The organism is Variovorax sp. Soil_C_12, from assembly GCF_057657375.1.
Window position 1 is genome coordinate 106,187 of record NZ_JBDGIO010000013.1, and the last position, 53,999, is coordinate 160,185.

Below are 53,999 nucleotides of genomic sequence, written 5' to 3' on the forward strand. Positions count from 1 at the left end.
CCTCGCCGCAGCTGCGCTGGCCGGCCTCGCGCGCGCGGCGCCTGCTGGCGCACGAGCCGCGAAGATCGGCCGCCTTTCCGAAGGCGGGCCGCCGAGCGCGGACACGCTGGACGGATTCCGCAAGGCAATGCGCGAGTTCGGCTACCCGGATATCGTGATCGAAGCACGGAATTCCGCCGGCAACTACGCCAGGCTGCCCGAGCTCGCGGCCGAGCTCGTGGGCCTCGGCGTCGACGTGATCTGGACCGTGGGCACCATCGCGACCAGTGCCGCGAAGGCCGCGACGCTCACCGTCCCTGTCGTGATGGTGAGCGCCGATGCCGTCGGCGCCGGGCTCGTCGACAGCATGGCGCACCCCGGAGGCAATATCACCGGCCTGACGCTGATCTCCACCGAACTGGTGCGCAAGAGGCTCGAGCTGATGAAGGAGCTGTACCCGGGTACCCGGCGAGTGATCGGCTTCTGCACCGGTCCCGGCGCGCTGGATGTTCCGCTCGTGGTCCAGTGGGTGCGCGAGAGCGAGGCGGCCGCACGCAAGCTGCGCCTGGGCTTCGAGTTCATCGAGGCGGCTCCCGACCCGACGCAATGGGGCAGCCTGTTCGCCTCGTTCGCAACGCGGCACGGCACGGCACTGTCGCCCATCGAAAGCCCCTTCCTGCTGCAGCACCGCACGCTGCTGGCCGAGCTCTCGCTGAAGCACCGGCTGCCCGCCATTTATGCTCTGCAGGAGCACGTGCTTGCCGGCGGCCTGTGTTCCTACGGCGTGAACCTGCGCTTCCTGTTCGAGCGCGTCGCCTACTACGTCGCGAAGGTCCTCGATGGCGTCAAGCCCGCCGACCTGCCGGTGGAGCAGCCGACCCGCTACGAGCTGGTCATCAACCGGAAAACCGCCGAGGCTCTTGGCCTGTCGGTCACGCCGTCGCTGCTGCTGCAGGCCGACCGGGTGATCGAATGACGCGGGGAGAAACAGCATGAGCACCATCCTGATCGTCGAGGACAACGAGAAGAACATGAAGCTGGTGCGCGACATCCTCCAGCACGCAGGCCACGCCACGCTCGAGGCGGCGACCGGCCGCGAGGGCCTGCGCCTGGCCGTCGACGCGCAGCCCGACCTGGTGCTGATGGACATCCAGCTGCCCGACATCGACGGCATCGCCGTGCTGCGCGAGATCCGCCGCCATGCCGCGCTCGACGCGGTGCCGGTGCTGGCGGTGTCGGCCTCGGTGATGCCCGACGAACAGCAGAAGATCGTCAGCTCCGGCTTCGATGCCTTCATCACCAAGCCGATCCAGCTGCAGCAGTTTCGCGAGACCGTGCAGCGCATGCTGCGGGAAGGGCGCCCTGTCCGATGAGCGCCGCCCGGCCGCCCGAAGGCGCGAAGGCCCCCTCGGGGGGCAGCGCAGTACACGAAGTGACAAGCGTGGGGGCATTGTCTTGAGCGCGACCATTCTCGTCGTCGACGACACGCCGCTCAACGCCAAGCTGCTGGCCGACCTGCTGGGCGCCAAGGGCTACCGGTCGGTGACCGCGGCCTCCGGCCCCGAAGCGCTTCGCAAGCTGGCCGACGAGAAACCCGACCTGGTGCTGCTCGACGTGATGATGCCCGGGATGAGCGGCTACGAGGTCTGCGCCGCCATCCGCGCCGATCCGGCGCACGCGATGCTGCCGGTGGTGCTGGTCACCGCGCTCGACCCGGCGGTGGAGCGCGTGAAGGGCCTGGAGGCCGGCGCCGACGACTTCCTGAGCAAGCCGGTGGCGCAGGCCGAGCTGCTGGCGCGCGTGAAGTCGCTGCTTCGCATCAAGCAGCTGTACGACGAGGTCGAGCGCCAACGGAGCGCGCTGGCCGAATGGAACCGCACGCTGGAGCAGCGGGTGCAAGAGGGCGTGCAGGAGCTCGAGCGGGTCGGCCGGCTGCGGCGCTTCTTCTCGCCGCAGCTCGCCGAGGCCATCGTCAACGGCGGCGCCGAAGATCCGCTGAAGAGCCACCGCTGCGAGATCACCGTCGTCTTTCTCGACCTGCGCGGCTTCACCGCCTTCACCGAGACCGCCGACCCGGAGGAGGTGATGGCCGTGCTCGCCGACTACCACGCGGCGATGGGGCGGCGCATTCTCGAGTTCGAAGGCACGCTCGAACGCTTCACCGGCGACGGGATCATGGTGTTCTTCAACGACCCCACGCCGATCCCCGACCCGGCGCCGCGTGCGGCACGCATGGCGCTGGCGATGCAGGGCGACGTGGCGCTGCTGGCCGAGCGCTGGCGCAAGCGCGGGCACGAGCTGCAGATGGGCGTGGGCATCGCGCAGGGCTTCGCGACGCTGGGCGGAATTGGCTTTCCCGGGCGCATCGACTACGGGGCGATCGGCACCGTGACCAACCTGGCGGCGCGGCTGTGCGGGGAGGCGCAAGGGGGCGAGGTCCTGGTGTCGCAGCGCGTGTGGGGGGCGATCGAAGGCATCGTGGACGGCGAGGCGGCGGGGGCGCTGGTGTTGAAGGGGTTTGCGCGGCCGGTGCAGGCGTTTCGGTTGCGGTGCGATTGAACGCAGCGCATTGCAGGACGAGGCCTTCGCACCGCGGGACGCCTTGCCTACCCCGCGTCGAGCATGCAAGTTCCAACTTGAAATGGCCATCCACAGGAGCAAGCCATGAAAGGATGTACGGCCCGCAGCGCGAGCGGCCGTGCCCGATGAGATGTCGCGCGAGATGGCCGACCCGGGGCAGGACCCGCGCGACGCGCCCGATATCGCATCGCTCTGGACCATCCTGGACTTGACGCCGGAGGGACGCGGGACCGATTGGTATCCGAAGCTGCAGTACTGAGCCAAGGTAGGCCATCCGCCATATGGAGGCCCCCCCGTTTTGGGCGTACAACATTTGCGCCCGACGGGCTGAGCGTCTGTCACAGCATGTTCGACGTCATGAGGCGATCGGCTTCGGCCCTGGTTTCACCGCCCGTGGCGGGGCAGGAGAGGGATCATGGACAAGCCTTGCGGTATGGCCGTGTTCTGCGCTGGTGCAGCAGCGGTGGCGATGATGGTGATGAGTCCTGCGTGGGCCCACGAACCGGGCCGAATGACTGGCGGCGGCAGCTTTTTCTGCCCCTACTACGGTGGGACCCAGAGAGTGACCCACGGATTCGAGTTGCACTGCGGAACCGGCGGCGCGTTCGAAGGCGCCGACCCTGCGGAGCCGAACAACCTCGAGATCAATTTTTCCGGTGGTGACAACTTCCACCTGACCACGTTGACCAAGGGCCTTTGCAGCGATACCGCCGCGATCCAGCAGCCGCCGAATGCGCCCTTCGACACATTCCTTGGCGAAGGAACCGGGACCTTCAACGGCCAGCCCGCAACGATCGTCTTCACCTTCACCGATGGCGGAGAGCCTGGCACGAAGGACACGGCCAGCGTCATCATTACCCCGACGGGAGGGACGACGCCCGCGTTGGTCTGCAACCAGGCTGCCTTCCCTCTCACTTTCGGCAACCATCAGGCGCACAAGCCGACGGGCGGCGGTCAGTAGCTGGGGCTTGGCAACTCGCTAGGGGCTTTCGTGGCCAACCGAAAGCATCGAGCGCGCCGGGCATGGGCTGTCTTGTGGGTGGCCGCGCTTTCGCTGGCCCTGGGCGCGCCATTACTGGCAGCCGAAGGCGAGAAGGCGCTGTCCATCGAGGCCGGTGCGCGCAAGCCCGCAGGCGTCGATCCGCAGAGCGCCGAGGCAGACTTCGTGAGCCCGGGCGGCGCGCTCTACAACCCGTTCAGCCCCTCGTTCGAGACGACGCAGAGGATGCCCAGCGTCGCCTCGCCTGCGCGGCAGGAAGCGAAGAAGGGGCCTTTCGGCCTGGTGCCGACAACCCTCGCAGCGTTCTTTGCTGCGGGGTGTCTCGTGGCTCTGGTTCGCTTCCTCGTCGCGGGCTAGCTTAGCTAGGCGGCGCCCGCGCTAACCCTCCAGCAGGCGGCAGAGAAGCGAACTTCGCTTGCCTGCACAAACGGGTCGAAGGCCGCGCGGACGGTTGCGATGACGCGCGCACGCGTCCGCTCGTCCGCGTCCTGAAGCACCAAGCCGACTGGACCCAGCCGGGTGAAATAGCCGACCAGTTCCTTCTCGGGCAAGGTGCAGGTGACATCGATCGGTTGGATGTCGATGCCGCTCCAGCCGCTCGATTCGAGGATGGAAGCAACTCGCCCGCGATCCGCGAAGGCGAACTGGCCCGGCGCGCCCGGCTGCCGAGGGGGAAGGGTCAGCAGTGGTGCCGCAGCACGCTCGGCCGTCGTCATGAACGGGTTTTCCGCGGCGCTGCGCCAGACGATGGCGTGGAGCCTCGCATCCTTGCTTGCCGCCCGCCGCAGGTTCGCGAAGGCCAGGACCGGATCGTCGAAGAACATGACGCCAAAGCGCGAGACGATCATGTCGAAGCTCGCGGGCTCGAAGGCGTGGCGCTGCGCGTCGGCGCAGACGAAGCTGGCCGGCACGCCTTCGCGTTCGGCGCGCGCCCGTGCGAGGGCGATCATCGGCTCCGAGACGTCGACGCCGATGCTGCTGCCCGTGGCGCCGAGCCGCCGCGCGATGGCGAGCGTCGTGCTGCCGGTGCCGCAGCCGACGTCGAGCACGCGCTGCGCGGTCGTGGTGCCGACCTCTTCGACGAGCAGGTCTTCGAAGGGCTGAAGCACGGCGTCGAGCACCTGCTGTTCGTCGACCCAGGCGCGTCCGGCGCGGCCGTTCCAGAAGGCCGTCTGGTCGTTGCCGGACTGGGGTGTGGTGGTGTCCATGGTCATCTTTCCTCTGCTGGCCCAGGGGGCGAAAGCTAGACTGTGCAACTTCAAGCCGACTTCAAGTCAAGAGCACGAGTACGAGCATGAGACACCTGGACATTGCCGAGGTCGCACAGCAATCCGGCGTCCCGGCGTCGGCGCTGCGCTTTTATGAAGAGAAGGGGCTGATCGCCTCCACCGGAAGGCGCGGGCTGCGGCGGCTGTTCGACCCCGGCGTGATCGAACGGCTGGCGCTGATCTCGCTGGGGCGAGCCTCCGGTTTTACGCTTGACGAGATCGCGCACATGTTCGCGCCGGAGGGGCAGCCGCGGCTTGACCGGCAAATGCTTGCGGCGAAGGCGGATGAGCTGGACAGGACGATTCGGAAGTTGAGTGCGATGCGCGACGGGCTTCGGCATGCTGCGGTTTGCCCGGCGCCGAGTCATATGGAGTGCCCCACGTTTCGACGGCTTCTGAAGGCGGCGGGGGCGGGGGCTCTTGGTGAGCGGAGGAAGGGTGCGTTGCAGGGGCCGGCGAGCTGATCTGGACAACTCGACGAGTGCAGAAGTGGAGGCGCCAGGCTGGCTGTGCCCCCGCAGGGCCGTCCTACACCTCGATGCGCAACGGACTGGCACCGTTCGCAAGCAGGAATTGCATCGTAAGGTTACGAAAGGACCGGCCATGAACACCCTCAAGCTCCGCACCGTCTTCACCGCGGCAGCTCTTGCCGCCAGCAGCATTGCCTTCGTCGGCTGCACCACGACACGGCCCGACGACAACGCAAGCAGCGCATCGGCGCGCACGTCCATCGACGCGCAGATCGACGCCACGCTCTCCAAGCTCTACAACGCCGTACCGGATTCGCGCGAGATGGTCGCCAAGTCCAAGGGCGTGCTGGTGTTCCCGTCGGTGATTGGCGGGAGCCTGGGCGTCGGCGCCGAGTACGGGCGCGGCGCGCTGCGCGTGGGCAACCGGACCCAGGCCTACTACAGCACCACGGGCGGCTCGATCGGCTTCCAGGCCGGGGCGCATTCCAGGGCCGTGATCTACCTCTTCACCACGCAGGACGCGCTGGACAAGTTCCGCAACAGCAAGGGCTGGACGGCGGGCGCCGACGCCTCGGTCGCCGCTGTGACCATGGGCGCCAACGGCAGGATCGACACCAACACGATGCGTCAGCCGGTGGTCGGCTTCGTGCTGACCAACCTGGGGCTGGAGGCGGGGGTTTCGCTCCAGGGCTCGAAGATCAGCGAGGTGCGGGTCTAGTCGCAGCAATGCGAGGCGTCCACTGCGTCGGCCGCTTCGACACGGCCGCGTGGTGCTCGGCCCATTTGATGGCAGCGGCGTGCAGGCCGGAGAGGAGCCTGTGCGCCCGCTCCACGGTGCCGGACCTCGACAGCACGCAGACCAGCTTGTTCGCCTGGTGAATTTCCGCCCGCGCGTGGATCTTGCCGCCGTCCGTCCAATGCGTGATGGTGACGCGGCGCCCACGATGCAGGAAGGATTTGGGCCCATCGTTGCTGCTGTCCATGCGACAACACTCGCCGGCGCGTGCCCGGCAGCAAAGCCCCGAACTTCGTTCAAGGCTGTAGGCTAGTCGGCGTCGGTGTCGTCCGGCGACGCCTCTACCGGGCCGGCAAGCTCGTCGTCGACGTACGCCATCAGAGCCTCGTTGCCGGCGTCGTACGCGTCGCGCCAGTTGTCGAAGCCCTCCTCGCCGGTCTCCAGGTCGAGCCAGACAGCTGGGTCGTCCGTGCTTTCGATCAGAACCCAGACGAAGTTGCCGGGACTCGGACGGTCCACGAAGACGGCAAGGCGGCGGTACAAATCAGCCATGTGAAGAGGGTAGGCCTGAGCGGCAACAAATGCCAGAGGCAATGGCCTACAGCGAACGGCCCCCTCAAGGCCTGGCCGGGTCGGGATAGAACGGACGCAGGGCCGCCGGCGCGGCGAAGCGCGCCCAACTGTTCTCCGGCATCGACAGCCGGTCTGCCACCGCATAGAGCACGGCCGGGTGAACGCCCAAGCCGAGGTGGCTCGCCTCGACCTCGATGTTCTCGGAGGACGGCGTCTCTTCCTCGACGCTGCTGCGCCACGACACGATGCCGTCGGAGCGGCTGAAGATGGAGGTGGCGGGCACCAGCGGCGTGGCCCTGACCCAGCGCTGGCGCCGGGGGTCGTTGGCCGGCTGGCCGCTCAGCAGTTCGTAGGCCTTGGCCGCGCGGGTGGCTTTCGGGCTGCCGTGCAGGGGGCTGCCGAGGGTGATGACGCCGCGCACGGCCTCGGGGACTTTGCTGGCGAGCATGCGAGCGAACACGCCGCCGAGACTCCAGCCCACCAGGCTCACCTTGCCCGAGCGCTCGTGCTGGCGACGCAGCAGATCCAGCAAGCCGCTCTCGACACCCGGCAAGGGGCCGCAGTTGGTGCCCAGGCCCCAGCCCTGCACGGCGTAGCCGCGGCTTTCGAGATAGCGCCGAAGCAGCTCCGTCGAGCCGTCGCCGGCGCCCAGGCCGGGCAGCACGATGACCGAATGGCCATCGCCTCGCGGCGCACATTGAAGCAGCGGCCAGAGCGCAAGCGTCGCGCTGGCTTCCCAGAGCACGCGGCTCTCGGCCAGCAGGAGGAATTTGGAAGGGGGCTGGGCGGGGCGGGCAAGGGCTGCGGTGCGCATGGCGGTTTCTCATCTCGTTGGCGTCGGGAGCGCCCAAGGTAGGTGACGCGCCGGGAACCGCGCCTTGGGACAGAAGCGATGCAATGCGTAGGTGGACCTGCCATTCGTTACTTCCGTCATGTCTTTTGACATGAAGTCCGCTTGCGACTGCCGCGGAAGCCATCATCGTCCTACTTGCGCAGGGATGCACTCGACTGTTTGATGCGCCTCACCATGCGCCCGATCGTTCAAGCAGCACTCCGGAGTTTGCAAGGGCTCGCCCATGCCAGGGCGGTCGCGCAGAGCCGGCGGGTGGCGTGGTCGTCACGCGCACAGGACCGGTCGACGCGGCTGAAGGAGCGGCCGGGGCGCGAGCTCGCGTGGGAGAACCATGTCGTGATACTGCAGCTGGCGATGACCGCGCAGGACCTGAGCGACCTGAAGATCAAGCGGGCCATCTATCTGCGAATGCTGCTCGACAGCGCGCCGAAGCGGCTGCAGGACTGGGTCGACGAGGACGAGCTGGAGGACATGCCGAAGTCGCGGCTTTTCGAATGGGTGGCGTATGACCTCGAATGCATGGAGCTGGAGCAGATCGAGGCCATGTTGACGCCGAGTGAAGAGGCGCGCTACGCGAGGGAGGCCATGAAGTTCAGAGGCTTCGAGTAGCTGCGGTGCGGGGTATTCTCGGCACATGGCTGCACCTGGCTCGTCCTCAGACCCGCTCGCACGCTACTGGTCGAAGCGCGATTTCTCGATCACCTCGGAGCCGCGCGGACAGAAGGGCAAAGCCGGCAAGTCGCTCAGCTTCGTCATCCAGAAGCACGCGGCGTCCAGGCTGCACTACGACTTCCGCCTCGAGCTGGATGGTGTCCTGCTCTCGTGGGCCGTGCCCAAGGGTCCGAGCTACGACCCCGCCGACAAGCGCATGGCCATTCACGTCGAGGACCATCCGCTGTCGTACGGCTCGTTCGAAGGAACCATTCCCCCGAAGCAGTACGGCGCGGGAACCGTCATCGTCTGGGACAACGGAACCTGGGAGCCCGTCGGCGACCCGCGCGAAAGCCTTGCAAAGGGAAAGCTGGTCTTCCACCTGCACGGCCAGAAGATGGCGGGCTTGTGGGAGCTCGTGAAAATCGCCAAGGGCGGCGAGAAGCAGGAGCCCTGGATCCTGTTCAAGAAGCGCGACGAGTTCGCCCGCCCCAGGGCCGAGTTCGACGTCGTGACCGCGCTCCCCGACAGCGTGATTGCCAAGCCGCTGAAGGCGAGCGCCAAGGCGGGAGCAGGCAACAAGACATCGAAAGCATCTGAACGCCAGGACTCCGGCGTTCCAGGCGCGGTGAAGGCGCCCATGCCGGACAAGATCGCCCCGCAACTGGCCACGCTGGCCACCGGTGTGCCTGCCGACGGCCAGTGGGTCTATGAGATCAAGTTCGACGGCTATCGCGTGATGACGCGAATCAAGAACGGCAAGGCGTCGATCATCACCCGCGGAGGCCACGACTGGTCGGCCAAGATGAAGACGCTCATCCACGAACTGGAGCAACTGGGCGTCGGGTCCGCCTGGCTCGACGGAGAGATCGTCGTGATGGACGAAAGCGGAATGCCCAGCTTCAATGCCTTGCAGCAGGCCTTCGACAGCCGAGCCACTAACGCAGACATCACCTACTTTCTGTTCGACGCGCCCTACTTCGAAGGATACGACCTGCGAGGTGTGGACCTGCTGTCACGCCGCAAGCTCCTCAAGGCCCTGCTCGACGAACGCAGTACCGACCACGTGCGCTACAGCGCCGACTTCGAAGCGGACCCGGCGTCCATCCTGAGCTCCGCGTGCCGCATGAACCTCGAGGGCGTGATCGCCAAGCGAACCGACGCACCGTATGTCTCGCGACGCACCGAGACCTGGCTCAAGCTCAAGTGCAAGCAGCGGCAGGAGTTCGTCGTCTGCGGCTACACGGACCGCAGCGACGGCTCTCCCCAGATCGGCAGCCTGCTGCTGGGCGTGCATGCACCGGGCGGCGAGCTGGTGTCGGTGGGCAGCGTCGGAACCGGATGGGATTCGAGCGAAGCCACGAGCCTCAAGCGCAAGCTCTCGAAGCTCGAAATTCCGAAGCCGCCGTTTGCGGCAGGTGCAGCCAAGCCGGGGCGATGGTCGAGGCGCCCGGCCGGCAGCGAACGCTGGGTCGAACCACGGCTCGTCGCCGAGGTCTCCTTCGCAGAGTGGACGCCTGACGGCCAGATCCGGCATGCCACCTACGTCGCGCTACGCACCGACAAGCCGGCGAAGACCATCGTGCGCGAAACCGCGAAGCAGCTCGACGCCGCGCCGGTGAGGTCTGCGGGCAAGACCGCGGTCGGCGGCATCAAGGTGAGCAATGCCGAGCGGATCATCGACCCCAGCAGCAAACTCACCAAGCTCGACCTCGTGCGCTACTACGAGTCGGTCGCCGACTGGATACTGCCGCATCTCAAGGGCCGTCCATGCTCCCTCGTGCGTGGGCCGACCGGCGTGACCGGGGAGCTGTTCTTCCAGAAGCATGACGACAAGATCAGCATCCCCGGCCTGAAGAACCTGGACCCGGACCTTTGGCCGGGCCATGGCGCGCTGCTCGAAGTCGGCACCGCGCAGGCACTCGCCAGCGCGGCGCAGATGAACGTCATCGAGTTCCACACCTGGAACTCGCTGGCCAGGAACATCGACAAGCCGGACCGCATGATTTTCGACATCGATCCCGGGGAGGGCACGAATTGGCAACAGGTGCAGGAGGGGGCGACGCTCGTGCGCACGATCCTCTCGGAGCTTGGGTTGGCGTCCTGGCTGAAGACGAGCGGGGGCAAGGGGCTGCATGTCGTTGTGCCGCTGGCGCCGCGCTTCGACTACGACACCGTCAAGGGGTTTTCGCAGGCGGTGGTGCAGCACCTGGCGAGGACCATTCCGTCACGCTTCGTGGCGAAGAGCGGGCCTTCGAATCGAGTCGGCAAGCTGTTTGTGGACTATCTGCGGAATGGGCATGGTGCGACGACGGCGGCGGCGTTCTCGGCACGGGCGCGGCCTGGGCTGGGGGTGTCGATGCCGGTGAGTTGGGATGATCTGGCGAAGCTGAAGAGCGGCGCGCAGTGGACTGTTGCGACTGCGCGGGAGTATTTGTCGTTTCAGACGGAGGACCCCTGGGCGGGGTACTGGACGGCCAAGCAGCCGCTGGCTGGTGCGATGAAGATGTTGGGGTTCGTGGCTCCGCCTGCGCGCAAGCGCAAGGCTTGAAGCGGCTGGATCATGTTTGTCGCGCTCGGGAGACTGCTTTGGGCCACGGTGGCCCGACCCACGTCTCGTCTACCGATTATTGAGGGGTTCCGGTTTTCTCCTTGGGGTTTGTTGGGACATCAGGCCGCTCGCCCTTCACACCCGCCTGCGGTTTCAGATCGGTCTTGCTCGGCTTCACCTCGGCACGACTCATGGCACCGGTAGGCTGAGCAGCATTGGGCTGATTGTTGGTCATAGTCGAAGGCTCACCCTTCGGAACCTTCGTATTGGCCGGATTGCGGTTCTCCGTCCGGGCTTCGGATTTCACGACTTCACGGGATGCAGGATTGCTTCCGTCGGGTCGCTGCGTTGGATTCGCCACTCCAGCGGGCGTTTTTGTGCTCGCTTGCCCCCCTTTGGCCGGGTCAGGTGTCGCGGGTACCGCGCTTGTTTGAGCAAGCGGTGCGCCCGTCAGGCTCAGTAGTCCGATAACGGCAGCTATGGCGATGATTCCCTGTTTCATGATGTCTCCTGGAAGTGGTCGTTCAACCTCAGATCGAGGCCGCCACTGACTTTTTAGGAGGACGCCGTGGACTGTCTTGTGAGGGACAAGCGCTGCCAGGCGTAGGTGAGCGCTGCGACGATTCGGCGCTCCGGAGGGTGTGATGCTTCCGCCGTGATTCACGTCTCAGCGCTCCGCCGAGCGCGCGGCGCGCAGGCGCGTGGAGAGTTGCCATGAGTGCGCGACCTACTCCCCAAAGCGCGTCTGACGTACAGAAGCGACCGCGCGCAACACCTCCCATCGGGCTTCCCATCTAAAGGAGACGAAGATGAGCGCGTATACACACGACACGGTTCCAGTTCCGGGCGCCACGATTCGCGCCGAGCGGGTGGAGGCCGATGACACCGTTCGCAGCGGCGTTTCATGGCCCGCCATTTTTGCCGGTGCAACGGCTGCGGCCGCACTTTCGCTGATCATGCTGTTGCTTGGCACGGGGATGGGCCTGGGGATGACCTCGCCCTGGGAAGGTGAAGGCGCAGAAGCGAAGACGATCGGCATCGCCGGCATCTTCTGGATCACGTTCACGCAGGTGGCTGCATCCGGTCTCGGCGGATACCTCGCCGGTCGCCTGAGAACCAAATGGAGCGGTGTCCACACCGACGAGGCGCGCTTCCGTGACACCGCGCACGGATTTCTCGCCTGGGGCGTGGCGACCTTGATCACCTCGGCTCTGCTGGCGTCTGTCGTCGGCTCCACGTTGAGCGCCGGCGCACGGGTCGGAGCGGGAGTGGCGAGCAGCGTCGCGAGTGGGATGGCAACCGGTGCCGTGGGCGCGGCGGCAGTCAGCCGCCCCGGCGAAGAGACCTCCAGCGGCCCGATGGGCTACTGGGTCGATTCCTTGCTCCGAAGGGACCCTGGCGCTCAACCCGCATCGACCAGCACGGACCCTGGCGCATCGACGGGAGCCTCGGGCCGCGGCGCACCAGCCGGCGACTCGGCTTCAACAGCAGAGCTCAGCCGCATTTTTGCCAACGCCCTGCGCACGGGCTCGCTTCCTGCGGAAGACAGCCGCTATGCGGCACAAGTCGTTGCGCAACGCACGGGCCTGAGTCAGCAGGATGCCGAAAAGCGGGTGAACGATAGCTACGCTCGCGCGAAGGCCTCGGTCGAGGAAGCCCGGAACAAGGCGAAGGCGGCGGCAGACGCCACGCGCAAAGCGACCTCGTACGGGTCACTCTGGATCTTCATCTCCCTGGTGATTGGGGCTTTGGTCGCCGCGTACTGTGCAACGCTGGGCGGGCGCAATCGCGACCTCTGAGCAGTTGAGTTGCCGGGGCTACTCGACGCTTCCGGCAACGCAGCGCGAATCTGGGCCGCACCAACGGGAGAACACCATGCCTGACGACACCAGCAAGACCGCCAGCGACAGGAAGCTCATCTCGCTCGAGCAAGACTACGAGGTGCGAGATTGGGCGAAGGGCCTGGGCTGCACGCCTGAGCAGCTACGCGACGCCGTGAGGGGCGTGGGCAACTCGGCCGACAAGGTGCGCGAGTACCTCGCGGCGAAGCGCGCTAGCCGTGCGGTGCGTTAAATGCCGAGACTCGGGTTGGATCTGCGAAGACCACCCGGACCGCGCCTCCCATGCCGCAATGCGTGGCCGGCTGCATCAGCGGCATCTCCCGCTGGCCATCCTGCAGGTGCCCGAGCCCTTGCGCACCATGCGCATCTCAATGGCCTGGACGGGACGGCAGGATGCCTCGCCGCTGCAAGCGTGGATGCGGGCGCAGTTGCGATCCGCCATGACTGGACGGCCAAGCAGCCGCTGGCTGGTGCGATGAAGATGCTGGGGTTTGTGGCTCCGCCTGCGCGCAAGCGCAAGGCTTGAGGCTGCTGGATCATGTTTGTTGTGACCTTGACCTATGTCCGGCCTCTGGCGGAGCTCGATGCGCTGATGCCGAAGCATGTTGCTTGGCTGAAGAAGCACTACCGCAGCGGGCTTTTTCTTGTGTCTGGGCGGCAGGTGCCGCGCAAGGGGGGCGTGATATTGGCGCGGTCTGGGGACCGGGCGGAGCTTGAGAAGCTGTTGAAGGAAGACCCCTTTGTCAAGAACGGGTGCGCGCGGGTGGAGGTGATCGAGTTCAGGCCGAGCATGACAGCGCCGGGGGCGGAGGTGCTGAAGGAAATCTAGGGCGCAAGACTCTACGTTTTTCGTAGAGCGAACGCAGGGGCGTTCGTGGAATATTGAGGGGATGGAAGGCCCTTATACGTACAGGATTCTTCGATACGTTCACGACATTGGGACGGCTGAATTCATCAAGGTGGGGGTTGTCGTTGCCTTAAGCGACGCGCCCTGCGTGGCGGCGAGGTTCACGAGCGACTGCAGGCGCGTGAACGGGGCGTTTCCATCATTGGATGCCGAGGTCTTTCTTGCTCGCATGAAGCGGCTGCAGGCATCCTTCGACGCCATGGACGCTGCCCGTTGTTCCGAAGTGCGCGCGCGTGAAGGCTCATGCATCGAGGCACTGATCCGCTCGGTTCTGCCGCTGGAAGACAGCGCGCTGCACTGGTCGCTTACGGCTGCGGGAACCGGGGGGCCAATCGCTCTGGTACTGGAATCGCTCTACGAACGGTTGGTCACCAGACATGATTTGCGACGCAGGCGTTGAGTGCTTGGTCGGCGCCTCTGACTTGCCTGGCCCTGAACTTCGTTAAGGCAGCGTTACAGACAGTCGATGCGACAGGTCCTTGATGATCGTGAGCGGCCGTTCTGCGAGCATCGACTCGCTGCATAGCCGTCCTCCGGCTTTGGAGCGAACCGGTCGCCATCGCGGCGAAAGGCTCCTAGACCTCGCGAGGGTTGGGATGTGTGTGGCTGCCCGTTGACCCCTCGGCGGTGGGCTGAGCTGACGACCGGACCTGGAGATTTTCCTGGTATTGCGTATCGGCTTCGGTGCGGCCTTTTTCTGCTGCATTGGCAGCGCTCTTGTTGAGGACGGTCAACGTCTGGGCATAGCTCGTGTTTGCAAAGGCCTCGCCGAGGTGCCTGGCCAGAGGCTCAATCCCGATGCCGGCGTGTTGGCTCAGATGAAAGGTTCGGTCGTTCTCGAACAGATTCCAAGTCACGGCAGCGGAGAGCGCACCCCCTGCATAGCTAGTCGCCAAAAGTGCGGCTTGCTTGTTGCGCTGAAGAATTGGCGGGAGCCAGTCCATCTTTTGCTCCGTGATGGGCTTTTCGAGCTTCTCGCTGACGTAGCCGTCCGATGGCATGAACGTCAGAGATTGCAGCGATTGCAGCCAACGCCTCTCCTGGTGCGCCTTCTGTACGGTAGAGAAGCTCGGAACCCAGTTCGGGCCCGGAAGGGTAATCGCAGTCACATGCTTTGCCGAGAACAGGCGGTCCACGATTCTTGCGCGGTCTTCATCTCGGATGTCGCCGTCGGCCCTCAGCCCACGGGTGCTCAGTTCAACCTGCCGGACGCTGCGCTGCGGTGGCAGCCCTGCGTTGGCTTCGGCAACCGCGTCGACAACCAATTGGTGGACGACCAATTGCGATGAGTGGTCCATGGACCTGTCCTTGCGCTCCAGCGAGAATTTCTCGACGCCGCCCAACTTCAGGACGCGAAGCAGTTCGGTTGAAAACTTCTCCAAGGAGCACCCATAGGAACTCACCCGGAGTTCCTTAACACCCTGTTCAAGCAGTGTCAAAACCGACGGAGATCCGCTGACGCATTCCAGCGTCTTGGAATCACTGATGTACCGGCGCAGAAGCGCTCTGGTGGCCTCGGTTTGTTCGTTTGCATAGAACGACAAACTCGAAAAGTCGATACTCGTAACGTGAGAATTTGCGTCTGTCATCGCCTTACCCAGCACGGGCATGATGATGTCCGGAAGGTGATCGCTCACGCTTACGCCAAACTTCAGGCCGCTTCTACGGGCTTGTTCGAGTAGCTTGCTGGCTTGGCTTGCTAAGCCTGTCGTCAAGTCCAGCATGGGAACGAATGAGGGCTCCAGTTTCTGCATTTGAACGAGCAGATTGAGGTTTTGCAGAATGTCTTCACCCAACCATTCCGATAGCTCCAGGCTGTCCCTGTGTGAAAGCGTGTCGCCGTCGATGAACTTGTAGAGGGCGGCCGTCCGGCTCGTGCCTCTCGGCGGTATTTCCAAGTCAGGGATGGCGGCGAGCAGGTCGCGCCGAACGGTAGACGGCTTCGGCTCCTCATTCAAGCCGGTGCCGGAAGAGCGGGTGCCGGGCACGTAGAAGTTGCGTGGGCTGTTCGTGTTGCTGGTGGGGCGCATGGTCGTAAACTGAGTGGGTGCCGCATTGGGTAACCGCTTTCTTCATCCGGTTCCCTCCACGCCGCACCTCTTCGCAGGTCACGCATGTCCTCAACTTCGTCAATGCAGCGCTTCCAGACATCGTTGAACGTCGACAGTTAGCTTTGCCAGCGGCCGTCGAGCCCATCAACGCTCAATCACCTACTTCGAAACCTTCACCCTCTCAAACTCAAACACCGCCACCCTCCCACCCGCCGTAACCTCAAACCGAATCACATCCTGCCCCTTCGGATACGGATCGCAGCACCCCTTCAACACCAAATCCCCCGTCACCATCTGCAGCGGCTCGACGGTGTTGGCTTGCAGGATCGAATGGGCCGCCTGCTCCTGGTTCTGCGCGTTGTATTCGAGTTGCTGGATGCCCAGCCCCGTCGCGCCGCCGACGGCCGCGCCGGCCACGATGCCGGCGAGCGGGTCGTACACGCGCACGGTGCTGGTGCCCGCGAAGGTCCTCACGCCGCGCGGCCCGGCGGTGTAGCCAGAGTAGTTCGATCGATAGGTCTGGCGCGACGCGCCGTAGGCGGCAGCGCCGGCCGCGAGGCCGCCGACGATGGCCAGGGCGATCTGCTTGGCCTGCTTCTCGCTCTGGATCTCGGCGATGCGCTCGGTGTACGTGTAAATCGGCACCGGCTGGCCGCGGAAGAAGGCCTTGACGTTGTCCGTCGTGAAGTTGATGGCCTCGCCGCCGTTGTTGGCGTAGCCGATGGTGAAGGTCGGCATGGTCGTACCCTGCGTCCGGAACGTCGGGTACATGAAGATCTCATGGCTCTCGTTCTTCTCGGCGACGGTGCCGACGCCCTGGGTGTACTTCAGGGTCTGAATCGGCTCTTTCGCCTTGGGGGTGTACGCCACCATCGTGCTGCAGCCGCTCAAGGCGAGGGCGAGGGCGGTGATGGCGATGAGGGTCTTGGCGGGTCTGCTGCCGCGTCGTTGTTCTTTCTTCGGGGGCACGGGCCGGGGCTCCAATTGTTTTTATGAGGCCGCGATTGTTGGCGGCACCCGGCCGTGGGCGCGAGGCAAAAAGTCTCGCTTGCCCCGGAAATCTCGCGGCTTCGCCCGCGGCTGGCCTCGCTTACCGTTCGATGAACGCCAGGAGCGTTTGGGGTTCTTCTTGGCCGAAGACCTGCGCCCAGCCACCTCGCGTATCCATGTACTCGCGGATGTGCTGTACCTTGCCGTCGCGAACTTCATAGGCAAAGCAATAGTCGTTCACGTACTGCCGTCCATTTGGCAGGGTCGCAGACAGGCGGTGTTCGGCAAACACGACTGGGCCTTCTGCAACCATTGCGCGAAACTCGTTCTTCGGGCTCATGAACATGCGTGGGAAGTTGTGCGCCATGAATTGAACGATCTGGTGCTTGCCCAGGGTGTTCGATCCAATCGGCGCCCCGGCGTCTTCCGAGTTTCCAAGTCCGAGTGCGACCTGCGTTGCGTTGCCTGGTGGTGCAACCCAGGCGACGTCCTCATGCAGCAGATCGGCTATTCGCTCCGGGTCCCCCGAGCCGTAGGCGGCATAGAGAGCAATGACGGTCTCTTTTGGACTCACGATGCTTCCTCTGTTGGTTGAGTAGCTCGTGATCGTAGTGACGCCGCCGGAGTCACCTCGCCGAAAACGGACATGTCCATCCGAACCTGAACCCACGCGTATTCAGCCGGACTTTGCTAGCTCAAGCGGCAGTTGCCGATCGCGCGAGTACGGCCGCCTGTTCCAGGCTGATGCCCTCGACGAGCGGATCGGCATGACGATGCGCGAGCATCCATTCTTCCTTCTCCTTGCGAAAGACAAGCGTGACGCGAAGCGACCAGTCCTGCCCCGCCAGCCCGCCGACTTCGACATGCGTGCGTTCGATGGCGGCAAGAACCACCATGTCGGCCGAGCGATAGGCCTGGACCAGCTCCAGCGATGAATCCCTGCCGTTGCGGAAGAAGCGCGCGATCGACGCCCACCGTTCGTTCGAAAGATCGGCGGCCCGCGTCGGCTTGCCGCCGAACGGGGCCATCAGGGTGAAGTCGTCCGTGGCCTTGATCAAGCTGCGATAGCCGTGCAGGTCCCCACGCATCAACGCAGCGTGGGCCTCCGTGGCACGCAGGACCAGGTCTTCGATGTCGGTGCTTCGTTCGGTGTGCGGCATGGGCACGACATTAGTCTTTGTCGTGCGCCTCGATCTTGAAGAAATGCGACACCGACGACACCGAGCAAAACTCAAGCGCCTTCGATGATCCGGAGATCCCGTTCGGCCCCGTCGCCCAGCGCGGCCAGCGCGGCTTGGTAGTCGGGGCTGTCATGCGTGGCGGTGGCCTGCTCGACGCTGTCGAACTCGATCAAGACGGTGCGTTCGGACAACCCGAACTCGTAGACCTTGGCCGGCACACCGCGCGCCAGAAAGCGCCCGCCGCCGGCAGTGATGGCGGGGCCGGCCAGTTTGGCGTAGGCCGCAAGTTTGTCGGCATCCTTGACGGCTCGATATGCGCTGACCCAATAGGCTTTTGCCATGGTGATTTCTTTCCTTGTTGCTGTGTCATCAATCGCCTGAGCGCACGCGATGGCGCTCGATGGCGCTCGCGAGCTCGATCATATTGGAGTCGCCGAGGGCGTCGTGCGCCTTCGTGCATACCCGGATGAGCCCCTATTCGCCGAGTGTGTCGCCATCCTTGCGGATCGATTCGCGGTCGCGGTGCTTGTCGTGGCGGCCCAGGGCGCTGTCGAGCGCGCGCTTGAGCTTGTCTGCCGCGCCGCGAAAGGCCTCGTCGAGGCTGGGCGCATGCTGCGTCACGGTCACCGGGTGGCGCCCGGCGACGCGTGCTTCCATCGCGCAGCGCTTGTCGCCGCCGCCGCTTGGGTCGTGGTTCTCGTCGCTCAGGTGGACCTCGATGCGCGTCACGTCGGCAGAGAAACGGTCCAGCGACTGCGTGATCTCCTCGTTGGCCCAGCGTTCGAGGGCGTCCTTGTTCTGGACGCCGTTGCTGGTGTTCACTTGTATCTGCATGTCAGTACCTCTCGTTCGTTTGAACTTGATGCTTGCTCAGTCTTTGTGCCCATCGGAGCTCGCTGCGTAAGCATTTGGAGCATGCGACCGAAGGAATATCAAGCCGATGCTCAACGCTCGGTCTTCGCCTGTCCCTTCTGCAGCGCGTCGAGTACGCCTTTCGCTTCGCGCAGCTCGCTGAAGCCGAAGCCTTCGGTAAACCACGCATAAGGCGGCTGCAGCACCTGCCGCGCCTCGGTGCCTTTGCCCTGGCGCTGCCAGAGCGCCGCCAGATCGCGGGCCGTGCGCAAGGCAAAGAGCTTGAGGCCGCGTGCCTCGGCAATGGCGATAGCCTCGCGGTACCGTGCCTCGGCCCCAGCGTCGTCTCGGTCGCCCTCCAGCAGGCGGCCGGCGAGCCGCAGCAGTTCGCTTTCGTAAAAGCGCTCGTCTGTCTCGGCCTGGGCGGCCTGCGCTTCGGCGAGGTAGCGCCTGGCCTCTTCGCTTCGGCCGACCCGCAAGAGCGCATCGGCCGCCTGGGCGCCGTACTGCGAACACTGCTGCTTGCCGCCGGCGGATACCCAGAGCTCGTAGCCCTTGCGCAGAAGGGCGATGCCGGGCTCGACATCGCCCAGCGCGATGCCGGCCCGGCCCAGGAACATCCAGGCGTTGGCGACGCGCGTCTGGATGCCGAAGCGTTCCGACAACGCCAGCATCTGCTTCGCTTCCTCAGCCGCCTGGGCATGCTCGCCTTTCGACAGCAGGGCCCTGATCGACGCCTGCTTCGCCATGGCGATGGTGGGCGGGTGGGCCCTGGCTTCGGCGATGCGCACAGCCTCGGCCGCGAGGGCCTCGGCCTGCTCCAGGTAGCCCTGCATGCCACGCACGCGCATGCTGATGGCGCGGATCATGATGGCCGGGTCGGCGCCCGCGACGGGGTGCTCGTGCGTGAGCTGCACGCTGTCGTCGAGCAGCCTCGCGTCTTCCAGGTGCTGCCACGCCTCGGCGATCTCGCCGCGCAGGTAGTGGGCGGCGCCGAGGACGATCGAGACGTTGATGCGCCACCGCGGCGCCAGCGCCGCCAGCTGCGCCGCCTCGATGCCGTGGATGCCGGCGATCAGCTCGCCGTTGCGCCCGGCCGAGTTCATCGACGGCGCGGAGCCGACCCAGGCGCTCACATAGTCCTCGACGCGCCCGAGCTCGCGCGCCAGCTCGCGTGCCTTGGCGTAGCTCTGGTCGGTGGCGCCCGAGCCGTAGCCCTCCGAGACGGTCAGCGCGTTGCCGAGCTTCAGGTGCAGGGCCAGTTCGAGCTCGCTGCGCGATGGGCCGGCGGGCAGGCGCGCGACGAGGGCGACCGCGGCCTTGTAGTGGATGCTGGCCTCGCGGCTGGCACAGCGTTGTTGCGCCAGGTCGCCGGCTGCGGTCCAGTAGCGTACGGCTTCGCTCACGTGGCCGGCTTCCTGGTGGTGCTGGGCCAGCAGCTCGGGATGGATGGCGACGGTCTGCGGCTCGTTGCGCTCCAGGGCGTGCGCGATCTGCGCATGCCGCAGCGCGCGCTGGCTGCGGACCATGCTGTTGTAAGCGGTGTCGCGGATCAGCGCATGCTTGAAGGCATAGCCCGCCTCGGCAGGCGTGCCGCGGCGGAACACGAGCTCGGCGCGCAGCAGCTCATCGAGCGCCTGCTCGAGCTGCGCGGCGAGGATCTGCATGACCTGGGCGAGCAGGGCGTGGCTGAACTCGCGCCCGATGGCGGCGGCCACCTGGGCGATCTCCTTGGCGGGCGCGAGCCGGTCGAGGCGCGCCATCAGCGAATCCTGCAGGGTCGAGGGGATCGCGAGCGTCTGCAGGGGGCCGTGCAGGCGGTAGCCGGCCGGGGTGTCCTCGACGAGCGCGGAGGCCAGCACGGTCTTGGTCAGCTCCTCGACGAAGAGCGGCACGCCGTCGGTCTTGCGGATGATCTCGTCGACCAGCTCCGCGGGCAGCGGCTTGCCGCCGGTGACGGTGTCGATCAGCGCGGCCGACTGGCGGTGGCTCAGGCGGTTCATCGTCAGCCGGGTCGAGTTGACGGGGTTGCCCCAGGAGGGCAGGTACTGCGGGCGGCAGGTCAGCAGCATCAGCACGCGGGCGTCGCGCAGGCCGTCGACGGCCAGGCCGATCCATTCCTCGGTGGTGGGGTCGATCCAGTGCGCGTCTTCGATGAGCACGAGCAGCGGCGCGCGCAACGAAAGGCCGCGCACGACGTCGATGGCGGCCTGCAAGGTGGCGGCCTTCTGCTGCTGCTGCGTCTGGCCGACCGGGGCGGGGCGGCCGCCGTCGGGCAGCGTCATCAGCCGGAGCAGGCAGCCCAGGGCTTCGGGCCCGAGCGCGACGCCGTGCTCGGCCAGGTACTGCTCGAAGCGCGCGGCGCGCTGGTCGGGCGCATCGGCCGGCGCGAGGTTCGCGGCGATCTCGATGCAGCGCACCAGCGGGTAGAGGGCGCTGTTGCTGTGGGAGGGCGAGCATTGCAGCACGATCGTCTCGCGTCCTTCGGCGGCGGTGCGTTCGCGCAGGGCCTGGGTGATGCGCGACTTGCCGATGCCCGGCTCGCCCGAGAGCAGCACGATCTGGCCCTCGCCCTCGCAGGCGGTGTTCCAGCGCTCGAGCAGCAGGGCCAGCTCGCTGTCGCGCCCGACCAGCTGCGACAGCTGCTGCGTGTGGATGGCCTCGAAGCGGCTGGCGGTGCGACGCTCGCGCAGCACCTGCCACGCCTGCACCGGCGCCTCGAAGCCCTTGAGCGCGAGCCCGCCGAGGGCCTCGAGCTCGAACTCTTCGCCGAGGAGCTGGCGCGTGCGGTCGGCGATGACGATGCAGTCGGGCGCGGCCTGGGCCTGAAGGCGGGCGGCCAGGCTGGGGGTTTCGCCGCTCGCGCTGAGCTCGGCGGCCGGCGTGCCCGATCCTATCTGCCCGACGACGACGAGGCCGGTCGCGATGCCGATGCGGGTGTGCAGGGTGTGCTGGCCGTTTGTCGCGAGCCGGCCGATGGCGGCGATGACCTCCAGGGCGGCGTGGATGGCGCGCGCTGCATCGTCCTCGTTGGCGTGCGGGTAGCCGAAGTAGACGAGCACGCCGTCGCCGAGCAGTTGGGCGACGTAGCCGTCGTGCGCCGCCACGGCGGCGGTCACCGCGGCGTGGTAGTCGCCGATGACGGCGCGCAGGTCCTCGGGGTCGAGCAGGGCGGCGAGCTCGGTGGAGCCGACGAGGTCGCAGAACATCACGGTGAGTTGCCGGCGCTCGGCGACTTGCGATGTTGCGGGCGAGCTCGGGGCGGGTGGGGCGATGGGGCTGATGTCAGGAGCTTCCTGATGGCCCTGCGCGATCACGTGCAGGATGCGCTTGCGATCGCCCAGCGCCGAGATACCGATCTCTTTCAGGTCCGCGTCGGTGAGCTCAGGCAGGACGTCCAGCTCGATGCGCTGCGCCTCGAACATCGGGGCATAGTGCTCCATGCCGATCTCGGCAAGCCACTGGAGCATGGTCTTCATCATTCGCTACCTGTCGACGGCCGTTCGATGGGCGCGCGGCGATGGGGCTCGGCATGCACGCATCGTCCGGTTGGGTGTCGCGTTGGGGAAGCGCTTGCGAGGATACGCCCGCACCTCAGATCGCGCAGCTTCTTTTCAGGCCAGGTTCGAGCGCGGGCAACTGCTTGAAGCAGCTCGATATTCACTGGAAACGGCATATTTACTGCGCAGTGAATATTCGCTGTGCAGTGAATTTCAGCCAGGCCCTTCCCGCCGCAAGCTGTTGCTCAACGCCGTCTTCCGCAAGATCACCGCAAACGACTGCACCGCCGCCGGCTTGCTCTCCCCCAGCCTCCACAAGATTCCCGGTGTCCGCACCGGCGTCGGGCTCTCCAGCGGGATCACCTTCAGCCCCGCCATCGCCTCCGGCACGGCGTTGATGGCCACGATCGAGCCGATCATGGTGCGGGCCACCAGCGCCAGCATCGGTGCCACGGTCGACATCTCGGCCACGACGGTCGGCTCGGCGCCGCAGGCGTGGAAGCACTCGTCGAGCATGGTGCGGGTCGAGAAGCTGGACGAGACGAGCACCAGGTCCTGCCGGTGCAGTTCCACCATGCGGATGCGCTTGCGGCCGGCCAGGGGGTGGCCCGTGGAGACGACCAGCACCATCTCCTCGTTGTAGAGCGGCTCGAACCACAGGCCGGTCGGGTCCTGCGGGCGGTAGGAGATGCCCAGATCCAGCTCGCCGGCCGCCAGCCGCGCGGCAATGACCTCGGCCGCCAGCTCTTCGACGCTGATGCGCACGGTGGGGTGGCGCGCCAGGAACTGCGCCACGCACTCCGGGATGAGGCCGATGTTGAAGGTGTGGGTGGCGCCGATGCGCACCTTGCCCGTGAGGTTGCCGGCGCCGGGCTTGAGCAGCGCCACGCCCTGGTCGACCTCCTTCAGGGCGCGGGAGGCGAAGCCGCGCAGCAGCTCGCCGGCCTCGGTGGTCACGACCTTCTTGCCGATGCGCTCGAAGAGGGGCTGGCCGAGCTCGTCTTCGAGCTGCTTGATCTGGTGCGAGAGGGTCGACTGGGTCACATGCACGCGCTCGGCGGCGCGCGTGAAGCTCAGGCAATCGGCCAGTGCGACGAAGTAGCGCAGATGCCTCATCTCCATACAAACCCCTGCAAATGATCGATGCCATCGATGATATCGATGGAAATTCATCATTTGTCGCCGTGTCTTTCGAGGCCTATCGTCCGGCCAGAACAGGAGACAAGTCATGGCGGACTACAACCAGGACAGCATCACGCAGGACGTGCTCGACGCCTTCGCGAAGACGCCCGACCCGCGCCTGCGCCAGCTCATGACCGCGCTGGTGAAGCACATGCACGCCTTCGCGCGCGAGGTCGACCTGAAGCCCGAGGAGTGGCTCGCGGCGATGAAGTTTCTCGAGGCGACGGGGCAGATCTCGACCGACAAGCGGCCGGAGTTCATCCTGCTGTCCGACACGCTGGGCCTGTCGATGATGGTGGTGGCGCTGGACCAGGCGCGCGCCGGCGGCGGGGCCAAGGGCGCGACCGAGGCGACGGAGGCCACGGTGGAAGGCCCGTTCTACTGGGCCGGCGCGCCGGACATGCCGCTGGGCGCCGACATCCGCGGGAGCGCACGCGGCGAGCCGACCTTCTACATGGGCCGCGTGACCGATGTGCACGGCAAGCCGCTGGAAGGCGCCCTGCTCGACGTGTGGTCGGGGGACGGCGAAGGCAAGTACGACGTGCAGCTGAGCACCGAGCCGACGATGGCGGCGCGCGGGCGCTTCCGCACCGATGCGCAGGGGCGCTACTGGTTCTGGTCGATCCGGCCGGCGTACTACCCGATCCCCGACGACGGGCCGGTGGGGCAGATGATGCATGCCACCGAGCGCAGCATCTACCGGCCGGGCCACATCCACCTGCAGGTCTCGGCACCGGGGCATGTGACGTTGACCACGCAGGTCTTCGTCGGCGGCAGCCCGTACATCGACCAGGACGCCGTGTTCGGCAAGCGCGACAGCCTGGTGGTGGACTTCGAGAAGCACGCGCCGGGCAAGGCGGTGGACGGGCGCGAGATGCGCGAGCCGTACTACTCGGCGAGCTTCGACGTGCGGCTCGCGCCGGCGGCCTGAATCCCTCTTTTCTTTCTCTTCTCTCTTTGCAAGGACCCTCATGAAGATCGGCAAGGCCACCGTGCCGCGCACGGCCATCTGCACCTCGGACGAGCACACGATCGTGATCCGCGGGCGCGACCTCTCGAAGGAGCTGATCGGCAAGATCTCCTTCGTCGACCACTTCTTCCTGCTGCTGACGGGGCAGATGCCGACGCCGGGGCAGGCCGCGGTGCTGAACGCGACGCTGGTGGCGATCGCCGAGCACGGGCTGGTGCCCAGCGTGCAGGCCGCGCGCATGACCTTCGCGGCGGCGCCCGATGCGATGCAGGGCGCGGTGGCGGCGGGCATCCTGGGCTGCGGCTCGGTGGTGCTGGGCTCGTCGGAGACGGCGGGGCGCATGTATGTCGAGATCGACGAGAAGATGCAGGCCGGCATGGCAATGGACGAGGCGTCGCTCGCGGTCATGAAGGCCTGGCGCGCGGCCGGGCGCTCGGTTCCCGGCTACGGCCATCCGCTGCACAAGGAACGCGACGCGCGCGTGGGTGCGCTGTTCGACGCGGCCAAGGCAGCCGGCACGAGCCTGCACTTCGTCGAGATCGCGGAAACCTGCGAGCGGCTCCTGCCCGAACTGCTGGGCAAGCCGCTCAAGCTCAACGTATCGGGCGCGATCCCCTCGGTGCTGCTGGGCGCCGGCTTCCCGGTCGAAGCGCTCAAGGGCATACCGATGCTCGCGCGCACCGCGGGGCTGATCGCGCACATGGTGGAAGAGATCCGCCAGCCGATCGGCTTCGCGCTCTCCTACCAGGCGACGCGCGAGATGGAATACGACGGCGACGTGCCGCCGGGCTTCGGGAAGCACGCATGATCCCTGTACTGCAAGGCCTTAAGGTCATCGAGCAGGGCACCTTCATCACGGGGCCGGCCGCCGGCATGCTGCTGGGCGACCTGGGGGCCGACGTGATCAAGGTGGAGCAGCCGGGCACGGGCGACCCCTTCCGCGCCTTCAAGAACGGGCTGTACAGCCCGCACTACCAGACCTACAACCGCAACAAGCGCAGCATCACGCTGGACACCAAGAGCAGCGAAGACCGCGAGGTGCTGGACGCGCTGATCGCCGATGCCGACGTGTACATCCAGAACTTCCGCCCCGGCGTGGCCGAGAAGCTGGGCGTGGGCGCGCAGCGACTGCAGGCGCTGAACCCGAAGCTGATCTACGTGGCGATCAGCGGCTTCGGCTCGACGGGCCCGGCCGCGAACAGGCCGGCCTACGACACGGTGGCGCAGGCGGCGAGCGGCTTTCTCAACCTGCTGGTGAATCCCGAGAACCCGCGCGTGGTGGGGCCGGCCATTGCCGATTCGCTGACCGGCTTTTACGCCGCCTACGGCGTGCTGGGCGCGCTGTACGAGCGCGGCCGCACGGGCGTCGGGCGCAAGGTCGAGGTGTCGATGCTGGAGGCGATGGCGCATTTCAACCTCGATGCCTTCACGCACTTCTTCCAGGTGGACGAGGTGATGGGCCCTTACAGCCGGCCGAGCGTGTCGCAGTCGTATGTGCTGCGCTGCGCGGACGACAAGTGGATCGCGCTGCACATGTCATCGCCGGAGAAGTTCTGGCGCGGGCTGGCGGTGGCGATCGAGCAGCCCGACATCTTCGAGGATGCGCGTTTCGCCACGCGCGATGCGCGCATCGAGAACCAGGAGGCGCTGATCGCGCTGCTGGGCACGCGCTTCGCCACGCAGACGCGCGACGAATGGTGCCGCCGCCTGCAGCGCGAGGACGTGCCCAACGCGCCGATGTACGACACCAGCGAGGCGCTGGAAGACCCGCAGGCCAAGCACCTGCAGTTGATGACCTCGGCCGAGCATCCGGTGATGGGGCTCTTTCGCACGGTGCGCTCGCCGGTGAGCTTCGACGGCGAGCGCGCGCTGCAGGTGCGGCCGCCGCCGATGCTGGGCGAGCACAACGACGAGATCCGCGCGGCACTGAAGCGCAAGTAGACAGACAAGCAAAACGGAGACAAGCGAATGACTTTCAGGACAACGATGCGCACCCTGCTCGCCGCAGGCGTGCTGCTCGCGGGCGCGGCGGCGCAGGCCCAGGCGCAAGACAAAGGGGGCCCGATCAGGATGGTGGTGCCCTTCGGCGCCGGCACCACCACCGACACGGTGGCGCGCGTGGTCGGCGAGGCGCTGGGCAAGGCGCTGCAGCAGCCGGTGATCGTCGACAACCGCGCGGGCGCGGGCGGCTCGACCGGCAGCGACATGGTCGCGAAGTCGGCGCCCGACGGCCGCACGCTGGTGATGGGCACGGTGGGCACGCACGCGATCAATGCCGCGCTCTTCAGCAAGCTGCCCTACGACCCGATGCGCGACTTCGCGCCGGTGGCCTTCGTCGGCTACACGCCGACGCTGCTGGTGGTGGCGGCGGATTCGCCGATCAAGTCGCTGAAGGACCTGGCGCAGGCGGCCGCCCGGCCGCAGGGCGTGACCTTCGCCTCGGCCGGCAACGGCACCTCGGGCCACCTGGCGGGCGAGCTGCTGGCGCAGCGGCTGGGCGGCAAGATGATCCACGTGCCCTTCAAGGAAGGCGCGATGGCGCTGACGGGCGTGATCGCCTCGCAGGTGGACTTCATGTTCTATCACCCGGCCGCGGTGATGCCGCAGATCAAGGCGGGCAAGCTGCGCGCGCTGGGCGCGAGCGGTGCGGTGCGCAGCGCGGCGGCGAGCGACGTGCCGACGCTGATGGAGCAGGGCATCGCCGACTTCGACCTGGTCGCATGGTTCATGTTGTACGCGCCCGTCGCCACGCCCGCGGCCACGCTGGCGCAACTGCGCACGGCCGGCGCCACCGCGCTCGCGCAGCCCGAGGTGATGGCCAAGCTGCGCGAGCAGGGCATCGAGTCGCGGCCGATGCGCGCGGTGGAGATGCAGCCCTTCAACAAGACCGAGCTCGCCAAATGGGCCGGGCTTGTTAAGCGCTCGGGGGCTCAAGTCGACTGAAAGGCTTTCGTTTTTTTGTTCGTTTCGCTCACAAGAATTGATAGGAGACAGGAACCATGAAGACGCAGCAGAACCTTCGAGGCATTGGGCGGCGCACCGCCGTGGGCGCCATCGCGCTGGCCGCGGCCGGCTTCGCGCTGGCACAGCAGCCGGCGGGGGCGCCGGTCCGCATCGGCAGCACGCTGGCACTGACCGGGCCGCTCTCGGCCACGGCGCAGATCCACAAGCTGGTGGGCGAGATCTACGTCGAGCAGCTCAACCAGCGCGGCGGCCTGCTGGGCCGGCCGGTGGAGTGGGTGGTGAAGGACGACCAGTCCAAGCCCGACCTGGCGCGCACGCTCTACGAGCAGCTGGTCACCGCCGACAAGGTCGACCTGCTGATGGGGCCCTACGCCACCGGCGCGATCCTCTCGGCCATGGGCGTGGCCCAGCGCTACAACAAGGTGCTGGTACACCACACGCTGGGCATTCCCTCGCTGGCGAAGTACGACATGCAGTTCCCGGCCTGGTCGATCGGCTCGGACCCGGCGACCACGGTGCCCAACACGCTCTTCGATGCGCTCGCGGCCTCGCCCAAGCCGCCGAAGACGGTGGCAGTGGTGACGAGCAAGTTCCCCTCGATCCAGTTCATGAGCGCCGGTGCGCGCGAGGTGATCAAGAAGCGCGGGCTGACCGAGGTGCTGTTCCTCGAATGGGACTTCGGCAACCGCGACTTCGGGCCGATCGCCAATCGCGTGAAGGATGCCAAGCCCGATTTCGTGTGGGTCGGCGCCATCGGGCTGGAGGGCAACCTGCTGCTCGATGCGATGAAGAAGATCGACTACTCGCCGCCGCAGCACTTCTACCTGTACCCGGCGCCGGGGCCGCTGCTCGCGTCGCCGGATGCGAAGAACGCGCTGTCGGCGACCATCTTCGAGGCGCAGCCGCCCTTTATCGCCAACAAGGGCGCGGCGGAGTTCGTGAAGATCTACAGCGAGCGCGCCGCCAAGGCCGGCTTCCCCGACACCTCGGTGGAGACGCAGGCCGCGGCTTCGTACACCGCGTGGCAGATCCTGGAAGCGGGCGTGGTCGCCACCAAGAGCCTGGACGACAAGGCCATCGGCACCTGGCTCAAGGCCAACAAGGTCGACACGCTGCAGGGCAAGCTGCGCTTCGACGGCACGGGCAACTTCGGCGATGACCTGATGCGCATCAAGCAGATCCAAGGGGGCAAGTGGGTGGTGGTGTGGCCGAAGGAAGTGACCTCCGGCGGTGCCAAGATGATCGTGCCTTGACATGAGCGCCGCACGGCCGCCCGAAGGCGCGAAGGCCCCCTCGGGGGGCAGCGCAGTACACGAAGTGACAAGCGTGGGGGCGCTATGAGCGGTTTCACGCTGCCCAGCATCTCGCTGCTGTCCCAGTCCATCCTCTCCGGCATTTTCGTCGGTGCGCTCTACGGATTGATGGGGCTGGGGCTCAGCCTCAGCTGGGGCCTGCTGCGCCTGATCAACCTGGCGCATTTCGCGTTCGCCTTCCTGGCGGCCTACCTCTGCTACCAGATGGCGACGATGGGCATGGACCCGCTGCTGACGCTCTTGGTCATCGTGCCGCTGTTCTTCGCGCTCGGCGCGGGGCTGCACTGGGTGATGGCGCGCTTTGCGGTGACGCCCTTCAACTCGCTGCTGCTGACCTTCGGGCTGACGGGCATCGCGGAGAGCGTGATGCAGTCGATCTGGACGGCGGACTTTCGCAAGCTCGAGTCGCACTACGGGGAGCAGAAGTTCAAGCTCGCTGGCTTGTACATCCCGGTGCCCGAGCTGATCACGCTGGTGATCGCGGTGGCGCTCGCCTTCGCGGTGTGGGGCGTGCTGCGCTACACCGACCTGGGCCGGGCGCTGCGCGCTGCCGCGCAGGACGGGCCGGTGGCCTCGGCCTTCGGCGTCAACGAGAAGGCGCTGGGGCTGCTGCTGGCCGGCACCTGCGCGGCGCTCGCGAGCATCGCGGGCGTGTGCCTGGCGCTGAGCTTCACGCTCACGCCTTCGCAGATGTACGCCTGGATCGGGGTGGTGTTCGCGGCGGTGATGCTGGGCGGGCTGGGCAGCGCGCTCGGGCCGCTGGTCGCGGGGGTGCTGATCGGCGTGAGCGAGGCGGTGACGATGGCGGTGACGGCGCCTTCGTGGGCGCCGATCGTGTCGTTCACGCTGTTGATCCTGATTCTTCTGTTCAGGCCGGGAAAGAGTGCGTAGATGAAGCCGCAAAGCATCGGACTTGGTCCCCTCTCCCTCTGGGAGAGGGTGAGGGTGAGGGCACGCGGCGTATCAAGCGGCACAGACCCATCCACCGCCCGGCGCCCTCACCCCAGCCCTCTCCCGGAGGGAGAGGGAGCAAGAGGGGCCATGCGCGCGGTCGCATCGCCGCCGCCCCGCAGGAAGCTGACCCCCCTCCTGATCCTCGGCGCCGGCGTGCTGCTCGCCTTCGTGCCCCAGCTCGGCCTCCCGGCCTTCTACGACTCCCTGCTCTACCTGATGCTGCACTGGGTGGTGCTCGCCACCTCGTGGAACATCCTCTCCGGCTACTCGGGCTACTTCTCCTTCGGCCACGGCGCCTTCTTCGGCGCCGGCATCTACACCAGCGCCAACCTGATGGCCCGCTACGACTGGCCCTTCCTCTGGACGCTGCCCGCCGCGGCCCTGGTCGCGATGGTGCTGGGCGTGGCGCTGGGCGCGATCGTGTTCCGCGTGAAGGGCGTGCGCGGCGAGCTGTTCGCGCTCTTGACGCTGGCGATCACCTTCGTGATCGGCACCATCGTGGTCAACACGCCGCTGGACGGCGGCAACGGCGTCTCGCTGGCGGCGGTGGCGGTGCCGAAGATCGGGCCCACGGCCTCGTCGACCTTCTACCTGCTGGCGCTGGCCGCGGCGGTGGCGACGCTGCTGATCGCCTGGGGCATCCAGGTGTCGAAGTTCGGCGCCGGGCTGTTCGCGATCCACGACGACGAGGAAGCGGCCGAGGTGCTGGGCGTGCCCACCTACCGCTACAAGCTGATGGCGCTGGCGGTGTCCTGCGGGCTGGCGGGTGTGGCGGGGGGCATCCACGCGCTCTTCCTGTCGTACGTGACGGCGGGCGAGGTGTTCACGATCACGGTGCCGCTGACGGTGGTGCTGATGAGCGTGCTCGGCGGCACGCGCCACTGGGCCGGGCCTGCCATCGGCGCGGTGGCGATCACGGGGCTGCTCTACAGCTTTACCGCGGCGGACCATGCGGTGGCGGGCAAGGCGCTGATCGGGGTGATCCTGATCGCGGCGATTCTTTTCATGCCCGACGGCATCCTCGAGCGGGTGAAGCGGCTGTGGCGCCGTGCGCGGGTCGGCCCTGCCTTGCGCCCTCTCCCTCTGGGAGAGGGCGGGGGTGAGGGCGCCGGGCGCTTGCAGAGGTCCGGCGACGGGACAGGCCCGGTGCCCTCACCCCAACCCTCTCCCGGAGGGAGAGGGAGCAAGTCATCGGCGTGCGCTGAAGCGGGCGGGCCTGCGCCGGTGGTGACGAGCGCGGGTGCGCAAGGCGAAGTGCTGCTGCGCGTGAAGGGATTGAGCAAGTCCTTCAAGGGCGTGCGTGCGCTGGCCGGGGTGGACGTCGAGGTGCGGCGCGGCGAGATCCTCGGCCTGCTGGGGCCGAACGGCTCGGGCAAGTCCACGTTCATCAATGTCGTCAGCGGCCATTACACGCCCACCAGCGGGCACATCGAGTTCGAGGGCCGCAGCCTCAACGGCCTGCCGGCGCACCGCATCGCGGGCAGCGGCATTGCGCGCACCTACCAGATCCCGCGGCCGTTCGCGCACCTGAGCGTGCTGCAGAACGTGGCGATTGCCACCATGTTCGGCGGCGCAGTGCGCGACCCCTCGGACGCGCAGCGGCAGGCGATGCGCTGGCTGGAATTCACCGGCCTGGAGGCGAAGCGCGATGCAAGGCCCGAAGACCTGAATCTGCACCAGCGCAAGTTCCTGGAGCTGGCGCGCGCGCTGGCCTCGCGCCCGCGCTTGGTGCTGCTGGACGAGGTGCTGTGCGGGCTGACGCCCGGCGAGATCGACGATGCGGTGGCGCTGATCCGGCGCATCCGTGAGCAAGGCTCCACCATCGTCTTCGTCGAGCACGTGATGCGCGCGGTGATGGCGCTGACCGACCGCATCGTGGTCTTCAACCACGGCGAGCTGCTGGCCGAGGGCACGGCGCGCGACGTGATGCAGCGGCCCGAGGTGATGAGCGCCTATCTTGGAAAGGTCGCCCATGCTTGAAGTGCGCGATCTTCAAGTGGCCTACGGCGCGGCGAACGCGCTGTGGGGGGTGTCGCTGGAGCTGCGGCGCGGCGAGCTGCTGTGCGTGGTCGGGCCCAACGGCGCCGGCAAGACCACGCTGATCGCCACGCTGGCCGGCATGCTGCGCGCGCGCGGCGGGCGCATCGTGTTCGACGGCAAGGACATCACGCGGCTGCCGGCGCATCGCTTCTGCGCGGCCGGCATCGCGCTGGTGCCGGAGGGCCGGCGGCTCTTCACCGGCATGACGGTGCAGGAGAACCTCGAGCTCGGCAGCCTGCTGCCGCAAGCCAAGGCGCAGCGGCAGCAGACGATGGCGCAGGTGCTCGAGCTGTTTCCGGCGCTGAAGGAGAAGCTCGCGAGCCCGGCCGGCGAGCTCTCGGGCGGGCAGCAGCAGATGGTGGCGATCGCCCGCGCGCTGATGGCGCGGCCCCGCCTGCTGCTGCTGGACGAGCCTTCGCTGGGCCTGTCGCCGCGCATCGTGGGTGACATGTTCGCGGCCATCCGGCGCATCAACGCCGACGGCGTGTCGGTGCTGCTGGTGGAGCAGAACGTCGCGATGGCAATGGAGGTGTCGCAGCGCGCCTATGTGCTGGAGGAGGGCCGCATGGTGGCCGAGGGCCTGCCGCAGGAGCTGCTGGCGCGGCCGGAGATCCAGCGCGTGTACCTCGGCGTCTGATTTTGTATGGAGAAGCCCATGTTGTTCCCCACCACGATCGTCGGCAGTTTTCCGCAGCCCGAGTGGCTGATCGACCGCGCCAAGCTGGCGGGCCGCTTCCCGCCGCGGGTGCGGGCGCGCGAGCTGTGGCGCATTCCGCCGCAATACCTGGAGGAGGCGCAGAACGACGCGACACTGATGGCGATTCGGGCGCAGGAAGAGGCCGGACTGGACATCGTGAGCGACGGCGAGATCCGGCGCGAGAGCTATTCGAACCGCTTCGCGACCGCGCTCGACGGCGTGGACCTGGACAACCCCGGAACGGCGCTGGACCGCTCGGGGCATCCGAACCCGGTGCCGCGCATCGTCGGGCGCATCCGGCGGCGGCATCCGGTGGAGGTGGAGGACCTGAAGTTCCTGCGCGCCCACACCGACCGGCAGGTGAAGATCACCGTGCCCGGCCCCTTCACCATGCTGCAGCAGGCGCAGAACGATTTCTACAAGACCGAGGAAGAGGCGGCGATGGACTATGCCGAGGCGGTGAACGCGGAGATCCGCGACCTGTTCGCGGCCGGTGCCGACGTGGTGCAGATCGACGAGCCCTACATGCAGGCGCGGCCCGAGAAGGCGCGGCAGTACGGGCTGGCGGCGCTGAACCGTGCGCTCGAGGGCATCACCGGCACGACGGCAGTGCATATCTGCTTCGGCTACGCGGCGATCATTCATGAGCGGCCGAGCGGATATTCCTTTCTGCCCGAGCTGGCGCAGTGCAGCTGCCGGCAGGTGTCGGTGGAGACGGCGCAATCGCACCTGGACTGCTCGGCACTGGCCGCGCTGGACGGCAAGCGGGTGATGGTGGGCTGCATCGACCTGTCGACGCCGGAGGTGGAGTCGGTCGGCACCATCGTCGAGCGCATCCGGCGCGCGCTGCCTTACGTGAAGGCGGAGAACGTGATCCTGGCGCCGGACTGCGGCATGAAGTATCTGCCGCGCGAGGCGGCGATTGGCAAGCTGCGGGCGATGGTCGCGGCGGCCCGGGTGCTGCGCGAGGAGCACGCAGCGTAGGCGCCCGCACGCGGGCCGGACTCGCTCCCTCTCGCGGCGCGAGCGATCCACCAGGACCCGGGGCCTGTAGTTCTCAGGATTCCGTCTTGAACAACCCGCGGATGTTGAGCACCGCAAGACAAAGCTGCAGGGCAATCAATGCCCACGCGCCGGCAGGAATCCCCCACGCAACCCAGAGAACGTTGCTGAGCAGAAAGATCCAGAAGCCCGCGTTGCGCCGTGCGCGGACGTTCGACGCCACGAGATAGGCCGCCGCGACCGAAGCCGCGAACGCAGGCCATTGGATCCAGTCGAGTGGCATGCCGATATGCTCGCCTGCGCGATCAGCCCACGGCAGCATGCCCGCGGAGAGAGGGTCAGGCGGCCGCTCCGGTGAGCTCGCCCATCAGCTCTTCCTTGCGAGTCTCCAGCTGCTCGCGCATGCCGACCAGATCGAGTCCCCGGGCCGCGCGCGCCTTGACGAAGATCTCGTTGCGTTCTTCCTTCACGTGGTGGTCGATGTACTCGCCGAGCACGGTGACCTTGGCGTCGAACTTGTCGTCGACCTCGGCCGCGTCCTGGATCTGCGCGATCAGGTCCTTGGCGCTCGCGTGCTCGACCTCGGCTTCGTCGAGCAGGTCGGTGTCCTTGATGGCCTCTCGCAGGGCGGGATAGAAGATCTCTTCCTCGATCTGCGCATGCACGGTCAGCTCCATGCAGATCTGGTTGGCGAGGTCGCGCTTCTTCTGGGACGCACTGGCCGCCTTCGAACTGGTCAGCGTCTCGTACTCCTTGAACATCTTCTTGACGTTGCGATGGTCGGTGTCGAGCAGGCTGCAGGCGTCGGGCTCTGCGCGTTTGGTGGTGGTGGGCATCTTGGGCTCCAGTGGTGGTCGGGTGGTTGCGGGGAAGCACAGCTTGTGATGACGCGATCTGGACTCGCGTAGGAGCGCGCCGCGGGAGAAATATCGGCAAAGCGGAAGCGGCAGGAACGCATGGCTTTGCCGCCAGCTCACGTAGCGCGAGGCGCCGGTCCGCGAAACCCTCTGTCGTCCTACTCGCCGGACCGGGGCTGCTCATGTCAGATCGCGGGTGACATCGAAGGAGACCCGTCATGCACATTCCGGAGCGCCGACTGCAGCGCACGCTGCGCACCGTCTTCGGACTGCAGGCCTTGCGCCCGGGCCAGCGGCAGGTCATCGAGCGCGTGCTTGGCGGACGCTCCACGCTCGCGGTCATGCCCACGGGGGCGGGCAAGTCGCTGTGCTACCAGCTCCCGGCCTTGCTGCTCGAAGGCTGCACGGTGGTGATCTCGCCCTTGATCGCGCTCATGAAAGACCAATGCGAGAAGCTGCTGTCGCTGGGCATTCCCGCGGTGCAGTTCAACAGCCACGTGGAAGCCGACGAGATCCGTTCGGCCGAGGAGGCTGTTCGCGACGGCTCGGCGCGCCTGGTGTTCGCGACGCCGGAGAGGCTTGCCGACGCCGGCTTCGCGGCACTGCTTCGGGGCCGCGAGATCTCGCTGCTGGTGGTCGACGAGGCGCATTGCATCTCGCAGTGGGGGCATGACTTCCGACCGGCCTTCCTCGGCATCGGCACCGTCGCGAAGGAGATCGGCGACCCGCCCGTGCTGGCACTCACGGCGACGGCGAACAGCGAGGTCGCGGCCGACATCATGGAGAAGCTGGGCATTCCCAGGGCCGGCTGGATCGATACGGGGACGTACCGGCCCAACCTGCACTTCGCGGTGGAACAGCATGCACGCGAGGAGGAAAGACTGCGGCGAACGCTCGCGCTGGTCGGCTCGGCGAAGGGCAGCGGCATCGTCTACGCCGCGACCGTGAAGGCGGCGGAAGCGGTGTACGAGGCCCTGCGCTCGGACGGCGAATCGGTTGGGCTGTACCACGGCCGGCGCACTGCGGCCGAACGGCGCGAGGCACAAGACGCCTTCATGGCGGATCACCTGCGCGTGATGGTGGCGACCAATGCGTTCGGCATGGGGATCGACAAGGCCGACATCCGATTCGTCCTGCACTACCAGATGCCCTCGGGCCTGGACGCCTACTACCAGGAGTCGGGCCGCGCCGGGCGCGACGGCGCGCCTTCGGCCTGCACGCTGCTGTTCCTGCGTCGCGATCGGGCGCTGCAGCAGTTTTTCCTGATGGGGCGTTATCCCACGGAAGAGGAGCTCGACGCACTCCTTCGTGTACTCGAACTGGATTCGCCGCACGCGAGCGGCCATACGCTCGCCAAGCTGAAGGACAGCACCGGCCTGCCGCAGAACAAGCTGAAGGCGGCGGTCGGCCTGCTGCGCAACCGGCGCATCGTGGGAGTGGATCGCGAAGGCCGCGTGCGCCTGCTGCGCGCCGATCTCGCCGCGGCCGAAGTGCATGAACTCCTGGCCGCCTACCGCCGCAAGCGCGAGCAGGACCACGCGACGCTGGAGCGCATGGTGTTCTATGCCCAAAGCGGGCAGTGCCGCTGGCAGGTGCTGCTCGCCTATCTGGAGGAAGAGGCACCGCAGGAGCGCTGCGGCAATTGCGACAACTGCCGCCGCATCGCCAAGCACGAGGCGGCCATGGCAGTGTCGAGCGCGGTGGACCGCGAGGCACCGAAGCTGCGGCATCCCGCACGGCCCCGGCTGCCGCCACCGGCCTTCGTCGCCCGCCAGCCGGTCAGGGTCAAGCGGTACGGCGAGGGCTGCGTGGTGAGCGCGGATGCGTTGTCGATCACGATCGAGTTCGCCGACGGGAGCCGCCGCTGCTTCCAGCCCGATTTCGTGCAGCCCATCGTCAGCCGGAAGATGCGAGGGCCGGCTTCGCCGCACCCGCATCGCCCGACAACGCTCCCCGGCAAATAAGCCGCACCCTGCAAAGGCAGGCACCTTGCGCCGGCACGCCAGCCAGGGAACAAAAGCCCTAGTTCGTGGCGAAGCAGTAGAGCAAGCCGTCCCCGCCCGTTCCGCGCAAGGCCTGCTGGCTGCACCCACCGCGCGATTGATGCGAGGAGTTCCACGACGTGGACCAGGGGTCCGTCGTCGGGCCCATGCGATCGTGGTGGCCCACCATGGCGACCCCTTCGGCGCCGCTGCGCGTCCAGTTCCCGCAGGTCATGTCGGTGTCGTTCGGCGAGAAGGCGGTCCCATCGGCGCGCGAACCCGTCAGGATGTCGTGGCGGGTGGGCGTGTCGCTGCGCCCAAGGACGAGCTCACCCTTCTCGTTCAGCGCGGTCTGCTTGGAGATGTTGTTGGCGCCGTGCAATTGCTCGACATCACGCGCGACCAGATCGCCCTTCGCGTTGCTCCAGGGACCCTTGCCGATGCGGTCGCGCGCATTGACGGTGGGCACACCGTCCTTGCCCTGGGTGCTCAGGTAGGCGCGCCATGTCTTGCCGCCCGCACCGGCCGCCGCCGCCAGCGACTGGCAATGGCGGTCCGCCCCTTCCAGCCCACCCAGATCGGCGCCCTTGCCGGTGCCGACGCTGGTCACGAAGAAACTCATCCCTGCGCTCCCCATCCCGCCGGACTTCATCGCCGTGCACGCTGCAACGGCAAGGGGAAGGCCAATCAGCACGGCCCGCAAGGGCCAGGAAAGAGGTTTTGCCATGGTTCGTCTCCTTCGTCGGTGGATTGTTATTCGCGCCGTGGCTCGGCGACCTGCTTCAGGCTGGGCGCATTATGGGAGCGGCACGCGCGGTTGAACAGCGGGGTTGACCCCGGAAGACCCGCCGCGATTCAGGTATGCGGTGCGAGGGCACGCATGGGATGCCTTGGATCCGGCACTGCCGAAGTTCGACAGGATGCCGCCGATGTGAACGCAGGCGCCCTCAGCCGCGCGTGACCTCGACGCTGTACAGCCCCCACGGGCACAGGGCGAAGCGTTCCTTCAGCGGCTTGTCCTTGAACGCGGGCAGCGTGTCGGCCTCGTAGATCGCCCACTGCGGCCCCAGCCCGCCGAGCGCGAGGGGGGCGCCATCCATCTCGGTGGCCACGATCATCCGGTAGCTGCGCGCGTCCGCCATGCGCAGCGGCACGACGTAGCCGTCCACCGCGCGCAAGGCCAGCATCGCATCGGCTGCGACGCCCGCGGCCTCCATCACACTGGTCAGCAAGGGGCCGGCGAGCGCATGCACCTTGGCGTCGTACTCGAGCGTCGGCTTGATCCGCACGACCGGCAGGCGGCGCAAGGCCTCGGCGTCGAAGACGTAGGCCTTGTCGAACTTGACGCCGTGCTTCGCCATCAACTGGTCGAGCGCCGGATCGACGGGGCCGCGGTTGGTCTTGCCGACCGCCCCGCTGACGGTGAGGAGGCCGGGGCTCTTGCGTGCCGGCTCCGCAGCCGATGCGTTGACCGAAGGCAGCAATCCGGCGAGTGCCGCCGTTCCGAGGAAGTGTCGTTTGTTCATCGGGCGATTGTGGGGTGATCAGAAGCGGTCTGCCAGCCCCATTGCCGGATCGCTGCGAGGGCAGCGCTCAGCGCGCCGAGTCAAAGGCGCGCCACATCCATCACGGCGGCCGCGAAGGCTTCGGGTGCCTCCTGGGGCAGGTTGTGCCCGATGCCGCCGGTGATGTTCCGGTGCTGGTAGGGGCCCGAGAACTTCTTGGCATAGGCGCTCGGTTGCGGGTGCGGTGCGCCGTTGGCGTCTCCTTCCAGGGTGATGGTCGGCACGCCGATGACCGGGCCCTGCGCCAGGCGCGCCTCGTAATCGCCATACTTCGCTTCGCCTTCCGCCAGGCCGAGCCGCCAGCGATAGTTGTGGACCACGATGCTCACGTGATCCGGGTTGTCGAAGGCTCTTGCGCTGCGTTCGAAGGTGGCGGCGTCGAAGGCCCACTTCGGCGATGCGATCTGCCAGATCAGCTTGGCGAATTCATTGCGGTTCTTCTCGTAGCCCAGGCGGCCGCGCTCGGTGGCGAAGTAGTACTGATACCACCACTGCAGTTCGGCCTCCGGCGACAGCGGAAGCTTGCCGGCTTGCTGGCTGCCGATCAGGTAGCCGCTGACGGAGACCAGCGCGTTCACGCGCGCCGGCCACAGCGCCGCCATGATGCAGGCCGTGCGTGCGCCCCAGTCGCAACCTGCCACCGTGGCCTTCTCGATCTTCAGGGCATCCATCAGGGCGATGATGTCCACCGCGACCGCGCTCTGCTGGCCGTTGCGGGGCGTCGTGTCCGAAAGGAACCGGGTCTTGCCGTAGCCGCGCAGGTGCGGAACGATCACCCGATAGCCGGCCGCGGCCAGCAGCGGCGCGACGTCGACGTAGGTGTGGATGTCATAGGGCCAGCCGTGCAGAAGAATCACGGGGGCTCCGTGGGCCGGGCCGGCTTCGAAGTACTCCACGTTGAGCACGCCGGCATCGATGTTCTTCAGGGGCTCGAGGCGCTTCTGCGGCGATGCGCGGCGCGTGTTCGGCGAATCGGTGGACTGTGCGAATGCGGGGCTGGCGGCAAGTTGAGAGGCCGCAACGCCGATCGCGGCGGCGCCGAGGAACGAGCGCCTGGGCAGGAGGAACGTGTCTGACATGGAAAGGTCCTTCGTATGGGTGGTGCAGGGCTGACAGAGCGAATTGTTGTGGCGGAACATGGCCTGGAGCGCCGCGCTTGTACGGCTGTGTATCCAGGCCGCTTCTCATCACAATAAATTTCACTTGCGATGCCTCCCTTGCCCGCTCGCGATGCCTGAACGAAAAAGCCGCTGCCAGGAGGGCAGCGGCTTCTGATCAGAGGAAGGTCGATGAGGTCAGCGCGTCACGCGGGTGCCGGCGGCGAGTCGTCCGTCAACGCGGCGGCCACTGCGGCCGCAACGCTGGCCCACGTGGCATCGTCCTGCAAGGCAGGGAAGCGCCTCGCCAGCTTGCCTGATCTCATGCCGCCATTCTCGTGGGCAGAGCGAATGATCGCGTCCACGTCGGCGTCGGGCCCTTCGATGATTTCCTTGACCGCCGCACGAGCCCGGCCAAGGCCGCGAAAGAAGGAGGCTTGCGCATGCATCTCCTGCCGGATCGTTCGATCGAGCAGGCCAGCCGTGTACGCCACATGGTCCGTCAGGTCGAGAAGGCGCCAAGCCGCCTTTGCATCGTCATAGGCGTCGAATCGAAAATTGGACATGACACCGTCGGGCTGTTCCTCGGGCTCCCTCGTGAACCCGTACCTTTCGGCATAGCGCCTCATCAGCGGACGCGAAAAGACTTCCAGCGCGGCGTCGTAGCCCGCACGCTCCGCCGCGTGCTCCGTGATCAGGGACGAAATGGGGAGGATCAAAGGGGCATGGAAGGCGCCGTCGCGCCGCAGGACATCGTTGATGAGGAAGCGATGAATTCGCCCATTGCCGTCTGCCAGAGGATGGATGTACACGAAAGCGAATGACGCGACTGCGGCACGAGCCACCGCGGAGGCCCCGCCGGTGCGTGCGATAAAGCTCCTCAGGCCTTCGAGCATGAGCGGGACATCCTGCCAATGGGGCGCCACGTAGTGGACGACATTCTCGAAGTTGACTGTCTGTCCGACGAAAACGGACGATCTTCGAAGGCCGAATGACGGCAGGGTCGTCCGCTCTCCAAGGATGTCCCTTTGGAGCGCAGCGAGGGCCTCGGCATCGAGCGGGATCTCGCCGGCACCCGTGCGCATCTCCATCACCGCTGCGAAGCGTTGGACACGCGTGAGCTGGTCCTCTTCTCCTTCGATCTGGAAGCTGGAGCGACTCTCGCGCAGGGTCATCCAAACCGCGCTGCGGCGCAGGACTTCTGCCCCGAATTCGGCCTCCTCGCGACCGAGCGCCCCAGCCAGGTCAAGGCGAAGCGCCTCGCGCACCGCGGGTGTCAGCCGCACCGTCGGACAGAAGTCGCTCGTTCCCGGCATGTTGTCGCGGACGCGCCAGCGCGCGACCGGAATGGCGGTCGACGCGACCAGCATCTCGTCAGCATCCAATGCATCGACGTAGTTGCCCCTCACCACGCCGTCGTCGACGGGCAGCCGATGTCGGGTGAGCCATTCGTACAGAAAGCCAGTGCGGCGGGCGTACCGGCCGGTCGGTTCAGCCCGCACCCATGCCGCCAGATCCGCCGGGTTCATCCGCTCGAAAAGTCGAGCCAGCATCTCGAGGTGCACCCCCTCGTGTTTGAGCATGAACGTCAGGTGCGCCGCCGGACTGGGGCCAGGCCGCACGGATTCCTGGTAGACCTCCCGGCGATGGCCTGCCTCGTGAACCGTCCGCCTGCGAGAGCCGACTTCGCTCTGCACGGGCAGGGGCTGGACGAGCTCGAGGCCGTATTCGCGGACCAGGTAGGCGCCGCCGATCGGGTCGGATGCATCGCCGGGATCGCGCAGGCTTTTCGATTTCATCTGGGAGTGCTTCGCGGAAAATCGTTACGAGCGCATCGAAACGCTTAGATTCCTCGAATATTGGAGGAAAACGATTTTGACACCGTTCGCGATCAGCTTGCCGGTCAGTCCGCTCTTGAAAGCTGTCTGCTGCCGAACGCGGCTCGAACTTCTTCGATGGTTCGTCTGGGGCTTTGGAGATGCGGATAGTGCCCAAGGTCGGGAAGAAGATGAAATTCCAGCTTTGCCTTCTTCGCAAACTCGACGCCCATTTCCTTGTCGATATAGAAATCCTTTTCACCCCAAATGACCTTGACCGGCGTCTTGAGCCTGGCCAGGTTGAGCTCGAAGTAGTCCTGGTCGCGGGTGAAATTCGAATAGTAGTGATAGAAGGCGTCAGCCGATGTCATGTCGCCCTGATTCCATCCTCGCAACATGTCGTCCTTGAATTCTTGCGGAAGATCGAACTGCTCATCCTTCCGCAAACCTCTTCTGAACGCGTTTTCCAGAATTTCATCGCGATTCTTGTTCAGGGCAGCGCGAACCAGGTCAGAAGTCGGCTTCGACTTCAGGTTCTGCAGGTTCTCCTGCATGTATTGAGGCCTGTTGAAAGGGGCGAAGTCTCCAACGATCATCGACTTGGCAAGTTCGGGGTCTTCAAGGGCAAGAAGAAGCGCCGGCAAAGAACCAATGTCGGTGGCGTAGATGACCAATCTTGATTTGTCGATGCCGGCCTTCTCGATGTACGCCTTCAGAACGCGCGCATAGTCCCTGGGCGCGTAGGAGAATTTATCGACAGGCGGTCTTGATGAAAGGCCAAACCCCGGCCAATCGAAGGCGTGGACTTCGTAGTCTCGGGCGAGATCGGGTGCAATCTCCTTCCAGGCGTAAAGGGTCTCGGGAAATCCATGCAGGAAGAGCACGACCCCCTTCGGCCTGGCGTTGTGAACGACCATCCTTCTGAGCTTGATGTCGGAATCGATTTGCAGGAAACCGATCTCCGTCTTCGGGTCCTGCTTGCGGGCATATTGAGCGCACCCGGCAAGAATGGAGAAGCCGAGGGCAAAAGCGATGGCAACGAGCCTGGTTATGGGGAATTTCGGCATTTCACTGCTCCGTTGGGTCTCTGGCAGGAGCGCGCGAGCGGAAGTGGCTTCCTCTCGCGCGCTCCCGTCGGCGTTCAGGTCGGAAGCGCGCCGCCGGTCTGCTCGGCAAAGACATGGTCGGCATACCAATCGGGCCAGTTGGCGTCGTGCTGCCCGCCCATTCGCTTCTCATGCTCTCCATGCGCGACGGCAGCCCGCCAGAGCGCGGCAACCAGCTCCGCGCGGGAGCTGAACGTCACGGCCTCCGTGTCGACACGGCCCGGCAAGCGCGACGTGACCTCCTGCAGCAGCCATCCGTTGCCGTCCGGGTCGCTGAACGCGGCATAGGAGGAGTACGTGCGGCGGGTCGGGTGCGGCCCCGTCCCGGGCACCTCTCCCGGCGCGCGGTGGAAGACGTCGCCGACCTCGATGCCTCGCCGGGCCACGTCGGCCCGCGCCGCTTCGATGTCCGACACCGCGAGAAAGAGCCCTTGCACCGAGCCCGGGGCCGCCGAAGAGATGCCCTTGCCGACATGCACGGAGGATGAAGAGCCCGGCGGCGTGAACTGCAGGACGTGGAACCCTTCGCCCTGGACGTCGGCGTCGAGCCGCCAGCCGAGGCTTTCGTAGAAGCGCCTGGCGCGCTCGACGTCAGAGACGGGGAGGGTGATGACTTCCAGCTTCATGTCGATCCGCGGCAGGTCGGCGGTGCTCTGGTTGCTGGCTTCGGGTTGGTGGATGACGCTCATGTTTAGCTCCTTGGACAGGGGTTGTTTCGAATGGGTGGAATTGCTGCGGTCCCGATCACCCGATGGGGCCCGCGTGGAAGCCGTGCACGATCGCGGCGATCAGTGCTTGTGGGGAGTGGTGGATGATCCCGGCTGCGCCGGCACCGTCACGGTGACCGTTTCGCTGGTCAAGATCTTGTGGACCGGGTCGGCCACTTCGATCAGCATCTTGTGCACGCCGGGCTCCAGGCCAACGACGATGATCGGGTCGCCGCTCGTGTGCGCCCACGTGCCGGGCCGGTCGTCGACCGTCACGTGCAGATGCCCCACACGCGGCGACACCTCCAGCGCGCCCATGCCGAAGACCGGAATGACCCGCAAGTTCTCGGTCCGGTACTGGAGGATGACGACGCCCCGCGCCAGAGGCTCGGCCAGCGGCGGGTACACGACGAGCTTGGGCGGCGCTTCCGCTGCGAGCGGAAGCACGGCTGCGGGACGGCCGGCCTCGGTGGCCGTCTGCGCCCCGGCTGTGAGGCAGAAGATCGCGCCGACGGCGGCGACGGCAACGTGCTTGAAGAGGGATCGCATGGTGTTGTCTCCTTGTGGGTAGCGCGTGCCGGCTGCGCGCTGCATGAACTGGCGTCTCGGTGGCCGGCTGTCGAGTGACTGAATCAGGTGGCGTTCTTCGGCGCGCGCTCACTTGACCGCGACGAGCGGCTTTCCCTTGTCGACGAGGTAAGTGGCCAGCTCCGATGCCTTGCCGCTGCCCACGTTCCTTGCCGCGTGAGCCGCGCCGGCCGGGATGAACAGGGAGTCGCCGGCCTTGAGCGTGACCGGCGGCTTGCCTTCGAACTGGTATTCCAGCGTGCCTTCCAGCACATAGGCGATCTCCTCGCCCGGATGCGTGTGCATGCCGAACGAGGCCCCGGGGCCGAAGTCGACGCGCACCTGGACGGCCTCGCGTCCCGGCGTGACGAGGTCGTGCCGGACGACCTCGGTGCGGCCGATGGCGGGCTGTTGGGCCTGGGCCAGTGTCAAGCCGTTTGCGGCAATCAGCAGCGCTGCTGCGAGGATGCGTGTCGCTTTCATATGACTTCCTTCGTGGTTGAGATCGAGCAAGAAACGATGGATGTATTGAACGCGGCGTTGGTATCCGTGATTTGTCGAACGGCGGCCGATTTGCATTGCGGTGTGTTTGTACGCCTGTGAGACACAGTGGCGTACAAAACTGGCGGCCGTGTGCAGGCCTTTGCTGGCCGATCGGTCCAGCAAGGCCTGGATCCACATCCTTAGTGCGGGGGATGTGCCGGCGCACGTCCGGGGCGTACCTTCGCTGCTCGCGTCGGGTCGACGTATTGCAAGCAAAGGAGAGGACGATGATGGGACAACGTGGACGTCATGGCCGGGAGAGCTATCTCATCGGTACGAAGCTGGTCACCATGCAGGAGGACGGAACTGCCAAATCCGCAGAAGCCAGCACGCTGGATCTATCGACACAGTTCCGCTTCTCGCACTTCGCCGGCGACGGGGTCGTTGGCACCCCGCTGAATATCGAGCTGCTGGCCGGCGTGGCCGCGAAGATGACCAGCACTGCCAACCAGCGCAAGGACGGCGACATCCCGGCCGGCTACACCTACCTCGGGCAGTTCGTCGATCACGACATGACGCTGGATCCGACGCAGTTGGACATCAACGCCACGCCCATCAGGGACCTGCAGTCGCTGCGTTCACCGACGCTCGACCTGGACAGCCTCTATGGCCGAGGCCCGGATCTCGACCCGGACATCTACGAAGCCGACAAGCTTCACATCAAGACGCATGCACCCTTCCCCGTGCCTGGCATTCCCGCACTGGCCGCGCAAAAGGGCTTCGACCTGCCGCGCAGGCAAGTCGACAGTGCCGCCGGGCCTGCCAGGCAGGCACTCATCCCGGATGGCCGGAACGACGAGAACCTGGCCGTCGCCCAGGTACACCTCGCGTTCATTCGATTCCACAACCGGGTGGTGGACGACCTGATTGCCAGCGGCAGCCCCAGCGCGGGCTTGTTCGAGCGGGCCCAGGAAAAGGTCGTTCTGCACTACCAGTTCCTCCTGAGAACCGACTATCTTCCGCGCATCGCCAAGAAGGCGGTGGTCGACGATGTCTACGGCCACGGCCGCAAGGTCTTCGAAGTGGACGGGGACGCTTTCAATGCCACCATGCCGGTCGAATTCTCGGGCGCGGCGTTCCGTCTGGGCCACAGCATGATCCGCACGGGTTACAGCTGGAACACCATCTTTTCGGAGTTCCGGGAAGGCCACATCTTCCGGCTCTTCCGCTTCAGCGGCACCAGCGGCACGCTGCTGCCGACCCAGCACCCGCCCGGCAGCCAGGAAGATATCGACAACCTGGAGAGCGGCCCGTTCGGCACTGCCTTGCCGAGCAACTGGGTGGCCGATTGGCCTCGTCTGTTCGACTTCGGGAAGATTCCCGATGCAGCGGGTACGCGCGCTCCGAACGAATTCAACTTCGCAGCGTTCATGGACACGACGCTGGTGAACCCGCTGGAGTCGCTTCCGGCCGGCTCGTTCGGTGCCACCAGCTCTGTGGCCAGCAAGCGCAATCTTGCATTCCGCAACCTGGTCCGGGGCAACATGCTCGGCCTGCCCAGCGGCGAGCAGTTGTTCGAGGTCATGAGCCAGTTGGCCCTGGACGTGGATCCGCTCTCGGAATCCGACATCAACAACGGCACCGGCACGCCGAACGTGGGCGTCGTGCTGACCAAAGCTGATATCCCGCGCCTGGACGAGATGAAGGGCAAGACGCCGCTGTGGTTCTACATTCTTCGGGAGGCGGAGTTCGGCAACGGCAAGCTCGCCGGCGTGGGCGCCCGGATCGTTGCCGAGACCTTCCATCGTGCGATGCAGGCCTCGAAGATTTCGCTGCTCAACCGCCCATTCCAGGTGGAGTTCGGGCCGGGCAAGGACAGCAATCGTTTCGAGATGCCGGACTTGCTGTTCTATGCCTACGACGGCGATCCGAAGAAGCTCAATCCGACGAAGGACTAAGACGCGGACCAGGCCCTCAGTTCACGCTAGCCGCTCGATGCCTTGACTTCGACGATCGTCGGCCGGCCTGCCGGCGTCGGCTGCACGCGCAGCAGGACCGTCCCCTGTTCCTTGGCCGCGGCCGATTCGGCTGGACAGGGGGCGTTCGGATTGGGTGGATTGGGTGTCCATTCGCCGGATTGGACAGCTGCCGTGCAGGCGGCCAACAGCGCGATGGTGCCGCTCGCCACGAGCGTCCTGCCGATTTCTCATTGAATCTCCTGTGAACAGGTTCGCATACTATGGTGCCTCCCAGATCAGAGGAGCCAGAGATGAACCGAAGTGACAGCGAAGAGAGCCGCTCCGTCGCGTTGTACTGGGATTTCGAGAACCTTCACGCCGGCTTGGCAGAGGTCAAGTTTGGCGAAGGCTTCTACGGGCGCAGCGATTCGCGCTTCAAGCCACAGGAACCGCTGATCGACATTCAGGCCGTCGTGGAGCTTGCGGCTTCTTTCGGGCCGGTGGCGATCAATCGCGCCTACTGCAATTGGCAGTTCTTCGGGCGTTACCGGGATGCGCTGCTTCAGGGCGGGGTCGAACTCATCCAGCTGTTTTCGCCCGGTGCTTCGGCAAAGAACGGAGCCGACATCAAGCTCTGCCTCGATGCCACGGAGGACATGAGCCGGTTCGATCACATCGGCACGATCATCATCGTGGGCGGCGACAGCGACTTCATGCCTGTGGCCCAGAAGATCAAGGCTGCAGGCCGCACGCTGGTCGGCATCGGCACGAGGAAGAACACCAACCGGCACTGGGCCAAGAGCTGCCACGAGTTCCGCTACTACGAGAACCTCGTCGAGGAAGTCGACGAGAGCCCGGCGGCTGTGGAGGGCGAAGCCCAGAACTCAGTCCAGCCACCACCTGCGCCTGTCGATCCCGCCGCCGACATACTCAAGCGCGCAGTGCGCCTGCTCTCTGAAACGAAGGGGGAGGCCTGGGTCAACAAGGGGGCGACCTGGCACATGATCAAGCGCCTGGACCCGACCTTCGACACGAAAGACCACGGCCACGCCAGCTTCGTGGAGATGGTGAAGGCACTCGATGCCGTTGTGGAGATGCGCAAGGGCGAATCGGACCATCAACTGCGCCTGCGCTAGCTCATCGCGTGCCTGCGGAAGGCACGCCGGACGAGGCTGGCACGCAATGGCTGGAGCCATTAGCATCCCGTCATGAGCATCCTGGTCGGAACCGCCTCGTGGACTGACAAGACCCTCATCGACTGCGGGCGCTTCTATCCCAAGGAAGCGAAGACGCCCGAGGCGCGGCTGCGCTACTACGCGTCGATCTTCCCCTTGGTCGAGATCGATTCGAGCTACTACGGCATCCCTGCGCCCGCCAACGCGAACAACTGGGCCGAGCGCACCCCCGAGCACTTCACCTTCAACGTCAAGGCCTTCCGCCTCTTCACGGGCCACCAGACCGACCCGAAGGTCCTGCACAAGGACATCAAGGAAGCGCTGGCCTCGGCGAAGACGCTCTACTACCGCAGCACCCCCGTCGAGATCCGCGACGAGCTGTGGCGCCGCTTCATCGACGCGATCTCACCGCTCAAGGACGCCGGCAAGCTCGGCCTGGTGCACTTCCAGTTTCCGCCCTGGCTGCAATGCAATCGCGAAGGCCATGCGCATGTCGAGCATTGCATCGAAATGATGGCGGGCCATGCCTGCAGCGTCGAGTTTCGGCACGAGTCGTGGTGGACCGAAGCGCACCGCGGCGGCACCATCGACTTCCTGCGCGAGCTGCGCGCCGTGCACACCATCGTCGATGGGCCGCAGGGCTTCGCCAACAGCGTGCCCCTGCTGGCCGAGACCACGAACCCCGACTACGCGCTGGTGCGTCTGCACGGGCGCAACGTGGGCACCTACAACGTGAAAGGGGCGGCCTCGGCAGCCGAGCGCTTCGACTACGACTATCCGGATCAGGAGTTGCAGGAGATCATGGCGGAAGTCGTTCGCCTGGCCTACAAGGTCAAGCATGCGCATGTCATCTTCAACAACTGCGATGAAGACAAGGGACAGCGCAATGGCATCTCGTTCATGAAGATGCTGCTGGCGTATGGGTGAAGGGCGGCGCGCGCCCAGAACCTACTTGGGCAGCATCATCTTCCTGATCTCCTCCATGTGCTGAGCGGCACGCTGGGAGATGTGGGTCATCGCATCGGACTGTGAACGGCGCGCCATCTCGGCGAGTTCTTTCATATCGGCAATCGTCTTCTCGAAGGCGCTGCGAACCACCTCGGTCTGTTTCGCCGGGTCCGCGGCGCTCTTCGCAGCTTGTTGCATGACTTGCACCGACTCGGCCATCATTTCGGTTTGCTTGCGCGCGATGGCCTGCATGGCCTCGTAGGCCGATTTGTTGGCCTCCACCAGCGCCTCGACGTCCTTTCGCTGCGACTCGAGGATGGCCGTCATGTCGACACCTGGCATCTTGAACTGCTCCAGCATCTTCTTCATATCGCCAAACGGATCTGTTGCCATAGCATGTCTCCTGGTGGGTTGGGCCCGGCACAAAAGCCTGCGCCGGCGCAGCATCATTGCATAGGGCGCCGTCTCTCGGTGCATTTCACGCTGGCCATGTAGGCCCGCGCTGATTGCACGCGGCGCGGATGCGAGTAATTATTCGTCGAGCCCGTGCGGCAGCGCCAGGCTTCGCTTCCACCATTCTCAGAATGTCGAGGGCCGATGTATGAACCTGTTGAGCGTGGACCTCTACCAGAGTGCTACCAATCCAGACAAGTTTCTGGCGATTCCGGCCGGCGTCGATCCGAGCGACCTCACGGGGCCGATGGTCTTCGACAAGGACTATGCGCAAATCACCCGATACCAAGAGGCATTCCAATTCGATCCGGCCGAGGCGTATGCGGGGGTCAACGCTGCCAAGATCGCCGCAGACATCTTGACTTTGAAGTGGGCGATGTATCGCCGTACCTCCCCAAGAAGGCCTTCAAAGGGATAAGGGCAACGCCAGGTGGCGCTGGTACATCATGTCCCGGTGCCGCAGCAGGACCTCGTCCAGGGCCGCCTCGGTGGCCGGCTCGCCGAATTCGAAGGCGGCCCGTGTGCCGGCGTGCATGGGGCAGACCTCCTGCGGCAGGGGGCGTAGCAACGCGAGGACGCTGGCGCTGTAGATGTCGACTGCAGTGAGAGCCTCCCCGACGTAGTAAGGGCTGCCTGCTGCGTCTTGCGCCTTCAGCCGAGCGGCCAGCATGGTCAGCAATTCGACGACCCGGGACGTTGCCGCGGCGCCAGCTTCCGGGCTGTAGCCATACTTCTTGCCGATGTACGCCGCCACCTTCGGCTCGAATCCGCCCAGCCCGAGAAGCCCGGCCTCGACCAGTTGAAGCCGGCGCGACCAGCCCAAGCCTTGCTGCCCCATGATCTCGTGCGCCAGCCCGAACGCCAGCGCCCGATCGGCCGGGTCTTTGGGCAGCAGCGCCGGGGAAGGTGCAAGGCGCTCCGCCAACAGCAGGATCTCGGCCCATCCAGACCGCGGTGCCTCGTCGTCGTAGACGACGACGGGCGCATTGCGCTGACCGGCCCAGTCCTTGAGCGCCTGGCTGTCGTAAGCCAAGCGGACTCCCGTCCACGGAATTCGCTTGACGTGGAAGATGCCCTTCGCGGCCTCCGACCACGGACTGGGGACCTGGCCCACGACGACCATGCGGAGCCCGCGGCGGGAGATCGCTTCTTCGACGGTGATGTAGGTGTTGCTCATGGCGGCATGCTAGCCGTTGGCTGCCAGAGCGCTTCAACCTTCCCAGGTCACAAGGGGCACATGGCGCGATGCTCCATGCACAATGTCATTTCCGCCGCCTTGGCCCGCCCCCCGAGCCGCGCGACGATCACGCTTCCTCAACCAACCTGAAGGAGCAAGTTATGAAGCGCTATGTGATCGAACGGGAACTGCCCGGCGTGGGCAGCATGAGTGGCGACCAGCTCAAGGCCGCGGCCAACACCTCCAACACCGCACTCGACCGCCTGGGCGGCAAGGTGCAATGGGTGCAGTCCTTCGTCGCGGACGACAAGACCTTCTGCATCTACCTGGCCGACAGCGAAGCCTCCGTGCAGGAGCACGCGCGGCTCAGCGGCTTTCCGGCCTCCAAGGTGACAGAAGTGCAGGGGGTCATCGATCCGATGACCGCGGCCTGATACCTCCATGGCCGGGAAAGACCTCGTGCGCGGCAACGGCCGCCGGCGTGTGGAAGGGCGGACCGAGCCGCTCAACGTCACCGTCGTGCTGCTGGATGGCGGGTTCGCCTCGACATCGGTTGCAGCCATCGAGGTCTTTCATTCGGCAGGCCTGCTCTGGAACCGGCTGCTGGGAACGCCCGAGCAGCCCCGCTTTCGCGTGCGCACCGCGTCGATCAGCGGCAGGCCCGTGCAGAGCGCCTGCGCGCTGGGCCTTACGCCACAGCACGCGATCTCGGAGATCGATGACAGCGATATCGCACTCCTGGCCGCACCCGGCCCGGGGTCAGTCGAAACGCCCAAGCGCAAGGCAGCCCTGCTGACATGGCTGCGAAGCGAGCATGCGCACGGGGCTTTGGTGGGCGGCATCTGCTCCGGCGTGGCCTATGTGGCCGAGACCGGGCTGCTCGACGGGCGGCGGGCCACGACCCACTGGGCGCTTGCCGACGCCATGCGCGAGCGCTTTCCACGCGTGCTGTGGCAACCGGAGCGCTTCGTCACGGAGGATGGCGGCGTGCTTTGCAGTGGCGGCGTGTATGCGGCCATCGACCTGAGCCTGTACCTCGTCGAGCGATTCTGCGGATCGGAGATTGCGCTGCAGTGCGCCCGCTCACTCCTGGTCAGCATGCCGCGTGCGAGCCAGCAGATGGGGTATGGCATCGCGTCCCTCAGCAGGCCGCACAAGGACGACATGGTGCGGCGCGCAGAAGAGCATCTGCAGACGCACTTTGCCGAGTCTGTGCAGCTCGATGCGCTGGCTCGGATGCTCGCGATGAGCCCGCGCAATCTCTTGAGGCGATTCAAGGCGGCGACGGGGCAAGTGCCTGGGGCATACCAGCAGGCGCTGCGGGTAGCCGCTGGGCGCAGCTTGCTGGAGCGGAGCAACGAGACGCTGCAGGAGATTGCGGAGGCTGTGGGATATGAGGATGTGGCGTTCTTCCGTGAGGTGTTCAAGCGGCATACGAGCATGACGCCGGCGGAGTACCGGCGGAGGTTCGGGCCGATGAACTTCGAGAGAGGGGTCTTGGAGTTGGGCGGGAAAGCGCGGTAGCGCCGACGCGGCCAGAGCGAACGAGAACAAGCGCTATTGAGCAGCGGCGTCGAGGTCAGCGCAGCGAAGCCAAATGCGCGGCCAGCGATTCGATCTCGGCGTTGCTGAGGTCGGCAAACAGCGGATCGGGCTTCGCCGCGGTTCCGTGCGACCGCGTGCCGCTGCGCATCAACTGCAACGACCAAGTGGTGTATTGCACCTTTTGCCCAGCGAGCCGTGCCGCGCCGGCGTTGGTCCCCTGCAACCCCGAACCGTGGCAGGCGGCACATCGCAGGCGATCGGCCAAAGCGCGTCCCGTATCGCGGCCCGACGTTTGGGTGGCAGGTGGGGGCGCCAGTGCCGCATAGTGTTCGGCGAGGTCGGCGACGTCCTGCTCGCTCAACTCCGCGGCGAGGCTCACCATCACCGGGGCCGTACGTTTGCGCTCGCGGAATGCACGCCACTGCGCAATGAAGTAGGCCTTCGGCTGCCCTTCGAGCAGCGGCACCGTCGAGTGGATCGTTTGGGTCGACGAATGGCAAGATGCGCAGCGCGCCGCGGCGAGCCGCGCGCCAGCTGCAGCATCGGCGGCCGCCGTGCCGTGCGCGGCCAGCAGGCAGCCCATTAGCGCAGCGGCTGCAGCTGCAGCTGCAGCTGCCTGCCGAGCACGATTAGCGATCATTTCGCGCGCCGGATCGGCGTTTGCGCACGTCCCGCAATGGCCTGCAGGAATTGGGTGCGCGGCACGACTGTGAGTCACTGAATGACCTCGTCTGCGAGCACCAGCAGCGATCTGGGTACCGTCAGGCCTAACGCTTTCGCCGTTTTTGAGTTGATCACGAACTCGAATTTTGTTGGCTGCTGGATCGGCAGGTCCCCTGGTTTTGCACCCTTGAGAATCTTGTCGACGTAGCTCGCGGCGCGTTGGAAGAGATCGATGAAGCTTGGCCCATACGACAAAAGACCGCCCGCCTCAACGAACAGCTTCTCGTCGTAGCTGCTCGGAAGCATGTTCCTCAATGCGAAGTCTGCAATAAGCTGCGGGTGCTTGAAGCTGACTGGATTGCCGAAGGCGTGCAAGGCATCTGCTCGGCTGGCAGTCAGGGTCGCGAAGGCGGCGGGGTAGTCGTCCGGCGTACGCACCTCGATGGTCTGGATCTGCACACCGACCACAGCAGCGCCCGCCAGCATTTCCCGGAACCCGTATGTCTCGATCCGGCTCACCGGATTCCACACCACGGCGACCCGGGAGACCTTGGGTGCGATCGCCTTGAGCAGCTCGAGGCGCTTGCCTATGAGTTCCGGTGCGACGTTGCTAAACCCCGTGATGTTGCCGCCCGGGTGCGCGAGGCTCTCGGCGAGGCCCATTTTTTCTGGATAAGAGGAGATCGCCATGACGATCGGGATGGAGCTTGTCGCCTGCTTGGCGGCCAGGGCCGCCTGCGTGCTCGACGTAACGATGAGGTTCACCTTCGATTCGACGAGTTCGGCAGCAAGCTCGGGAAATCGATCAGCCTTCCCTTCCGCCCATCGCCACTCGATCGTGATATTGCGGCCTTCGGCGTAGCCCAGTTCGCGAAGTACCCGACGAAAGGCGTCCCAAGCTGTCCCGTAGGTGCTGCCGAGAATCCCGATCCGGGGCGCGTTCGTGTGCTGCTGCGCGGAGGTGACGAGGGGCGAGGTAACAAGGCCACCCGCAACGCTGCCGATGAACGCTCGCCGATCTGTCACTGAACCACCTCGTCGACAATGGAAGTCCACCCATACTACGCTTCCGCGCTGGGTCCGAGCGCGGTGCGATCAAGACGTGGGAAGCCGCTCGATTCGCGATCATCGCCGGCATCGATAGTCCGCTGCTTGGGGGCGCGAAAGATCTGCTGGGGGCTACTGCGAAACGCTTCTTCAATGGGAGAACGCGCGCGACATGGACGACTTGTTTGCGCACATTGGTCGAGTGACTGGAAGGCCTGAGTTGCCCTCATCGTGGGGGCATCGTTGGTGGATTTGATCCGCTTCGACTCTGGATGCGTGAGCGGCGCCAGTCGAGATCCGCAGCCACGGCCAACGCGCGCTGTACGACGCTGCCTTGCGCTCGAACAGATCGCGATGCGGCATCAATGGGTTCATCTTGCATCGTGATCGGCCCGAAGGCAGTGAGTGCCTTGCCGTCGTGGTAGCACTCCGAGGTCGGAGCCGTCGCCGAGAGTGCCAAGATCGCGCCCACGCTGGGCGCACAAGAAAAAGCCGCCGATCGGCGGCGGCTTTTGGCGCCCCTGGAGCGGAGCGAGTTTCGAAAGGCCTAGCCCTTCTGACCTTGCCCCGGCTGCTGAGGTGTTGTCGGGCTGCCCTGGCCCGGCTGCTGCCGTCCGGGATTGTTTTGCTCTTGCTGACCCGGCTGACTTGGTTGGTTCCCCGGTTGATTCGGATTGTTTTGACCTGGTTGATTTGCCATGGACGTCTCCTTAAGTGTGCAGAGCGACATCGCTCCAAAACCAATCTAGGCCGCCCGCACAGCGATGGTGTAGCCATGTGCCGGGTCAGCCCGTAGGACCCGACGGAGCCCGGTTTGCCTTTCGGATTCACGTTGCGACGCGACTCGCTAGTGCAACGGCTTACGCGCGACGAGCATCTCGTAGAACGCGGGCGGCACCCCGTCGAGGGGGCGAACCTCAACGCATGCCCCGCACCAGCGAGCATGCGAAGAACCAGAACTTGCCGAGCTTTCCCGCATTGTGCGTTGGTGGCAGGCGATCGATGGAATGGAAATCCGTGTAGCCATAGCTGCGCAGCAGCTCCACGACCCTTGGACCGCGACTCACCTGCACTGACCTTCGAGCAGCACTTCGGCGAGTTCGTGCATGGCAAGTCGAATGGATCGGCGCCCCCTTGCACCGGGCGTCCCACAGGACGGTTGGACGCAACTCTCAGCGTCGTTCCCGAGGGTAGGTCGGCAAAGACCGTACTGCCCCCGAAGCTATCCGTGAATGCACCGCCCCCTCAGACGGGACATGCATGCCAAGGCCATTGCCGGCACGTGCAGGCGTGTCAGGTAGCAATCTTGTTCGGTAGCAAGCGATCAGTCTCTCGCTTCACCACCTCGTAGCATTCGCACACGTGCCGTTCGAGACCCGGACGGTCCAACACGGTGATGTGACCGCGGGAATACTGGATCAGGTTCAGGCGGTGCAGCTTGCCGGCCGCCTCCGTCACCCCCTCGCGTCGCACACCGAGCATGTTGGCGATGAGTTCCTGAGTCATGACCAATTCGTTGCTCGGCAACCTGTCAAGGCTCAACAAGAGCCAGCGACACAACTGCTGCTCGAGCGAATGGTGTCGATTGCATACCGCCGTTTGCGACATCTGTGTGATCAGCGCCTGGGTATAGCGCAGCAGAAGATGGAGCAACGGCCCGCCCTGCTCGACCAGTTGCTTGATGTGGCTTGCGCTCAGGCGAAACGCATAGCCCGCACTTTGCACCACCGCCCGGTTTGGCGTGCTG

General features: G+C 66.0%; 59 protein-coding genes and 1 pseudogene (2 of these 60 running past the window's edge). 30 read left to right on the forward strand and 30 right to left on the reverse strand.

Translation table 11 applies throughout. The annotated features are described in order from the left end of the window. From AC3A6X_RS27790 to AC3A6X_RS27815, 6 genes and pseudogenes are all read left to right on the forward strand, one after another. Window positions 1-955: the 3' portion of an ABC transporter substrate-binding protein gene (locus tag AC3A6X_RS27790; RefSeq protein ID WP_487845173.1), read on the forward strand. It extends 26 nt beyond the left edge of the window; the window shows 955 of its 981 coding nt (coding positions 27-981); its start codon lies off the left edge, out of view; it ends in the stop codon at window positions 953-955. Window positions 956-971: 16 nt separating this feature from the next. Continuing rightward, the gene (locus tag AC3A6X_RS27795; protein WP_487845174.1) at window positions 972-1,352 is read left to right on the forward strand and encodes a response regulator; all 381 of its coding nucleotides are present in this window, start codon (window positions 972-974) and stop codon (window positions 1,350-1,352) included. A gap of 82 nt (window positions 1,353-1,434) precedes the next feature. Continuing rightward, window positions 1,435-2,538 carry a response regulator gene (locus AC3A6X_RS27800; protein WP_487845175.1) on the forward strand — a complete coding sequence of 368 codons (1,104 nt, stop codon included), beginning with the start codon at window positions 1,435-1,437 and terminating at the stop codon, window positions 2,536-2,538. Window positions 2,539-2,686: 148 nt separating this feature from the next. Further along, window positions 2,687-2,818, forward strand: a pseudogene (locus AC3A6X_RS27805) (DUF899 domain-containing protein); the annotation flags it as partial. Window positions 2,819-2,974: 156 nt separating this feature from the next. Further along, window positions 2,975-3,520, forward strand: coding sequence for a hypothetical protein (locus AC3A6X_RS27810; protein WP_487845176.1), 546 nt, complete (start codon window positions 2,975-2,977; stop codon window positions 3,518-3,520). A 30-nt stretch (window positions 3,521-3,550) separates the two neighbouring features. Then, window positions 3,551-3,916, forward strand: coding sequence for a hypothetical protein (locus tag AC3A6X_RS27815; protein WP_487845177.1), 366 nt, complete (start codon window positions 3,551-3,553; stop codon window positions 3,914-3,916). A 5-nt stretch (window positions 3,917-3,921) separates the two neighbouring features. On the opposite strand, the gene AC3A6X_RS27820 is transcribed toward AC3A6X_RS27815, so the two are convergent. After that, window positions 3,922-4,773 (reverse strand): class I SAM-dependent methyltransferase, encoded by an 852-nt coding sequence (locus AC3A6X_RS27820; protein ID WP_487845178.1) that lies wholly within the window; start codon window positions 4,771-4,773, stop codon window positions 3,922-3,924. Window positions 4,774-4,853: 80 nt separating this feature from the next. Between AC3A6X_RS27820 and AC3A6X_RS27825 the strand changes: the two genes are divergently transcribed. Both AC3A6X_RS27825 and AC3A6X_RS27830 read left to right on the forward strand, forming a co-directional pair. Then, window positions 4,854-5,291: a helix-turn-helix domain-containing protein gene (locus AC3A6X_RS27825; RefSeq protein ID WP_487845179.1), complete on the forward strand. Its 438-nt coding sequence runs from the start codon at window positions 4,854-4,856 to the stop codon at window positions 5,289-5,291. A gap of 139 nt (window positions 5,292-5,430) precedes the next feature. Further along, window positions 5,431-6,015, forward strand: coding sequence for a BPSL1445 family SYLF domain-containing lipoprotein (locus AC3A6X_RS27830; RefSeq protein ID WP_487845180.1), 585 nt, complete (start codon window positions 5,431-5,433; stop codon window positions 6,013-6,015). Here AC3A6X_RS27830 and AC3A6X_RS27835 read toward each other — a convergent pair. From AC3A6X_RS27835 to AC3A6X_RS27845, 3 genes are all read right to left on the reverse strand, one after another. Next, a complete protein-coding gene (locus tag AC3A6X_RS27835; RefSeq protein WP_487845181.1) occupies window positions 5,996-6,280 on the reverse strand; it encodes a hypothetical protein in 285 nt (94 codons plus the stop codon). The genes AC3A6X_RS27830 and AC3A6X_RS27835 overlap by 20 nt on opposite strands. 62 nt (window positions 6,281-6,342) lie before the next feature. Beyond that, window positions 6,343-6,585: a hypothetical protein gene (locus AC3A6X_RS27840; RefSeq protein ID WP_487845182.1), complete on the reverse strand. Its 243-nt coding sequence runs from the start codon at window positions 6,583-6,585 to the stop codon at window positions 6,343-6,345. Between the two features lie 64 nt (window positions 6,586-6,649). Beyond that, window positions 6,650-7,420, reverse strand: a complete 771-nt coding sequence (locus AC3A6X_RS27845; protein WP_487845183.1) for an esterase/lipase family protein — start codon at window positions 7,418-7,420, stop codon at window positions 6,650-6,652. Between the two features lie 201 nt (window positions 7,421-7,621). Between AC3A6X_RS27845 and AC3A6X_RS27850 the strand changes: the two genes are divergently transcribed. Next, entirely contained in the window at window positions 7,622-8,068 is a 447-nt protein-coding gene (locus tag AC3A6X_RS27850; protein ID WP_487845184.1) for a hypothetical protein, read from the forward strand. A gap of 25 nt (window positions 8,069-8,093) precedes the next feature. Next, window positions 8,094-10,661: a DNA ligase D gene (gene ligD, locus AC3A6X_RS27855; RefSeq protein WP_487845185.1), complete on the forward strand. Its 2,568-nt coding sequence runs from the start codon at window positions 8,094-8,096 to the stop codon at window positions 10,659-10,661. A gap of 76 nt (window positions 10,662-10,737) precedes the next feature. Here the strand turns inward: ligD and AC3A6X_RS27860 are convergent, their stop codons facing one another. After that, on the reverse strand, window positions 10,738-11,163 hold the full coding sequence (locus AC3A6X_RS27860; protein WP_487845186.1) for a serine/threonine protein kinase: 426 nt from the start codon (window positions 11,161-11,163) through the stop codon (window positions 10,738-10,740). A gap of 307 nt (window positions 11,164-11,470) precedes the next feature. Between AC3A6X_RS27860 and AC3A6X_RS27865 the strand changes: the two genes are divergently transcribed. From AC3A6X_RS27865 to AC3A6X_RS27880, 4 genes are all read left to right on the forward strand, one after another. Further along, window positions 11,471-12,460: a hypothetical protein gene (locus tag AC3A6X_RS27865; protein ID WP_487845187.1), complete on the forward strand. Its 990-nt coding sequence runs from the start codon at window positions 11,471-11,473 to the stop codon at window positions 12,458-12,460. 76 nt (window positions 12,461-12,536) lie between these two features. Further along, window positions 12,537-12,734, forward strand: a complete 198-nt coding sequence (locus tag AC3A6X_RS27870) for a DUF3606 domain-containing protein (protein WP_487845188.1) — start codon at window positions 12,537-12,539, stop codon at window positions 12,732-12,734. A 306-nt stretch (window positions 12,735-13,040) separates the two neighbouring features. Continuing rightward, window positions 13,041-13,331, forward strand: a complete 291-nt coding sequence (locus tag AC3A6X_RS27875) for a YciI family protein (RefSeq protein ID WP_487845189.1) — start codon at window positions 13,041-13,043, stop codon at window positions 13,329-13,331. Window positions 13,332-13,392: 61 nt separating this feature from the next. Next, window positions 13,393-13,809: a DUF3037 domain-containing protein gene (locus AC3A6X_RS27880; protein WP_487845190.1), complete on the forward strand. Its 417-nt coding sequence runs from the start codon at window positions 13,393-13,395 to the stop codon at window positions 13,807-13,809. A gap of 175 nt (window positions 13,810-13,984) precedes the next feature. Here AC3A6X_RS27880 and AC3A6X_RS27885 read toward each other — a convergent pair whose 3' ends face one another. The 8 genes from AC3A6X_RS27885 to AC3A6X_RS27920 all read right to left on the reverse strand — a co-directional run bounded on the left by AC3A6X_RS27885 (window position 13,985) and on the right by AC3A6X_RS27920 (window position 23,105). Next, a complete protein-coding gene (locus AC3A6X_RS27885; protein ID WP_487845191.1) occupies window positions 13,985-15,439 on the reverse strand; it encodes a hypothetical protein in 1,455 nt (484 codons plus the stop codon). A 180-nt stretch (window positions 15,440-15,619) separates the two neighbouring features. Continuing rightward, window positions 15,620-16,429, reverse strand: coding sequence for a hypothetical protein (locus AC3A6X_RS27890; RefSeq protein WP_487845192.1), 810 nt, complete (start codon window positions 16,427-16,429; stop codon window positions 15,620-15,622). Window positions 16,430-16,550: 121 nt separating this feature from the next. Then, the gene (locus AC3A6X_RS27895) at window positions 16,551-17,024 is read right to left on the reverse strand and encodes a nuclear transport factor 2 family protein (RefSeq protein ID WP_487845193.1); all 474 of its coding nucleotides are present in this window, start codon (window positions 17,022-17,024) and stop codon (window positions 16,551-16,553) included. Between the two features lie 121 nt (window positions 17,025-17,145). Next, complete coding sequence (locus tag AC3A6X_RS27900; RefSeq protein WP_487845194.1) at window positions 17,146-17,610, reverse strand: nuclear transport factor 2 family protein; 465 nt, start codon at window positions 17,608-17,610, stop codon at window positions 17,146-17,148. Window positions 17,611-17,681: 71 nt separating this feature from the next. Then, window positions 17,682-17,972, reverse strand: a complete 291-nt coding sequence (locus AC3A6X_RS27905) for a DUF1330 domain-containing protein (RefSeq protein ID WP_309959857.1) — start codon at window positions 17,970-17,972, stop codon at window positions 17,682-17,684. 133 nt (window positions 17,973-18,105) lie between these two features. Continuing rightward, the gene (locus AC3A6X_RS27910) at window positions 18,106-18,465 is read right to left on the reverse strand and encodes an HPF/RaiA family ribosome-associated protein (protein WP_487845195.1); all 360 of its coding nucleotides are present in this window, start codon (window positions 18,463-18,465) and stop codon (window positions 18,106-18,108) included. A gap of 110 nt (window positions 18,466-18,575) precedes the next feature. Further along, on the reverse strand, window positions 18,576-21,962 hold the full coding sequence (locus AC3A6X_RS27915; RefSeq protein WP_487845196.1) for an ATP-binding protein: 3,387 nt from the start codon (window positions 21,960-21,962) through the stop codon (window positions 18,576-18,578). Window positions 21,963-22,196: 234 nt separating this feature from the next. Further along, window positions 22,197-23,105: a LysR substrate-binding domain-containing protein gene (locus AC3A6X_RS27920; protein WP_309959863.1), complete on the reverse strand. Its 909-nt coding sequence runs from the start codon at window positions 23,103-23,105 to the stop codon at window positions 22,197-22,199. Between the two features lie 106 nt (window positions 23,106-23,211). Between AC3A6X_RS27920 and AC3A6X_RS27925 the strand changes: the two genes are divergently transcribed. The 9 genes from AC3A6X_RS27925 to AC3A6X_RS27965 all read left to right on the forward strand — a co-directional run bounded on the left by AC3A6X_RS27925 (window position 23,212) and on the right by AC3A6X_RS27965 (window position 33,087). Further along, complete coding sequence (locus AC3A6X_RS27925) at window positions 23,212-24,096, forward strand: dioxygenase family protein (protein ID WP_487845197.1); 885 nt, start codon at window positions 23,212-23,214, stop codon at window positions 24,094-24,096. Window positions 24,097-24,136: 40 nt separating this feature from the next. Then, a complete protein-coding gene (locus tag AC3A6X_RS27930; RefSeq protein ID WP_487845198.1) occupies window positions 24,137-24,943 on the forward strand; it encodes a citryl-CoA lyase in 807 nt (268 codons plus the stop codon). Next, window positions 24,940-26,076, forward strand: a complete 1,137-nt coding sequence (locus AC3A6X_RS27935; protein ID WP_309959868.1) for a CaiB/BaiF CoA transferase family protein — start codon at window positions 24,940-24,942, stop codon at window positions 26,074-26,076. The genes AC3A6X_RS27930 and AC3A6X_RS27935 overlap by 4 nt, the downstream gene beginning before the upstream one ends. Before the next feature lie 27 nt (window positions 26,077-26,103). Beyond that, window positions 26,104-27,078 carry a Bug family tripartite tricarboxylate transporter substrate binding protein gene (locus AC3A6X_RS27940; RefSeq protein WP_487845199.1) on the forward strand — a complete coding sequence of 325 codons (975 nt, stop codon included), beginning with the start codon at window positions 26,104-26,106 and terminating at the stop codon, window positions 27,076-27,078. 56 nt (window positions 27,079-27,134) lie between these two features. Further along, entirely contained in the window at window positions 27,135-28,352 is a 1,218-nt protein-coding gene (locus AC3A6X_RS27945; protein ID WP_487845200.1) for an amino acid ABC transporter substrate-binding protein, read from the forward strand. A gap of 84 nt (window positions 28,353-28,436) precedes the next feature. Next, window positions 28,437-29,303, forward strand: coding sequence for a branched-chain amino acid ABC transporter permease (locus AC3A6X_RS27950; RefSeq protein WP_309959874.1), 867 nt, complete (start codon window positions 28,437-28,439; stop codon window positions 29,301-29,303). Window positions 29,304-29,453: 150 nt separating this feature from the next. Then, window positions 29,454-31,346 carry a branched-chain amino acid ABC transporter ATP-binding protein/permease gene (locus tag AC3A6X_RS27955; RefSeq protein ID WP_487845201.1) on the forward strand — a complete coding sequence of 631 codons (1,893 nt, stop codon included), beginning with the start codon at window positions 29,454-29,456 and terminating at the stop codon, window positions 31,344-31,346. Beyond that, complete coding sequence (locus AC3A6X_RS27960; protein ID WP_487845202.1) at window positions 31,339-32,043, forward strand: ABC transporter ATP-binding protein; 705 nt, start codon at window positions 31,339-31,341, stop codon at window positions 32,041-32,043. The genes AC3A6X_RS27955 and AC3A6X_RS27960 overlap by 8 nt, the downstream gene beginning before the upstream one ends. A gap of 18 nt (window positions 32,044-32,061) precedes the next feature. Beyond that, window positions 32,062-33,087, forward strand: a complete 1,026-nt coding sequence (locus AC3A6X_RS27965; RefSeq protein ID WP_487845203.1) for a uroporphyrinogen decarboxylase family protein — start codon at window positions 32,062-32,064, stop codon at window positions 33,085-33,087. 73 nt (window positions 33,088-33,160) lie between these two features. Here the strand turns inward: AC3A6X_RS27965 and AC3A6X_RS27970 are convergent, their stop codons facing one another. Together AC3A6X_RS27970 and AC3A6X_RS27975 are read right to left on the reverse strand one after the other, a co-directional pair. Next, a complete protein-coding gene (locus tag AC3A6X_RS27970; protein ID WP_487845204.1) occupies window positions 33,161-33,388 on the reverse strand; it encodes a hypothetical protein in 228 nt (75 codons plus the stop codon). A gap of 55 nt (window positions 33,389-33,443) precedes the next feature. Continuing rightward, entirely contained in the window at window positions 33,444-33,941 is a 498-nt protein-coding gene (locus tag AC3A6X_RS27975; RefSeq protein WP_487845205.1) for a hemerythrin domain-containing protein, read from the reverse strand. 239 nt (window positions 33,942-34,180) lie between these two features. Between AC3A6X_RS27975 and AC3A6X_RS27980 the strand changes: the two genes are divergently transcribed. Beyond that, window positions 34,181-35,926, forward strand: coding sequence for a RecQ family ATP-dependent DNA helicase (locus tag AC3A6X_RS27980; protein WP_487845206.1), 1,746 nt, complete (start codon window positions 34,181-34,183; stop codon window positions 35,924-35,926). A gap of 58 nt (window positions 35,927-35,984) precedes the next feature. Here AC3A6X_RS27980 and AC3A6X_RS27985 read toward each other — a convergent pair whose 3' ends face one another. The 8 genes from AC3A6X_RS27985 to AC3A6X_RS28020 form a co-directional block, all read right to left on the reverse strand. Then, window positions 35,985-36,671 carry a hypothetical protein gene (locus tag AC3A6X_RS27985; protein WP_487845207.1) on the reverse strand — a complete coding sequence of 229 codons (687 nt, stop codon included), beginning with the start codon at window positions 36,669-36,671 and terminating at the stop codon, window positions 35,985-35,987. A gap of 220 nt (window positions 36,672-36,891) precedes the next feature. Next, window positions 36,892-37,470 (reverse strand): putative pterin-binding protein, encoded by a 579-nt coding sequence (locus AC3A6X_RS27990; protein WP_487845208.1) that lies wholly within the window; start codon window positions 37,468-37,470, stop codon window positions 36,892-36,894. An 80-nt stretch (window positions 37,471-37,550) separates the two neighbouring features. After that, on the reverse strand, window positions 37,551-38,588 hold the full coding sequence (locus tag AC3A6X_RS27995) for an alpha/beta fold hydrolase (RefSeq protein ID WP_487845209.1): 1,038 nt from the start codon (window positions 38,586-38,588) through the stop codon (window positions 37,551-37,553). Window positions 38,589-38,812: 224 nt separating this feature from the next. Beyond that, on the reverse strand, window positions 38,813-40,405 hold the full coding sequence (locus tag AC3A6X_RS28000; RefSeq protein WP_487845210.1) for a Fic family protein: 1,593 nt from the start codon (window positions 40,403-40,405) through the stop codon (window positions 38,813-38,815). A gap of 104 nt (window positions 40,406-40,509) precedes the next feature. Then, window positions 40,510-41,490, reverse strand: a complete 981-nt coding sequence (locus AC3A6X_RS28005; RefSeq protein WP_487845211.1) for an alpha/beta fold hydrolase — start codon at window positions 41,488-41,490, stop codon at window positions 40,510-40,512. Between the two features lie 74 nt (window positions 41,491-41,564). Then, a complete protein-coding gene (locus AC3A6X_RS28010; RefSeq protein ID WP_487845212.1) occupies window positions 41,565-42,218 on the reverse strand; it encodes a VOC family protein in 654 nt (217 codons plus the stop codon). Between the two features lie 99 nt (window positions 42,219-42,317). Further along, window positions 42,318-42,785 carry a DUF6130 family protein gene (locus AC3A6X_RS28015; protein WP_487845213.1) on the reverse strand — a complete coding sequence of 156 codons (468 nt, stop codon included), beginning with the start codon at window positions 42,783-42,785 and terminating at the stop codon, window positions 42,318-42,320. Between the two features lie 108 nt (window positions 42,786-42,893). After that, window positions 42,894-43,286, reverse strand: coding sequence for a cupin domain-containing protein (locus AC3A6X_RS28020; protein ID WP_487845214.1), 393 nt, complete (start codon window positions 43,284-43,286; stop codon window positions 42,894-42,896). A 287-nt stretch (window positions 43,287-43,573) separates the two neighbouring features. On the opposite strand from AC3A6X_RS28020, the gene AC3A6X_RS28025 reads away from it, so the two are divergent. Further along, window positions 43,574-45,244: a peroxidase family protein gene (locus AC3A6X_RS28025; protein WP_487845215.1), complete on the forward strand. Its 1,671-nt coding sequence runs from the start codon at window positions 43,574-43,576 to the stop codon at window positions 45,242-45,244. A gap of 26 nt (window positions 45,245-45,270) precedes the next feature. On the opposite strand, the gene AC3A6X_RS28030 is transcribed toward AC3A6X_RS28025, so the two are convergent. Then, window positions 45,271-45,474, reverse strand: coding sequence for an energy transducer TonB (locus AC3A6X_RS28030; RefSeq protein ID WP_487845216.1), 204 nt, complete (start codon window positions 45,472-45,474; stop codon window positions 45,271-45,273). Window positions 45,475-45,594: 120 nt separating this feature from the next. Between AC3A6X_RS28030 and AC3A6X_RS28035 the strand changes: the two genes are divergently transcribed. Continuing rightward, complete coding sequence (locus tag AC3A6X_RS28035) at window positions 45,595-46,380, forward strand: NYN domain-containing protein (RefSeq protein ID WP_487845217.1); 786 nt, start codon at window positions 45,595-45,597, stop codon at window positions 46,378-46,380. Between the two features lie 72 nt (window positions 46,381-46,452). Beyond that, window positions 46,453-47,346, forward strand: coding sequence for a DUF72 domain-containing protein (locus AC3A6X_RS28040; protein WP_487845218.1), 894 nt, complete (start codon window positions 46,453-46,455; stop codon window positions 47,344-47,346). Window positions 47,347-47,367: 21 nt separating this feature from the next. Here AC3A6X_RS28040 and AC3A6X_RS28045 read toward each other — a convergent pair whose 3' ends face one another. Continuing rightward, the gene (locus AC3A6X_RS28045; protein WP_487845219.1) at window positions 47,368-47,817 is read right to left on the reverse strand and encodes a phasin family protein; all 450 of its coding nucleotides are present in this window, start codon (window positions 47,815-47,817) and stop codon (window positions 47,368-47,370) included. Window positions 47,818-47,968: 151 nt separating this feature from the next. Here AC3A6X_RS28045 and AC3A6X_RS28050 point away from each other — a divergent pair, with 151 nt between their 5' ends. After that, the gene (locus AC3A6X_RS28050) at window positions 47,969-48,238 is read left to right on the forward strand and encodes a hypothetical protein (RefSeq protein WP_487845220.1); all 270 of its coding nucleotides are present in this window, start codon (window positions 47,969-47,971) and stop codon (window positions 48,236-48,238) included. Here the strand turns inward: AC3A6X_RS28050 and AC3A6X_RS28055 are convergent. Beyond that, window positions 48,227-48,997, reverse strand: coding sequence for a glutathione S-transferase family protein (locus AC3A6X_RS28055; protein WP_487845221.1), 771 nt, complete (start codon window positions 48,995-48,997; stop codon window positions 48,227-48,229). The genes AC3A6X_RS28050 and AC3A6X_RS28055 overlap by 12 nt on opposite strands. 161 nt (window positions 48,998-49,158) lie before the next feature. Between AC3A6X_RS28055 and AC3A6X_RS28060 the strand changes: the two genes are divergently transcribed. Together AC3A6X_RS28060 and AC3A6X_RS28065 are read left to right on the forward strand one after the other, a co-directional pair. Beyond that, window positions 49,159-49,431, forward strand: coding sequence for a DUF4242 domain-containing protein (locus AC3A6X_RS28060; protein WP_487845222.1), 273 nt, complete (start codon window positions 49,159-49,161; stop codon window positions 49,429-49,431). A gap of 7 nt (window positions 49,432-49,438) precedes the next feature. Further along, window positions 49,439-50,521: a GlxA family transcriptional regulator gene (locus AC3A6X_RS28065; protein WP_487845223.1), complete on the forward strand. Its 1,083-nt coding sequence runs from the start codon at window positions 49,439-49,441 to the stop codon at window positions 50,519-50,521. A 55-nt stretch (window positions 50,522-50,576) separates the two neighbouring features. Here the strand turns inward: AC3A6X_RS28065 and AC3A6X_RS28070 are convergent, their stop codons facing one another. The 4 genes from AC3A6X_RS28070 to AC3A6X_RS28085 form a co-directional block, all read right to left on the reverse strand. Continuing rightward, window positions 50,577-51,125 carry a c-type cytochrome gene (locus tag AC3A6X_RS28070; RefSeq protein ID WP_487845224.1) on the reverse strand — a complete coding sequence of 183 codons (549 nt, stop codon included), beginning with the start codon at window positions 51,123-51,125 and terminating at the stop codon, window positions 50,577-50,579. Window positions 51,126-51,256: 131 nt separating this feature from the next. Further along, on the reverse strand, window positions 51,257-52,231 hold the full coding sequence (locus AC3A6X_RS28075) for an ABC transporter substrate-binding protein (protein WP_487845225.1): 975 nt from the start codon (window positions 52,229-52,231) through the stop codon (window positions 51,257-51,259). 938 nt (window positions 52,232-53,169) lie between these two features. Beyond that, entirely contained in the window at window positions 53,170-53,298 is a 129-nt protein-coding gene (locus tag AC3A6X_RS28080) for a hypothetical protein (RefSeq protein ID WP_487845226.1), read from the reverse strand. A gap of 247 nt (window positions 53,299-53,545) precedes the next feature. Beyond that, window positions 53,546-53,999, reverse strand: partial view of a Crp/Fnr family transcriptional regulator gene (locus tag AC3A6X_RS28085; RefSeq protein WP_487845227.1) — the 3' portion only. 287 nt of this gene lie beyond the right edge of the window; 454 of the gene's 741 nt are visible here — the last part of the coding sequence; the start codon falls outside the window, past its right edge; the stop codon is at window positions 53,546-53,548.

Coding starts and splice junctions, on each gene's coding strand:
- AC3A6X_RS27870 (WP_487845188.1), top strand. CDS start 12,537: ATGCCTGACGACACCAGCAAGACCGCCAGCGACAGGAAGCTCATCTCG.
- AC3A6X_RS27820 (WP_487845178.1), bottom strand. CDS start 4,773: ATGACCATGGACACCACCACACCCCAGTCCGGCAACGACCAGACGGCC.
- AC3A6X_RS27905 (WP_309959857.1), bottom strand. CDS start 17,972: ATGGCAAAAGCCTATTGGGTCAGCGCATATCGAGCCGTCAAGGATGCC.
- AC3A6X_RS27835 (WP_487845181.1), bottom strand. CDS start 6,280: ATGGACAGCAGCAACGATGGGCCCAAATCCTTCCTGCATCGTGGGCGC.
- AC3A6X_RS28055 (WP_487845221.1), bottom strand. CDS start 48,997: ATGAGCAACACCTACATCACCGTCGAAGAAGCGATCTCCCGCCGCGGG.
- AC3A6X_RS28025 (WP_487845215.1), top strand. CDS start 43,574: ATGATGGGACAACGTGGACGTCATGGCCGGGAGAGCTATCTCATCGGT.
- AC3A6X_RS28065 (WP_487845223.1), top strand. CDS start 49,439: ATGGCCGGGAAAGACCTCGTGCGCGGCAACGGCCGCCGGCGTGTGGAA.
- AC3A6X_RS27795 (WP_487845174.1), top strand. CDS start 972: ATGAGCACCATCCTGATCGTCGAGGACAACGAGAAGAACATGAAGCTG.
- AC3A6X_RS27950 (WP_309959874.1), top strand. CDS start 28,437: ATGAGCGGTTTCACGCTGCCCAGCATCTCGCTGCTGTCCCAGTCCATC.
- AC3A6X_RS27915 (WP_487845196.1), bottom strand. CDS start 21,962: ATGAAGACCATGCTCCAGTGGCTTGCCGAGATCGGCATGGAGCACTAT.
- AC3A6X_RS27830 (WP_487845180.1), top strand. CDS start 5,431: ATGAACACCCTCAAGCTCCGCACCGTCTTCACCGCGGCAGCTCTTGCC.
- AC3A6X_RS28020 (WP_487845214.1), bottom strand. CDS start 43,286: ATGAAAGCGACACGCATCCTCGCAGCAGCGCTGCTGATTGCCGCAAAC.
- AC3A6X_RS27810 (WP_487845176.1), top strand. CDS start 2,975: ATGGACAAGCCTTGCGGTATGGCCGTGTTCTGCGCTGGTGCAGCAGCG.
- AC3A6X_RS27840 (WP_487845182.1), bottom strand. CDS start 6,585: ATGGCTGATTTGTACCGCCGCCTTGCCGTCTTCGTGGACCGTCCGAGT.
- AC3A6X_RS27960 (WP_487845202.1), top strand. CDS start 31,339: ATGCTTGAAGTGCGCGATCTTCAAGTGGCCTACGGCGCGGCGAACGCG.
- AC3A6X_RS27935 (WP_309959868.1), top strand. CDS start 24,940: ATGATCCCTGTACTGCAAGGCCTTAAGGTCATCGAGCAGGGCACCTTC.
- AC3A6X_RS27955 (WP_487845201.1), top strand. CDS start 29,454: ATGCGCGCGGTCGCATCGCCGCCGCCCCGCAGGAAGCTGACCCCCCTC.
- AC3A6X_RS28000 (WP_487845210.1), bottom strand. CDS start 40,405: ATGAAATCGAAAAGCCTGCGCGATCCCGGCGATGCATCCGACCCGATC.
- AC3A6X_RS27920 (WP_309959863.1), bottom strand. CDS start 23,105: ATGGAGATGAGGCATCTGCGCTACTTCGTCGCACTGGCCGATTGCCTG.
- AC3A6X_RS27965 (WP_487845203.1), top strand. CDS start 32,062: ATGTTGTTCCCCACCACGATCGTCGGCAGTTTTCCGCAGCCCGAGTGG.
- AC3A6X_RS27940 (WP_487845199.1), top strand. CDS start 26,104: ATGACTTTCAGGACAACGATGCGCACCCTGCTCGCCGCAGGCGTGCTG.
- AC3A6X_RS28060 (WP_487845222.1), top strand. CDS start 49,159: ATGAAGCGCTATGTGATCGAACGGGAACTGCCCGGCGTGGGCAGCATG.
- AC3A6X_RS27825 (WP_487845179.1), top strand. CDS start 4,854: ATGAGACACCTGGACATTGCCGAGGTCGCACAGCAATCCGGCGTCCCG.
- AC3A6X_RS28070 (WP_487845224.1), bottom strand. CDS start 51,125: ATGGGCTGCCTGCTGGCCGCGCACGGCACGGCGGCCGCCGATGCTGCA.
- AC3A6X_RS27970 (WP_487845204.1), bottom strand. CDS start 33,388: ATGCCACTCGACTGGATCCAATGGCCTGCGTTCGCGGCTTCGGTCGCG.
- AC3A6X_RS27880 (WP_487845190.1), top strand. CDS start 13,393: ATGGAAGGCCCTTATACGTACAGGATTCTTCGATACGTTCACGACATT.
- AC3A6X_RS27875 (WP_487845189.1), top strand. CDS start 13,041: ATGTTTGTTGTGACCTTGACCTATGTCCGGCCTCTGGCGGAGCTCGAT.
- AC3A6X_RS27995 (WP_487845209.1), bottom strand. CDS start 38,588: ATGTCAGACACGTTCCTCCTGCCCAGGCGCTCGTTCCTCGGCGCCGCC.
- AC3A6X_RS28010 (WP_487845212.1), bottom strand. CDS start 42,218: ATGAGCGTCATCCACCAACCCGAAGCCAGCAACCAGAGCACCGCCGAC.
- AC3A6X_RS27910 (WP_487845195.1), bottom strand. CDS start 18,465: ATGCAGATACAAGTGAACACCAGCAACGGCGTCCAGAACAAGGACGCC.
- AC3A6X_RS27850 (WP_487845184.1), top strand. CDS start 7,622: ATGCGCCTCACCATGCGCCCGATCGTTCAAGCAGCACTCCGGAGTTTG.
- AC3A6X_RS27900 (WP_487845194.1), bottom strand. CDS start 17,610: ATGCCGCACACCGAACGAAGCACCGACATCGAAGACCTGGTCCTGCGT.
- AC3A6X_RS27860 (WP_487845186.1), bottom strand. CDS start 11,163: ATGAAACAGGGAATCATCGCCATAGCTGCCGTTATCGGACTACTGAGC.
- AC3A6X_RS27985 (WP_487845207.1), bottom strand. CDS start 36,671: ATGGCAAAACCTCTTTCCTGGCCCTTGCGGGCCGTGCTGATTGGCCTT.
- AC3A6X_RS28015 (WP_487845213.1), bottom strand. CDS start 42,785: ATGCGATCCCTCTTCAAGCACGTTGCCGTCGCCGCCGTCGGCGCGATC.
- AC3A6X_RS28050 (WP_487845220.1), top strand. CDS start 47,969: ATGAACCTGTTGAGCGTGGACCTCTACCAGAGTGCTACCAATCCAGAC.
- AC3A6X_RS27885 (WP_487845191.1), bottom strand. CDS start 15,439: ATGCGCCCCACCAGCAACACGAACAGCCCACGCAACTTCTACGTGCCC.
- AC3A6X_RS27980 (WP_487845206.1), top strand. CDS start 34,181: ATGCACATTCCGGAGCGCCGACTGCAGCGCACGCTGCGCACCGTCTTC.
- ligD (WP_487845185.1), top strand. CDS start 8,094: ATGGCTGCACCTGGCTCGTCCTCAGACCCGCTCGCACGCTACTGGTCG.
- AC3A6X_RS27990 (WP_487845208.1), bottom strand. CDS start 37,470: ATGAACAAACGACACTTCCTCGGAACGGCGGCACTCGCCGGATTGCTG.
- AC3A6X_RS27930 (WP_487845198.1), top strand. CDS start 24,137: ATGAAGATCGGCAAGGCCACCGTGCCGCGCACGGCCATCTGCACCTCG.
- AC3A6X_RS27845 (WP_487845183.1), bottom strand. CDS start 7,420: ATGCGCACCGCAGCCCTTGCCCGCCCCGCCCAGCCCCCTTCCAAATTC.
- AC3A6X_RS27925 (WP_487845197.1), top strand. CDS start 23,212: ATGGCGGACTACAACCAGGACAGCATCACGCAGGACGTGCTCGACGCC.
- AC3A6X_RS27945 (WP_487845200.1), top strand. CDS start 27,135: ATGAAGACGCAGCAGAACCTTCGAGGCATTGGGCGGCGCACCGCCGTG.
- AC3A6X_RS27865 (WP_487845187.1), top strand. CDS start 11,471: ATGAGCGCGTATACACACGACACGGTTCCAGTTCCGGGCGCCACGATT.
- AC3A6X_RS28040 (WP_487845218.1), top strand. CDS start 46,453: ATGAGCATCCTGGTCGGAACCGCCTCGTGGACTGACAAGACCCTCATC.
- AC3A6X_RS27975 (WP_487845205.1), bottom strand. CDS start 33,941: ATGCCCACCACCACCAAACGCGCAGAGCCCGACGCCTGCAGCCTGCTC.
- AC3A6X_RS28045 (WP_487845219.1), bottom strand. CDS start 47,817: ATGATGCTGCGCCGGCGCAGGCTTTTGTGCCGGGCCCAACCCACCAGG.
- AC3A6X_RS28005 (WP_487845211.1), bottom strand. CDS start 41,490: ATGCCGAAATTCCCCATAACCAGGCTCGTTGCCATCGCTTTTGCCCTC.